Here is a 40515-nt window from a genome sequence, read left to right as displayed (position 1 = left end):
CGGTCACATTCCGAACCCGGAAGCTAAGCCTCTCAGCGCCGATGGTACTGCAAGGGGGACCTTGTGGGAGAGTAGGACGCCGCCGGACTTAACGTAGGCAACACCAGGGAACCCCTGACCAGCACTGGTCAGGGGTTTTCTGCGTTTCCGGGCTGAGCCGTAGGATCAGCCGACGACGGAGGAACGATGACCGAAGCCTGGCCGGCACTGCCCGAGGGTTCCCGCTTGGCACTGCGGGAGATCCTCATCCACGGCACGCTCTCGCGAGCGGAGATCGCACGGTCGCTCGGGCTGTCGCGCGCGAGCTTGACCCGGGCGATGCGGATCCTCGTGGCACACCGGCTCGTGGTCGAGGTCGGTACCGACGTGCGTGGGGCCACCGGTCGGCCCTCGGAGCTGCTGCAGTCGAGTTCGGGGCAGTGGGAGTTCCTCGGCGTCAAGCTCACCCGCGAACGGCTGTACGCCGCGGTGACCGACCTGGGCGGACGCGTCCTCGCCCTGCACGAGGAGACCGTGCCGTCGACCGTGCCGGAGGACCTGGCCGACCAGATCAGCACCGTGCACGAGCGCCTCCGTGCCGTCCACCCCGCGATCTGCGCCGTCGGTGTCTCCCTGCCCGGTGACGTCCTCACCCGGGGCGGGGAGGCCGTTGTCGCGTCGTCGCCGTTCCTCGGGTGGACCGACGTCCCGTTCGCCCGGATGGTCCGGGAGCGAACGGGGCTCGCAGCCTTCACGGCGAACGACGTCCACGCCCTGACCGTCAAGGAGCACTGGTTCGGTGCCGGCGCCGGCCGCGGGTCGATGGCCCTGGTCACCGTGGGTGAGGGGCTCGGCCTCGGACTCATCGTGAACGGGCAGGTCTCCACCGGCGAGCACGGGCGGCTCGGTCGGATCGGGCACCTTCCGGTCCTCGGTGGTGGGCCCGACTGCGGCATCGGGCACGCGGGGTGTGCCTCGAGCTACCTGCCGAGTCCGGTGATCGTGCGGAACGCCGGGCGCGAGGGATCGTCCTACGAGCAGGTCGTCGAGCTCGCGCGGAACGGTGACGAGCAGGCCGTGGCGGCGTTCGAGGACGCCGGACGAGCACTCGGTGTCGTCCTGGCCACCGCGGTGCACATCGCCGACCCTGCCGCGATCGTCCTGACCGGCGACGGGCTGCCGGTGTACGACCTGGCGCGGACCACGGTGGATGAGTCGCTCCGTGCGGCCCTGGCGCCGTACCGGCAGCCGGTGACCGTCGAGGTGCAGCCGTTCGAGTTCTCGGAGTGGGCGCGAGCGGGTGCGGTCCTCGCGATCCGGCAGCTGCTCGAGACCTGATGCGGGACCACTGACAGCGCGTTAGTTACACACGTTGACAAACACCGCCGGAAACGGGAGGCTGGTGCGGTCCACCCATCGAAGGAGATGCCGTGACCGCTGCCCCCACCGTCCCGTGGCCGACCGACGGCCTGTCGTTCGGCGGCGACTACAGCCCTGAACAGTGGCCGCGCGAGGTCTGGCTCGAGGACGTCCGCCTGATGCGCGAGGCCGGGGTGAACCTGGTCACGATCGGGGTCTTCTCGTGGGCGCTGCTCGAGCGGTCGCCGGGGGAGTACACCTTCGACTGGCTCGACGACGTCATCGCCCTGCTGCACGACAACGGCATCGCCGTGGACCTCGCGACGCCGACCGCCGCCCCGCCGAACTGGCTGCTGACCGCCCACCCCGAGGTCCTTCCGGTGGACGCCACGGAGCGACGGGAGCGCCCGGGCGGACGCCTCGGGTGGTGTGCGGCGTCGACGGTCTTCCGCGAGCACGCCCTGCGGATCGTCGGCGCCCTGGCCGAACGGTACGGTCACCACCCGGCGGTGCGGCTGTGGCACGTGAGCAACGAGCTCGGTGGCGGGAACGGCCGCTGCTACTGCGAGGAGTCGGCAGCGGACTTCCGGCGCTGGCTCGCCGACCGGTACGGGGACGTCGACACCGCCAACGCCGCGTGGGGAACGGCCTTCTGGGGGCACACCTACACGTCCTTCGACGAGGTCTCACCGCCTCGTGGCGTCGGGGGCGCACCGAACCCCGGCCTCTTCCTGGACTTCGAGCGGTACTCGTCCGACGCCCTGCTCCGGCACTTCGACGCCGAGAAGGCCGTCATCGAGCAGCACTCGGACGTCCCCGTCACGACGAACTTCATGGTCGGTGCGGGATCGCAGGTCGTCGACTACGCCGAGTGGGCGAAGCACGTCGCGATCCCGGCGAACGACCACTACACGCTCGTCGACGACCCGCACCGCGAGCAGGACCTCGCCCTCGCTGCGGACCGGATGCGCGGCATCACCGCCGGCCGCACCCCGTGGTTGCTCATGGAGCACTCGACGGGCGGCCCGAGCTGGCAGCAGCGCAACCGGGCGAAGGAACCGGGCGAGATCCTGCGCAACTCGCTCGTGCACGTCGCCCGCGGGTCCGACGGCGCACTGTTCTTCCAGTGGCGGGCCTCCACCGCGGGGGCCGAGCAGTTCCACTCCGCGATGGTCCCGCACGCCGGCACCCGCACCAGGATCTGGCGCGAGGTCGTCGCGCTCGGCCGGGCACTCCGCGACCTCGCCCCCGTGCAGGGCAGCCGTGTCGAACCGGCCCGGGTCGCGATCGTCGTCGACGAGCCGTCCGGCTGGGCGCTGCAGTCCGGGCTGAAGCCGCACCGAGCACTGCGGTACTCGCGGGAGCTCCGAGCCTGGTACGCCGCGTTCCACGACCGACAGGTGCTCACCGACGTCGTGCCCTCGGACGCCGACCTCGACGGATACGACGTGGTGGTCGTCCCCACGATGCTCGTCGTCGACGACGCCACCGCCGCACGGATCGCCGCGGTGGTCGACCGCGGCGCGACCCTCATCGTCACCTACCTGTCCGGCGTCGCCGACGAGACCGCCCGCATCCGCTCCGGTGGCTACCCCGGCGCGTTCCGGCAGGTGCTCGGCGCCTGGAGCGAGGAGTTCACCCCGCTGCAACGCGACGAGACCCGCACGCTCGACGACGGCGGCACCGTCACCGACTGGGCCGAGGCCGTCGTGGTCGACGACGCCGACGTCGTGCTCCGGTACACGGACGGACCGCTCGCGGACCGCGCAGCGGTCACCCGCCGTGCCGTCGGCGGCGGCGCCTGGTACGTGTCTGCGATGCTGCCTGCCCAGAGCACCCAGCGGCTCGTGGACCGGGTCATCGAGGAGCGCGCGCTCCCGCGGACGGTCACCGCGCCTCCCGGCCTGGAGGCGGTGCGCCGCGTCCACGACGACGGATCCGTGTTCCTGTTCCTCGTCAACCACCGCGCGGACGACGTGACGGTCGTCGCGTCCGGTACGGACCTGCTCGACGGCTCCGGCCACGGGCCGGAGACCGTCGTGCCCGCCGGTCGCGTCCGCGTCCTGCGCGAGGAGCGTGCGTCGTGACCGTCGTGGACCGCGGTCCGGCGCCGGCGCGCGCACTCGACGGACGGCAGGTGCAGGTCCTGCGCGGTGGCGGGGTGTCGCTCGTGCTGGCGACCGCCGACGACGGGCTGCCCGAGGTGCTGCACTGGGGCCGCGACGTCGGACCCGTGACGGACGGCGACGGCGCCGAACTGCTGCTCGCGCTCGGACGGCCGCTCGGACCGAGCGCCCTCGATGCAGCCTGGCCGCTGACCGTGCTGCCGACCGAACGCGACGGGTGGGAGGGACGACCCGCGATCGCCGGGCACGTCGACGGGCTGCCGCTCGTGCCGCGGTGGCGCGACGTCGAGGTGACCGCGGAGCCGGGCGCGCTGGTCGTGACCGCGGTGTCCGACGAACTGCTGCTGCGGAGCGCCTTCCGGCTCGACGCCGCGGGGGTGCTGCGCGTCGGGCACACCGTGACGAACGGGGCCGCCGTGCCCGTGCACCTGCAGGCACTCGAGGCGACGCTGCCCGTGGGCGAACGGGTCGGCGAGGTGCTCGACCTGGCCGGACGCTGGACCCGGGAGCGCACCCCGCAGCGCCGGACCCTGACCGCCGGCAGCCACGCACGGGAGAGCCGCCGCGGTCGCACCGGCCACGACGCCCCGACGCTGCTCGTGCTCGGGACGCCGGGGTTCTCGGACGCTTCCGGTGAGGTCTGGGGTGTGCACCTGGCCTGGAGCGCCGACTCGGTGCACCGCCACGACCTGCTCGCCGAGGCGCGACCGCTGCTCGGTGCCGGGGAACTCCTGCGCGCCGGCGAGGTGGTCCTCGGGCAGGGGGAGTCCTTCGCCGCGCCCGACGCCGTCTTCGTGTGGAGCGACGCCGGGCTCGACGGCCTGTCCGACCGGCTGCACGACTCACTCCGCAGCCGCCCCGGCCACCCGAAGCGCCCCCGGCCGGTGGTGCTCAACACGTGGGAGGCCGTCTACTACCGGCAGGGCCTCGCACCCCTGGTGGCCCTGGCGGAGACCGCCGCGGACATCGGCGTCGAGCGGTTCGTGCTCGACGACGGCTGGTTCCTCGGGCGCCGCTCGGACTCGACGTCGCTGGGGGACTGGCGCGTCGACCCGACGGTGTGGCCGGACGGCCTCGGGCCGCTCGTCGACCGGGTCCGCGGTCTCGGCATGGAGTTCGGGCTGTGGTTCGAGCCCGAGATGGTGAGCCCGGTGTCCGAGCTCGCGGCGGCGCACCCCGAGTGGCTGCTGCAGCGCCCCGAGGACGACGTCCGCACCTGGCGGAACCAGTACGTGCTCGACATGGCGAACCCGCTCGCGCGGGCGTACGTGCTCGAGGCGATGTCCGCCGTGATCGGGGCGCACCACGTCGACTTCGTGAAGTGGGACCAGAACCGCGACATCGTGCACGCGGTCCACGCCGGACGCGCCGGCATCGACGCGCACACCCGCGGGGTCTGGACGCTGATGGACGCCCTGCGCGCCCGGCACCCGTGGCTCGAGATCGAGGCGTGCGCGAGCGGCGGTGCCCGGGTGGACCTCGGCGTGCTGGAGCGCACCGACCGGGTGTGGCCGTCGGACTCGAACGACGCGTTCGAACGCCTGCCGATCCAGCGGTGGACCGAGGCGCTGCTGCCGCTCGAGCTGATCGGCTCGCACGTCGGCCCCGAGGTCTCGCACACCACCGGCCGGCACCTCGACCTGGACTTCCGGATGGCGGTGTCGCTGTTCGGGTCCGCCGGCATCGAGACCGACGTCACCCGGCTGCCCCCGACGGAGCTCGACCGGCTGCGGGCGTGGACGGCGTTGTACAAGCGGGAACGCGGGCTGCTGCACACCGGGCGCCTGCGGCACCTGGAGCTCGGCGACCCCGGGCTCGTGGCGACCTCGGTCGTGGCCGTCGACCGGTCGCGGGCACTGGTGCGGGTCGCACGGACCGAGACCGGGCCGCAGTCGCTGCCGGTGCCGTTGCGGATGCGGGGGCTCGACCGGGCTCGGCGCTACCGGCTCGCCCCCGTCGCTGGGCTGCGGGTGCCGCACGGGCTCGACATGGTGCCGCCGGCGTGGCTCGTGCGCGGGCACCTGGAGCTGTCGGGCGCGGTGCTCGAGGACGTCGGGGCGCGGCTGCCGCTGCTGGCCCCCGCGACCGCGATCGTGTTCGAGCTGCACGCCCTCGACTGACCCGCCCGGCCCTGCCGGCCGCCGTTGGCCTGCCGGCCGCCGTTGGCCTGCCAGCCGCCGTTGGCCTGCCTGCCGGCCGCCGACGGCCGTCGGCCGTGGTCGGGCAGGCGCGGCCGGCGAGCGGGCGGAACATCCCGGTTCGTGGCGTGCGCACGCGGGTGTTTCGCCCGCTCGGCGGGACGGCGCGGCCGTACTGGTGTGCTGACGGTTCTGGTTCGCGATCTCGGAGGATCGTGAACCAGAACCGTCACGCCGTTGGCAGAACCCGTCCCCGCCCGGGCGCGGGGCTCGTCAGGGGAGGAGCGAGCCCGCGTGGCGGAGGACGAGCGGGCCGACGAGTGCCTCGGGGTCGATGCCCGGCGCACCCGTCACCGTGAAGGTCGCCGACTCGCCGGCGAGCAGGGACACCAGCCCGTCGTCGACCCGAGCGGCCGGGTCCACACGGTCCGGGAACAGCGAGACGTCCCGCGCGTAGGACGTCGCCGTCACCGTGACGACCGCCCCGTCGTCGGTCGCCGTGACCGACGTGGACAGCGGCGAGCGGGCGAGCACCTGGTCGACGACCTCGGCGAAGTCGAACACCGTGCGGGTTCCGGCTCCGGTGACGACGAGCACCTCGGACCCGGCGTCCCCGGGCACCGCGAGCGAGGCCGGCAGCGTGACCCGGTCGGCGTCGGCGGGTGCGGCGGCGAGCGAGAACGACGACGAGTCGAGCACCGTGCCGTCGAACGCGACGCGGGAGACCGTGACCTCGTCGGCGACCGGCGCCCCGGACGCGTTCACAAGGACGACTTCGAGCCCACTGCCGCCAGACGGCTGCACCGTGAGCAACACCGGCTGGTAGGCCTGCCGCACCGCGTACCAGACCGGCTTCCGGATGCCCGCGTGGTCGACGAGCGCCCAGGACACCACGGGCCAGTCGTCGTTGAGCTGCCAGACGATCATCCCGGTGTTGTCGGGCGTGCGGGACCGGAACCACTCCATGCCGAAGCGGATCGCGTGCGCCTGGTTGAGCTGTGACGCCCAGTGCCAGTCCTCGATGCTCGTCGGCGTCGGCAGGTGCCCGCGCATGCCGTCGGCGAGCTTCCGGTTGCCCTGGTCGGCCTTCTGGTGCACGAGCATCTCGTGGCCGTCGGGGTCGAGCGGCTCGTCGTGCACCACCGCGGTCAGGGTCGACCAGGCGGGCGGCCCCTGGAACCCGAACTCCGCCACGAACCGCGGGTTCCAGTCGGCGTAGGCGCGGTAGTCGAGCCGGTTCCAGACGTCCCAGATGTGCACGCTGCCGTTCCGCTCGTCGTTCGGCGTCAGGTACTCGTCGAACGAGAACGGGCTGCCCGGCGTGTACGGACGGGTCGGGTCGAGCTCGGCGACGATCGCGGGCAGGAGCGAGCGGTAGTAGCCGTTGCCCCAGGTCCGGCCGACGAGCGACGGCCGCCAGCCCCATTCGGCGTACGCGACGAGGTTCTCGTTGTTGCCGTTCCACACCACGAGCGACGGGTGCGGGCTGAGCCGGGTGACGGCCCCGCGGACCTCGGGCTCGACCTCATCGGCGAGCCAGGGCTCCTCGGCGTAGGCGGCGCAGGCGAACAGGAAGTCCTGCCAGACGAGCACGCCGAGCTCGTCACACCGGTCGTACAGGTCGTCGGACTCGTAGATCCCGCCGCCCCAGATGCGGAGCAGGTTGACGTTCGCCTCGATCGCGTCGTCGATCCGGTCGGCGTAGCGCTCGGGCGTCATCTCTGTCAGGTACGCGTGGTCGGGGATCCAGTTCGCGCCCCGCACGATCACCGGCCGGTCGTTCACCCGGAGCAGGAACGGGGCTCCGCCGGCGTCGGCGGCGGTGTCGAGCGTCACGGTCCGGAACCCGACGCGGCCGGTCCAGACGTCGTCGCCGACCTCGACCCGGACGTCGTACAGCGGCTGCTCGCCCTCGCCGCGCGGCCACCAGACGGCGACGTCGGGGACCTCGAGCCGCACGACGGCGGAGCCGTCGACGACGGCGCGCACGCTGGTGATGGACGTCGCGCCCGGCGCGGACGGGCGGCCGGGAGGCACGGTGCCGGACCCGACGGGCGTCGCCGCCGCCTCGGTGCCGCTCGCGCCGGGGGCGGACGTGCGCTGCTCGGCCAGGGCGGCGCCGTGGCCGTCGGCCCCGCCGGGGGTGACGTGCGGGGTCAGGGTGACCCGCGCCTCCAGGCCGGCCCGACCGGACACCCCTGCGACCGGAGCCGACCCGATGTGCTGGGAGAAGGCCCCGGTGGAACCTGCGGACTCGACGTCGACGTGCGCGGTGAGCACGCCGGTGGTGCCGTCGACGTCGACGAGGGGGCGGACGGCCGCGATGCGGGCGTCGCTCCACGACTCGATGCCGATCGACTTCCAGATGCCGCTCGTGGCGACGTCGATGCCCCAGTCCCAGCCGAAGTTCGACGCGTTCTTGCGGAGTGCGTTGTACGGGTGGTGGTTGACGTGGGGGAGTTCGCCGCCGTGCAGGGCGGACAGTCGCTCGGCCGCGGGGACCGGGGCGTCGAAGGTGATCACGAGCTCGTTCGTGCCGGGGCGCAGCAGGTGCCCGACGGGGAACCGGTACGCGCGGTGCTGGTTCGCGGTGGTGGCGACGACGATGCCGTTCAGCTCGATCGTCGCGAGGGTGTCGAGTCCGTCGGCGACGAGGTCGTGGCGGGCGTGCGTGGTCGGGCCCGTGCCGGTCTCGCCCGACCACGCGAAGGTGCGGCGGTACCGCCAGACCGTGTCGCCGATCCACTGGGTCGCAGCCTCGTTGTCGCCGTCGAACGGGTCGGGAATCCGGCCCGCCCGCAGCAGGTCGGTGTGCACGCAGCCGGGGACGGTCGCGGCGACCGGCTCCCGGTGCGCATCGGCCTGTGCCGGGCAGTGCACCGCCTCGACCGTCCACGTGCCGTCCAGGGTGGTCCGCTCCATTGCGTCTCCTCAATCGTGACGGGGCCGTGACCCGACCCCTTGACCGCCTTAGTTTACGCGTGTAACAATCACGCTCACAACGTGGATCCTGCGACGACGCAGACCGAGAGGACAACGATGTTCAACCCAACCCGTTCACGGCTCGCCATCGGCGCCGCCGTCCTCCTCGCCGCCGGCCTCGCGCTGAGCGGCTGCAGCGCGAGCGGCAACGCCAGCACGAAGGACGACGCCGCCTCGACCCTGGTCGCCTACACCGGACAGTCCGGCGACTACCAGATCAACTTCAACCCGTGGTCACCGTCGAACATCGGCGGCGTCGGCACGATCTACGAGTCGCTGTTCTTCATCACCAACGTCAACACGAACGACCCGAAGCCGCTGCTCGGCAAGTCGTACGAGTGGAACGCCGACGGCACGCAGCTCACCATCACGCTGCGCGACGGAGCCACCTGGAGCGACGGCGAGCCCTTCACCTCGAAGGACGTCGTGTTCACGCTCGACATGCTCAAGAAGCAGAAGGCCCTCAACTCGATCGGCTACGACGGCACCGCGAAGGCCGACGGCGATGACAAGGTCGTCGTGACGTTCGACAAGCCGTCGTTCGTGCTCGGCCCGAACCTGCTCGGCAAGACCTGGATCGTGCCGGAGCACCTGTGGAAGGACATCGACCCGACCACCGACGTCGTGCGCGAGCCCGTCGGCACCGGTCCGTACACGCTCGGCACCTTCAAGGCGCAGGCCTTCACCCTCGAGGCGAACAAGAAGTACTGGGACGGCGCCCCGGCCGTGAAGACCATCCGCTACCTGTCGCTCTCCGGCAACACCGCCGGCGCCGACGCGCTCAAGCAGGGCTCGATCGACTGGCAGACCGGCCCGGTGCCGAACATGGACGACATCGCCGGCAACTACAACGGCTACGACGGCATCACCGTCGGACAGAACCAGATGGCGCTGCTCACCTGCGCGAACACCGACCTCGGCTGCACCGGCCCGCAGACCGACCCGGCCGTGCGTCACGCCATCGCCGACGCGATCAACCGCAAGCAGCTCAACTCGCTGGCGTTCGAGAACACCGCGAGCGAGATCTCGCCGACCTTCGCGCTCACCACGACGCAGAAGGACACCATCTCGAAGGACATCGAGCCGGCCGTGATGCCGGAGACCGCCGACAAGGCCGCCGCCGCGTCGTCGCTCGAGGGCGCCGGGTGGAAGAAGGGCTCGGACGGCATCTACGCCAAGGACGGCAAGAAGCTGTCCCTGACCGTCGAGGTCGTCACCGGCTGGACCGACTACATCACCGCGATCGACACGATGACGCAGCAGCTCAAGGCCGCGGGCATCGAGCTCAAGGCGCAGCAGTCGTCGTGGAACGAGTGGACCGACAAGAAGACCAAGGGCAACTTCGAGCTCGCGATCGACTCGCTCGGCCAGGGCCCGACGGCGAACCCGTACTACCTGTACAACAACTACTTCACGACGGCGAACACCGCGAAGGTCGGCGCAGCGGCCCCGATGAACATCTCGCGGTACAGCAACCCCGACGTGGACAAGGCCATCGCGAAGCTCGCGACGATCGACCCGTCCGACACCGCTGCGACGCAGCCGGAGATCGACACGATCCAGCAGCACATCGTCGAGGACCTGCCGTACATCCCGGTGATGACCGGCGGCACGACGAGTGAGTTCCACGCGGCGAAGTTCACCGGCTGGCCCACGAAGGACGACCTCTACGCCTTCCCGGCGGTCTGGGCGAGCCCGGACAACGCCGAGATCTTCAAGGCGCTGAAGCCGGCGAAGGGCTGACCACGATGGGATCGCGACCGAGGAGCACTCGACGATGACCTACTTCCTGCGCAAGATCGGCTTCTACATCGTCGCCCTGTGGGCAGCGCTGACGCTGAACTTCATCATCCCGCGGCTGCTGCCCGGGAACCCGGTGGACATCCTGCTCGCCAAGCTCCAGCAGCGCGGCGGGCAGGTGACCCCGGCGACACGGCAGGCGTACGAGCTGCTCCTCGGTGGCGATTCCTCGGAGCCGCTGATCTCCCAGTACGGCCACTACCTGGTCAACGTGTTCCGCGGTGACCTCGGGGTGTCCGTCAGCTACTTCCCGGCCCCCGTCACCGAGGTCATCGCGAGCTCGCTGCCGTGGACCATCGCCCTGGTCGGCATCGCCACCATCCTGGCCGCCATCATCGGCGTCGGCCTCGGCGCCTTCGTCGGCTGGCGTCCGGGCACCTGGCTCGACTCGTTCGTGCCGGCCACCACCCTGCTCGCCGCGGTGCCGTACTTCTGGCTCGCGCTGATCCTGGTGTACTTCTTCGCCACCGGCATCCACCTGTTCCCGGCGCAGGGCGGCTACGACGTGATCCTCACACCGGGGTTCAACTGGGACTTCATCGCCTCCGCGATCCAGTACGGGGTGCTGCCGGCCGTGACGATCGTGCTCGCATCGCTGGGCGGCTGGCTGCTCGGCATGCGCAACATGATGGTGTCGACGCTGTCCGAGGACTACATCACCACCGCCCAGGCCAAGGGGCTGTCCGACGGCAAGATCCTGCGGAACTACGCCGCCCGGAACGCCGTGCTGCCCTCCGTCGCCGGCTTCGCGATCTCCCTCGGGTTCATCGTGTCCGGCTCCGTCGTCACCGAGCAGGTGTTCTCGTACCCGGGCATCGGGTCGAAGCTGCTGTCCGCGGTGACCAACAACGACTACGCGCTCATGCAGGGGATCTTCCTGTTCATCACCCTGGCGGTCCTCGGCGCGAACCTCGTCGTCGACCTGCTGTACGGGCTCATCGACCCGCGGACGCGGGCGCGGAGCTAGGGAGGACACGCCATGACCAACATCCAGCAGGACACCGAACCCACCATCGGCGCACTCGCCGAGGAAGCCGACGCCGGGTCGACGCGGAGCATCGCCACGGCCCGAGCGTCACGACCGAAGGGCGGCATCCGCCGATTCCTGCCGACCCTGACCCCGTGGCTCATCACGGGCATCGCCCTCGTCGCCGGCGTCACGCTGTTCGGCGTCCTCGGACCGCTGCTCGTCGGCGACCCGACCACCATCCGCGACTCCGGACTGCAGGGACCGAGCGGCGAGAACCTGCTCGGGACGACCCAGACCGGGCAGGACGTGCTCGCGCAGCTCGCCTACGCCACGCGCGGCAGCCTGCAGATCGGCCTGATCGTCGGCGTCCTCGCCACGGTGCTGTCCGCGTTCTTCGGGATCCTCGGCGCGTACCTGGGCGGGATCATGGACGAGGCGTTCTCGCTGTTCTCGAACGTGTTCCTCGTCATCCCCGGCCTGCCGCTCGTCATCGTCATCTCGGGCCTGGTCCCGCGTGAGGCCCGCGGGCTCTGGACCATCGCCGTCGTCCTCGCGATCACCTCGTGGGCCGGGTCGGCCCGGGTCCTGCGGGCGCAGACGATGTCGATCCGCAACCGCGACTACGTCTCCGCCGCCCGTGTCGCCGGCGAACGACCCTGGCGGGTCATCGCCGTCGAGATCCTGCCGAACCTGCTGCCCGTCCTGGCGTCGCAGTTCGTGTTCGCGGTGATCGCCGCGATCCTCGGGGAAGCGGGATTGTCGTTCCTCGGCCTCGGGGCGTCGAACTCGTCGACCCTCGGCACCATGCTCTTCTACGCCCAGAACGGCTTCGCGCTGGCGAACGGCGCCTGGTGGTGGTTCGTGCCGCCCGGCCTGCTCATCGCCCTGCTCGGCATGGGCCTGTCCCTGGTGAACTTCTCGATCGACGAGGTCATCAACCCGCGACTCGCGAACGTGCGGGCCCAACGGCGGCGCGAACGTCGCGCCAAGCGGGCCGCCCGCGCCTCGCGGTCCGCACGCACCACGAAGGAGTTCGTCCGATGAGTGCCGAAGCCGTGCTGACGATCGACCACCTCGACGTCGTCTACGAGACCGAACACCCCGTGCACGCCGTCAAGGACGTGTCGCTCACCCTGGCTCCCGGCGAGATCCTCGGGCTCGCGGGGGAGTCCGGCTGCGGCAAGACGACCCTGGCCTACGCCATCACCCGGCTGCACCGACCGCCGGCGAAGGTCGCCTCGGGCAGCATCACGTTCCACGACCGCGACGGCACCGACATCGACCTGCTCGGGCTGCCGCACGAACAGCTGCGGGCCGTGCGCTGGTCGAAGCTGTCGATGGTGTTCCAGGGCGCGATGAACGCCCTCAACCCGGTCGCCACCATCCGGGCGCAGCTCGACGACGCCCTGAGGGAACACCGGCGCGACCTCGGCCGCAAGGAACGGCGCGCGATCGCCGAGGACGCCCTGAGCCGCGTCGGCGTCGACCCGTCCCGCATCACCGCGTACCCGCACGAGCTGTCCGGCGGCATGCGCCAGCGCGTGATGATCGCGATGGCCATGCTGCTCGAACCGCAGATCATGATCATGGACGAGCCCACCACCGCCCTCGACGTCGTGGTGCAGCGCGAGATCCTGCGCGAGATCGTCCGACTGCGCGACGAGCTCGGGTTCGCCGTCGTGTTCATCACGCACGACCTGCCGCTGCTGCTCGAGATCAGCGACCGCATCGCGATCATGCTGCGCGGCGAGGTCGTCGAGTGCGACCGGGCCTCGGCCATCCAGCACGACCCGAAGCACCCGTACACGCAGAAGCTGCTGCAGTCGTTCCCGAGCCTGTCGGGGGAGCGCGGCGCGTTCATCCGCTCCGGCGTCGACGACCACGCTGCCGCCGTCCACGAGGAGATCCGATGACCAGTGTGACCGTCAGCCACCTCGGCAAGGACTTCCACACCCGCAAGGGCCTGAAGCGGACCACCCTGCACGCCGTCGACGACGTGTCGTTCGAGCTGCTGCCCGGGAAGACCGTGGCGTTGGTGGGGGAGTCCGGGTCGGGCAAGTCGACCATCGCCCGGATGCTCGCCAAGCTCGAGAGCACCACCCGCGGTTCGATCGACGTGCGGCTCGAGGACGGCACTCCCGTCGTCGGCAGCATGTACCGCCGGCACGTGCAGATGGTGTTCCAGGACCCCTTCGCCTCGCTCAACCCGTTCCACTCGATCGAGCACCACATCGCCCGGCCGCTCCAGCTGCACCACCGAGCCCGGGGCGCCGACGAGACCGCCGAGAAGGTGCGGGAACTGCTCGGCCGCGTCAACCTCGACGAGGACTTCGCGAGCCGCCGCCCGCACGAGCTCTCCGGCGGACAGCGGCAGCGCGTCGCCATCGCCCGCGCACTCGCCCCCGGGGCCCAGGTGCTCATCGCCGACGAACCGGTGTCGATGCTCGACGTGTCGATCCGGCTCAGCGTGCTCAACCTGATGGGCCGCCTGCAGCGCGAGGACCACCTCGCCGTGCTGTACATCACGCACGACCTGGCGACCGCACGCCACTTCTCCGACGAGATCCTGGTGCTCTACCGCGGCCGGGTCGTCGAACGCGGGCCCTCCGACGCCGTCATCCTCGACCCGCAGCACGACTACACCCGACTGCTCGCCGAGGCCGCCCCCGATCCGGAGCGCATCGACCGCAAGGTGACCTCGGGCAGCGCGCTCGACCGCTCGAAGATCGACAACACCACCTGCTACGACCACGGCGTCGGCGCGTGGGTGTCGAGTGAGCCCGCTCCGGTCGGCGCACGGTGAGCGGAGCCTTCGCCGACTGGGTCACGCCGGGGTTCTCGGCACGGTTCCGGATCGGCGACGACCAGCCCGCGGCACTCGTGTCGTTCGTGGCGAGCGGTGGAGCGCTCGCCGACGGTCCCGACGACCCGCAGCCGTTGGTCGAGCTGACCACGATCGGACACGGGCGGTTCCCGGGCGGGTTCCGGCACGTGGACTCCACGATCGGGGCGCGACTGCGCCCCGTGTCGTGGCGTGCGTCCGACGACGCGACCGATCCGTGGTTCCGGATCGTGCAGGCGGACGCGGCCACGGGCCTCCAGGTCGAGTCGGTGTTCCGAGCGCGCGCCGACGTCGCGGCGTTCCAGACGTGGACCGAGGTGTCCGCCGAGGACGGCGAGCACGTCGTGGACTTCGTGTCGTCGTTCGCGACCGGGGCGTTCCTGACGGACTCCGGGGTCGGTGTCGACGACCTGGCCCTCGTGCACGCGGACAACGACTGGGCCGCCGAGAGCCGGTGGCGGACCGATCCACTGCGGTCGATCGGACTCGCGGCGATCGACCGCGAGGCGCAGCACCACCCGCCCCGCAGCCGCGCCGTCGTGCAGAACCGCGGCTCGTGGTCGACGGGCGAGGCGCTGCCGATCGGCGTGCTGACACCTGCTCCGTCCGCTGGCGCTGCGCCCTACGCGCTCGTGTGGCAGATCGAGCACAACGGGCCGTGGCTGTACGAGCTCGGCGAGACCCGACGGCACGCGTACGTGCTGCTGAGCGGGCCGACCGACCAGGAGCACCAGTGGACGGCGGTCGTGGCCCCGGGGCAGCCGTTCGTGTCCGTGCCGGTGTCGGTGGGGATCGCCGGCTCGGTCGGTGGGGCGTTCGAGGTGCTCACGGCGCAGCGTCGGGCGTTCCGGCACGTGCGCGAGGCCGATCGCGCCCTGCCGCTCGTGTTCAACGACTACATGAACACGCTCATGGGGGACCCGACCACCGAGAAGCTGCTGCCGTTGATCGACGCCGCTGCCGACGCCGGAGCGGACCTGTTCTGCATCGACGCCGGCTGGTACGCCGAGGGGCACTGGTGGGACACCGTCGGGGCGTGGGAGGAGGCCGCGTCGCGGTTCCCGACCGGGCTCGGGTTCGTCATCGACCACATCCGGTCGCGGGGGATGCAGGCCGGGCTGTGGCTCGAGCCCGAGGTCATCGGCATCCACTCGCCGCTGGCCGCGACCCTGCCGGACGACGCCTTCGTGCACCACCTCGGTGTGCGGGTCGCCGAGCACGGACGGCACCTGCTCGACCTCCGGTCACCGGCCGCGCGGGCACACCTCGACGCGGTAGTCGACCGGCTTGTCGGGTCACTCGGGGTCAGCTTCTTCAAGATGGACTACAACACGATGACGGGGCCGTGGGTGGGCACCGTCGACGGTGGACGGGCGCTGCTCGACTGGCTCGACGACGTGCAGGCCCGGTACCCGTCGTTGCTCATCGAGAACTGCGCCTCGGGAGCGATGCGCGCCGACTCCGCGATGCTGTCCCGGTTGCACATGCAGTCGACCTCGGACCAGCAGGACCCGGTGCTGTCGGCGTCGATCGCAGCCGCTGCCCCCGCCGCGATGCTGCCCGAGCAGGCCGGGAACTGGGCCTACCCGGCGCCGTCGATGTCGCCCGACCTGTTCGACCTGTCGCTCGTGAACGGGGTGCTCGGGCGGATGTACCTGTCGGGCTACCTGAACGAGATGTCTGCGTCGCAGCGCGCGGTGGTCGGCGACGCCATCGCCGCACACCGGACAGTGCTCGAGGTCATCGAGTCGTCGGTGCCGGAGTGGCCGCTCGGGTTGCCGGCCTGGGAGGACCCGTGGCTCGCGCTCGGCTTGCGCGCGCCCGGCGGGAACCTCTACCTGTCGGTGTGGTCGCTGCCCGGTGCCGGCTCGTCGGTGTCGTTGCCGCTGCCGGCGTTCGCCGGGCGGGCGGTCGTCGTCGAGCCGCTGTTCCCGACGGCACTCGGGTCGTGGACCGTGGCGTGGGACGCCGCCTCGGGCTCGCTCGAGGTCGCGAACGGCGGGTCGACCCCCACAGCGCGGGTGCTCCGCATCCGACCGGAGGGGGCGGGCGCGGAGCACTGAGCGGGGCGCGCGTCGCGATGGCAGGGCGCGCGTCGGAGCGGACGGGAGGCACGGTGCAGGCAGGCGCCGTGCCTCCCGTCCCGTCGGTGGTCGCGTCCACGGCACGGGGGACGCGGGTTCGCGTCCAGCCGGTGACGTTTCTGGTTCAGGATCCTCGGGGATCGTGAACCAGAACCGTCAGGAGCTGGGGAAGAAGGGCCCCCCGGTCAGGCGCGGGTCTCGTGATCGGCGTCGGCGTCGGCGTCGGCGTCGGTTCCGGTTTCGGGTTCGGTGGTGGACTCGGGGTCGTCGTCGGGGCGGCGCGGGGCGCGGAGCCGCAGGGTCGCACCGAGGCCGATGACCAGGAAGCCGGCGGCCGAGAACGCGGCGGCGCGGGTGCCATCGGAGAACGCCTCGGCGGCGTCGTCGCGGGTCTGCCCCTCGAGGCCGGCGATCGCTCCGCCGGAGGACTGCACGACGGTGTCGGCGATCTGCTCGGACTGGGCGGTCGAGACGCCGGCGTCCTGCAGGCGGTGCTCCAGGATGCTGCCCGTCGAGGTGAACAGCACCGTGCCGAGGACCGCGATGCCGAGCGCCGAACCGATCTGGCGCGCGGTGCTCTGGGCGCCGGAGGCCTCGCCGCTGCGCTCCACGGGGACGTCCTGCAGCACGACGCCGGTGAGCTGGGCCGTCGCGAGTCCGACGCCGAAGCCGTAGACGAACAGGCACGGGACGATCGCCCACCACGGGGTCGACGAGGTCACGACGAACCCGATCGCGGCGACCCCGACGATCTCGGCGCCGATGCCCATCCGCACGATCGGCAGCGCCCCGATCCGCTGTCCGACCGTGGCCGCGAACCCGCTCGCGACGAACGACCCGATCGCCAGGGCCAGCAGCACGAGGCCGGTCTGCAGCGCCGAGTAGCCGAGGACGTTCTGCAGCCAGAGGGGCAGCGACAGGATGATGCCGAACTCGCCGAGCGACACGATGAGCGCCGCGATCGAGCCGTTCCGGAACGAGCCGATGCCGAACAGGTCGAGGGCGATGAGCGTCGACCGGCCCGCACGCTGCCGGCGCCGGGAGCGGACGACGAAGGCCGCCCCGGCAGCGATCGCGATCACGAACGCGACGGGGATCGGCGAGACCGGGCCGTCCCACGACCACGAGCCGATCGTGAACGGTGTCGACGACGGAGTCCACCAGCCGTAGGTGCGACCCTCGATCAGCCCGAAGACCAGCGCAGCGCTCGCGATCACGGACAGCAGGGCGCCGACGAGGTCGATGTGGCCGGTGTGCTCGGCGTCGCGCGACTCCCGCATGGCGACCGCGAGGCCGACCAGGATGACCGCCACGATCGGGACGTTGATGCCGAAGGCCCACCGCCACGAGAAGTCCGTCGTCAGCCAGCCGCCGAGCAGCGGACCGACTGCCACCATCCCGCCGATCGTGGAGCCCCACACCGCGAAGGCGATGCCGCGCTCCCGGCCGGTGAACGTCGCGTTGAGGATCGACAGCGTGGTGGGCAGGACCATCGCGCCACCGACACCCTGCAGCACGCGGGACGCCACGAGCAGTTCGCCCGTCGGGGACAGCGCCGCCAGGACCGACGCCACCGCGAACAGGATCACGCCGATGGTCAGCAGTCGTCGGCGACCGAAGCGGTCGGCGACGGCACCGAAGACGAGCAGCAGCGCGGCGAAGACCAGCGTGTAGCTCTCCTGCACCCACTGCACGAGCGTCGAGCCGATGTCGAGGTCAGCGACGATGCTCGGGATCGCCACGTTCACGATCGTGGAGTCGACGATGATGAGCGCGACCGCCAGGCTGATCACGACCAGACCGATCCACCGGCGGCGATCCGGGGTGGTGGGAGCTGCGGCTGGGGCGCTCATGTGCGTGTCCTCTCAGATGATCAGCATGCTGACTACCTGACGGTACACCCGCTCCCGATGCCCGGCGCACCGGGGTTCAGGGGAGCAGGCGGAGCTCCATCGCGCGGGTCACGGCACGGGTGCGGTCGTTCACGCCGAGCTTCTCGAACACGTGGCCGAGGTGCGTCTTCACCGTCGTCTCGCTGAGGAACAGGGCACGCCCGATCGCCGGGTTCGAGTTGCCCTGGGCGACGAGCTGCAGGACCTCGAGTTCGCGCGGGGTCAACGACGGGCCAGCAGCCACGGCCGACGAACCCGTTGCTCGTCGGACCAGCGCAGCGGCAGCCGAAGGGGCCAGTGCCGTCTCGCCCCGCGCCGTCGCCCGCACCCCGGCGAGGATCTCGGACTCCGGGGCCGCCTTGAGCAGGTAGCCGGTGGCCCCGGCCTCGATCGCCGCGAGGATCTGGTCGTCGGACTCGTACGTCGTCAGGATCAGGACGCGGACGCCCGGCTCGGCCGCGAGGATCTCCGCCGTCGCCGCATCACCGTCGAGCTCGGGCATCCGGAGGTCCATCAGCACGACGTCGGGGCGCTCGGCCAGCACGACGGACACCGCTGCTCGGCCGTCGCTGGCCTGGCCCACCACGTCGACGTCGTCGGCGTCCTGCAGCAGCGCGACGATGCCCGAGCGGACGATCGGGTGGTCGTCGGCGACCACGACGCGGATCACCGGGTCACCTCCGCCACGGGGTGACGAACGGCGGACGGGAGGCCCGGGGCGGCTCCGGTGGGCAGGGTTGCCTCGACGACGGTGCCCCGGCCCAGGGCGCTCGTGATCGTGCAGGTGCCGCCAGCGAGGGCGAGGCGCTCCCGCAACCCGCGCAGACCGTGCCCGGCGGTGGGCTCCTCGGGGTCGAACCCGGTGCCGTCGTCGGTGATCCGCAGCACGGTCTGCCCGTCGTCGGAGAGCAGAAGGACCTGCGCCGAGGCTGAGCCGGCGTGCGCGCGGACGTTCGAGAGGGCCTCTTGGGCGACCCGCAGCAGGACCACCTGCGCATCGCGGTCCAGCACGCAGTCGGACGCGGCGTCGACCGTGACCAGCGTCCCCGTTTCGCGGGTGTGCCGTTCGGCGAGGCGGTGGAGGGCGCCGGCGAGGCTGTCGCGGGTCATGCCTGCGGCTCCGGCTGCGACGAGGGTGCGGGATTCCTCGAGGGCGGCGCGGGCGGACTCCTCGAGGACGGTGAGTCGTTCCTCCAGCGCATCGGAGCGGTCGTTCGCCAGGTCGCCGCGGGCCCGTTCGGTGAGCATGACGATGCCGGCGAGGTTCTGGGCGACGGTGTCGTGGATCTCGCGGGCCAGGCGCTCCCGTTCGCTCGCGATGCCTGCGGTGCGGTTCGCGTCGGCGAGGGACTGCTGGGTGGCGCGGAGTTCCTCGACGAGCTGGCGGCGCTCCTCGGACAGGCCGGCGACGCTCGAGATCCACACACCCATCGCGCAGGCACCGATCACGCTGATGCCCTCGATGAGCAGGGTGCTGACCAGGGCGTCCGGGCCACTCGACAGCTGCAGGCCGATGCCGCTCGCGACCCCCACAGCGACGGACAACAGGACCGCGGTACGGACGCGCTCCGTCTGCACCCACACCAGCGGGAACACGATGCACTGCACGAACGCGGTGCTCGGGACGACTGCCGGCAGCACGAGGGCGGCGACGACGACGAGCGGCAGGAACGCGGCGGCGGCTCGGGGGCTGTCGTAGCCGCGGTGCCCGTACGCGATGTACGCCACGACGAGGACCACCACCGCCAGGTAGGCCGGCCAGCGGGTCGACCACGGGGACCAGCCCAGCGCGGTGATCACGGCGGTGAGGAGGATCGTGCCCGCGAAGAACACGTGCAACCACCGGTTGCGCACCCACGTCTCGCCGCTCATGACGACAGCATCCCACCTGCCCGGCGCCATCAGGCGTCCTTGCGGTTCCAGCGGAAGGTGAGGGCGCAGGCCACCGTGCCCCCGACCAGCCACGCGACCAACACGAGGGTTCCGAGGGCGAGGTGCCACGCGCCTCCCGGCTCGGCGGACGCGAACGCGTCGGGCAGGAAGACGGACCGCATGCCGGACGCCATCCAGCGCAGGGGGAAGACGGACGCGACGTTCTGCAGCCAGTCGGGCAGTTGCGTGAAGGGCAGGTAGACGCCCGAGATGAACTGCAGGACCAGGACGATGGGGACGATCGTGGCGGTGGCGCGGCGGCCCTCGCGGGGGAGCGCCGAGATCGCGATGCCGAGGACGCAGCTGGTGGCGATGCCGAGGACCATGACACCCGCGAAGACGCCCCAGTTGCTCGCGTCGGTCGGCAGGTCGACGCCGAACACCAGGCTCGCGATCCCGAGCAGCAGTGCCGTCTGCACGATGGTCGTGACGAGGACCATGCCGATCTTGCCGACGAAGTAGCTCAGGACCGGCAGGGGGGTGCCGCCGAGGCGCTTCAGCGTGCCGTCGCTGCGCTCGGTCGCGATGTCGACGCCGAGGGACTGGGTGCCGGAGAGCAGGATGCCCGTCGCGACGAGGCCGGGCAGGTAGTAGGTGGCGTAGTCGACGCTGATCGGTCGGCCGTTGCTGGCAACGGCGCGGATCGGGTCGGCGTCCGCGAACGCCACCGAGAACAGCGCCAACATGATGATCGGGAAGAGGAACGTGAAGAAGACGGCGTCGGGGGCGCGGAAGTAGGAGCGGATCTCGTACGAGATGCGGCTGGTCGCGGTGTTCACTTCTGGCCCACCATTCCGAGGTAGACGTCCTCGAGGGACGGGCGGATGACTTCGAGATCGTGCATGGGCGCGGTGCTGTTGCGGATGAGTGCGGTCGGGTCGGTCGTGCGCTCGTCGTGGAGGTCGCCGGCGTCGTCGCGCCAGCGGACCCGTGGTGTGCGGGCTTCGGCGCCGCCGATCTCGTCGATCGGGGCGATGTCGAGCAGCTTCCCGTCGGCGATCACCGCTGCCCGGTCGGCGAGCTGGGCGGCTTCGTCGAGGTAGTGCGTGGTGAGCAGGATCGTCGTGCCCTCGGACTGCACCTGGCGCAGGAGGTCCCAGAACTGCCGGCGGGCCTCGGGATCGAAGCCCGTGGTCGGTTCGTCGAGGAACAGCACCTCGGGGCGGCCGATGATGCCGAGGGCGACGTCGACGCGGCGGCGCTGGCCTCCGGAGAGTCGGGCGATGCGGGTGTTGCGCTGGTCGGTCAACCCGACGGCCGCGAGGAGTTCCTCGGTGCTGCGGTGCTTCGGGTACAGCGTCGCGAAGTGGTTCAGCTGCTCGGCGACGGTGACGTTCGGGGACTCGGCGCTGGTCTGCAGGACGATGCCGATGCGTGCGTTGTGGCTGCGGCTCGTCCGTGCAGGGTCGTGGCCGAGGACGCGGACCTCGCCGGCGGTACGGGAGCGGTAGCCCTCGAGGATCTCGACCGTCGTGGACTTGCCGGCGCCGTTCGGGCCGAGGAGGGCGAAGGTCTCGCCGGGCTGGATGACGAAGCTGACGTCGTCGACGGCGACCTTGCCGGTGGCGTACTGCTTGCTGAGGTGCTGGACCTCGATGGCGGGGGACTCGGGCATGGGTCCAGCTTGGCCGGTGGGGCGCCGCGGGGGATCGGTGGGGGCGGTGGTGCTGCATCCTCCGATCGGGGGATGGTGCGGGAAGGACGCGAGCATGTCGTATTCGAGATATCCGGAACTTCAGATTCTGGCGTCGCTCTGCTTGGCTCGGTGCGGGGTCGACGCGGCCCTCCCGTTCCCCCAGCAGAAAGGCCCTTCCATGAAGCGCTTCGGAAAGCTCTCGGCCGTCATCGCGGCTGCAACGCTGTGCTGTGTCCTCGGCGCCGGTGTCGCACACGCTGCTCCGGATGACGCAACCGCCAGTGGCGGCAGCGCGTCCGCCGACGACCTCGGTACCGACGCCACGACCGTCGTCGGTGGCGGCACGTGGTCGTACGGCGTGATCGGCCACCAGGTGGTCTCCGCCTACGACAACCGTCGGTACACCCACAGCACCTCGGTCAAGTCCTCCGGCGTGACCAAGTCGTCCGGACGGATCGCGAAGGGCAAGATCGCCGGCGCGAGCCGCCCGAAAGCACTGTGGGGCAACCAGGCCTTCTGGGCGATCTACTGATCCGGAACTTCGCGGCCGCCACCGTCCTCGCGGTGGCGGCCGTACCGCTCCTGCTCGTCGGCCTGATCGTGTTCGTGGTCGGGAGTGGTGAGGCGAGCGGGTACCTCACCGGCCGGACGACGATCGACATGGTCGACTTACCGCTCGGTCCGACCAAGCAGGAGCACATCCAGCAGCTCACGGAACTGGCCGAGGACCACGACGTATCGCTCGCCCTCGTCGTGCCGGATCGTTCCGGCGCGCCGGACACCGTCACCGCGTACTCGTTCGCCGGCTCCGTCGCCGCCCCGGTGTTCTGGGGGAACGTCGTCGACCGGCCGGCGAGCGACATCGGTGACGCCGTCATCGTCTGGTCGTACGCGGTCGACGGATCGGCCGTGCAAGTCGGTGCCTTCCTCGACGCGTTGCGCACTGCGGGGTTCGAGTTCGTCGACGCGACCCCGACGGTCCGCGTACTGGCACCAGCGGTGATCGGGCAGCCCGGCGTCCTGGCGATCGTGGCGTGCATCGCGCTCGGAGTCGTCATCGCCGTGGTCGCGGAGTCGGACCGGCGGGACAGCCGACAGCGGCTCCGCGGACTCGCCGGATGGTCACCGAAACGCATCGCCGCTCGTGAAGCCCTCGAGACAGCGGGGCTGTTCGTCGTCTGTTCCCTGGTGGTGTGCGGGGCGCTCGCCGTCTACTTGCTCGTCCGCGGGGCATCGCCGACGATCTGGTCGTTCAGCGTCGGGCTCGCCGGAGTGATGCTCCCCGCCGCCTTCGTCGGTGTCGTCGGACTCCACGTCGTCTGCTCCGTCGTCGGCCGCCGCAGGTGGACGAGCCTCGCGGCCCCGGTCGGGCGCCCGGCCGTCGTGGCACTGTGCGGTGTCGCACTCGTCAGCATCCTGACCGTGAGCACGAGTGGCCTCGTCGAGCAGGGGCGGACGGCCTCCGAGCTCGAGCGATCGCTGCGTTCCGAGGCCGCCGACGGCGACGACGTGGTCCTGGGCGTCGGGATGGCCTCAATCGCCGACGAGGACGCGTTCGGGCGCGTTGCGCTGGCTGCCCTCGCCACCGGCACCGCCGAGCTGGCGCAGACGACGTTCATGCAGGACGCGCTGCTGGTCGCCGGAGACCGGGCGGAGCAGCTGGTCGGGGACGACCGTGACGGTGTCACCGTGCTGGTCCCCGAGTCGGTGGCGACCGACATCGCCGCGATCGCCGACGGCGTGCGGGAGAGCTTCGACGACGGCTGGGAGGTGGACGACGAGCAAGCGCCCCGAGTCGTCCCGATCCACACCGAGGTCGTCGGATCGACCGCACCGATCGTCGCCGCCGCTGACCGCTGGATCGATTGGGTGCTGCCACGCACCACCACCGGCGCGGACGTGCCCGTCATCGTGGTGACCGACGTGCGGGACCTGCCGCCGAACCGACTCGGCACCGCGACCCGGAACGGCGAGGTCCGGTTCGCCGACCGGACCGCGCTCGTCCGGCAACTCACGGACGCTGACCTGCTCGACGTCGTCACGCAGATCAACCGAGTCGGTGCCGTGCTCGAACGAGCGCTCGCAGCCGTCCGGACATCCCGCGCCGTCATCCTCGCCGCTTCGGCCGGGACGATGCTCGCGATCCTGTTCGCTACCGCCACCCTGATCGCCGATCACCGGACGCGGCATCGACGAGCAGCACGGCTGCGATTCCTGGTCGGCCGGCATCCCGCGGTGCAGCACGCGCGGTTCGTGCTCGTCGCGAGCGGCATCGCCGCCGGGACCACCGCCGTGACCGTACTCGTCGGCGACGACGGCACCGGTGCCGGCAGCGGCGCCTTGCTCGCTGCCAGCACGGCCGGGGCAGTCGGCGTGCTCACCGCAGTCGCGCTGTCCGTCCTGCTCGCCGCCACACACCACCGAAAGAGGCCACGCCGATGACCGAGCACCAGCGACTCAGCATCGAGGGGATCGGCTACGACATCGCCGGGCGGACGCTCTGGAACGACATCACGTTCCAGCTCGGCGCCGGACAGGCCCTTGCCCTGCGCGGACCGTCCGGACAGGGGAAGAGCACGATGCTCCGCTGCCTCGCCGGGTTGGAACGACCGCCGCGGGGTCGGGTCGTCGTCGACGGCACTGACCTGCACACGGCGAGCGAGGGGGAGCGGCGTGGACTGCGCCGAGACACCATCGGCCTCGTCGTGCAGGACCACGCCGTCGTGCCGGAGTGGACCGTTGCCCAGAACCTGCGGGTGCTGCGGCCCCGTGGCGTCACCCGGGCGGCACTCAGCGATCGGATCGACGAGGCACTGCTGATCGTCGGGCTCGGTGGTCGGCGGGATGCTCGTGCTGGGACGATGAGCGGCGGCGAACAGCAGCGAGTGGCCGTCGCACGAGTGCTGGCGCAGCGGCCACGACTCGTCCTCGCCGACGAGCCCACCGCGTCGCTCGACACCGAGAGCGCGGCGCGCGTCCGCAGCGGTCTCGACGCGCTGCGTGCATCGGGCAGCGCTGTCGTCGTGGCGACCCACGACCCGGCGCTCATCGCGTGGGCCGGTGCAGAACGGTCACTCATCCGGCTGGGGAGCGACCATGGACGTCCGTGAGACCACGCTGCAAGCTGCGGTGGGCGCGCACCTGGCGGGGACCCACATCCGCAGGACACACCGGTTCCTGCAGGGGAGTGGCACCGTGGCGCCGGGGTTGCGCTGGCCGGACGCCTCGGACGGCCGCGATCCCCGGGCCGTCCTCGAGGCCGAGGGCCCCGCGTTCTCGGCGGGCGGTGGTGTTCTCGTGCCGGAGCGCTGACGGTTCTGGTTCGCGATCGTCGGGGATCGTGAACCGGAACCGTCACCGTCTCAGTACTGCGGCCGGATCCAGTCCGTCGGTTGCACGAAGCGGGCGCGGGGCAGGACCTCGTCCGGCTCGGCGGTCCGCACGCTCGTGATGATCGTGTCCTCGCCGTACTCCGACAAGCGGCGGGCGATGCCGTCGCGCTCGTCGATCACCATCGTCGTGCGGGTCGCCGGATCCCCGCGGTGCTCGAACGTCACCAGGATCGAGTGCTCGCCGATGTGCTCGACCAGGATCGGGTGGAAGCTCTCGGGGCCGCGACCCCACCGGAGCATCAGGTCGGGCACGGCCATCCGGACGACGGGAGCGGAGACCATGCTCCGGGCGAACGACACCTCGTGCGGACCGTCGTCGGGGTCGTGCGGCACGCCGTCCCGGTAGGAGACCGGCTTGGCGCGCTGACGGACGAGCGTCCAGGTCTGTGCGGGCTCGTCGATGTCGACGCGGAACTGCCAGTACTTCTGCCGGGGCTCCTGGTGGATGCCTTCGAGGACGTACCGGGCGGGCCGGCGGAGCGCGGCGAGCTCCTCGGCGATCGCGGGGCCGTCGGGCCGGGTGACGAGTTCGTCGAAACGCACGCTGTCAGCATGGCGCACCACGCGCAGTGGACGTCACCCCGTGACGGACTGGAGGCCCGTGGCGGCCTGGCGCCGTGCCTCCCGTCCGATCGTGGGTCGCGTCAGGTTGCGTCAAGCAACGTCCGCGTAGACCGGGAGGATGCAGGTCGTCGGAGTCGAACAGTTCGGAGGGCCGGAGGCCCTCGCCGTCCACGAGGTGCCGGAGCCGCACGCCGGTGCGGGGTCCGTGCGGATCCGGGTGCAGGCGTTCGCCGTGAACCCGACCGACACGGGGGTGCGTGCCGGGCAGCGGGACAGCTCGCAGGCCTCGCCGCCGTACGTTCCGGGGATGGATGCGGCCGGCGTCATCGACGAGGTCGGGCCCGACGTCACCGGGTGGGAGGTCGGTGACGAGGTCATGGCGATCGCGTTGCCGCTCAGCGCGCACGGCGGGGCGTACGTGCAGGAACTCGTGGCGCCGGTGGGGTCGTTCACGCGGGTGCCGCGCGGGACGTCGGTCGCTCTCGCTTCTACAGTCCCGATGAACGGGTTGACGGCGTTGCAGATCCTGTCGCTCGCGGGGCTGTCGCGGGGGGACACGCTCGCCGTGACCGGTGCTGCCGGGCTGCTCGGGAACTACGTGGTGCAGCTCGCCGTCGCCGCTGGGCTGACCGTGATCGCTGATGCTGCCCCGGCGGACGAAGCGCTCGTGCGGTCGCTCGGACCGGCGCACATCGTGCCGCGTGGTGATGGGTTCGCTGCCGCTGTCCGTGCGCTCGTGCCGGACGGGGTCGATGCGCTCGCCGACGCTGCGGTGCAGCGTGGGGTCGTCGTCGACGCTGTTCGGGACGGGGGAGTGTTCCTGGACGTGCGGGGATGGTCGGGGGACGACTCGCGGGGGATCCGGTTCGAGCAGGTTGCGGTGTTCTCGGAGTACCGGTCGTTCGACAAGCTCGAGCAGCTGCGGCATGCGGTCGAAGGGGGAACTGTGGTGCCGCGGGTGGCGGAGGTGTTGCCGGCCTCGCGGGCTGCGGAGGCGCATGAGCGGCTCGAGGCTGGGGGGACGCGGGGGCGGTTCGTGTTGACGTGGTGAGTTGACGACGGGGTGAGGAACGGGAGGCGCGGTGCCGGTTGGTGCCGCGCCTTCTGTCGTTCGGTGGTGAGGCTCTCGTGCTTCGCTCACGTCGAGCAGGTGCCCAACCGGCAGGCGGCCCGACAAGACAATCGGAGCGTGTGGGCTCCCGTGGAGGTCAGTTCGCCCACGACCGCGCCTGTGCGCTCAGCACCGACCGTGCGACATTAAGCGCAGCGTGAGAGCTCGCGGCTCCCTGGATGCTGATTGACGGATCCCAAGTGCAGTGAGCCGTTGATGGTGCCCGGGGTGCATTTACGGTGGTTGATCAAATCAAGCCTCTTGATCGGGATCAGGCGGCGTCGTAGTCACTTCGCATTCGGGATCGTCAGATGACGCCCGATGTAGCCGATGTAGATCTTTCCGGTACCGGCCGCATCGTCGAGGTAGTGCATCCGCGGGGCGAAACGATCTCGGTGCGTCGGTTTGAAGTGCGCGAGCATCAGTGCGCGGCCGGAACCGTCGACTTCGACGGGAACGGGGCGGACTCGTTCTCCGTGGAGCTTCTTGTTGTTGATAACCGTTGTGCTTTCTGTCGGAGCATGCCGGTCGGGTGAGCACTTCGCGCCGAGCTGTGCGTCGTCCGTGAGGTACATGTGCACGTTGCCTGAGTAGCCGTCGCGCTTGGCCTCGACATAATCGCTGAGGACGCGTACATACGACCACAGCGCTGCTGCGTACCGCCCGGTGCCGTCGCGTTCGTCGATCTCTGCGGCGATGTCTTGATCACCTGTGAAGATGACTCGGTTGAGCACGGCGTGAGCGTCCTCGCCGGGGGTTAGACGCGCGACCAATTCGCGAACGTCGGCGGGAGGATCCCACTCCGATCCATCGGCCACTGACGCAAAGCTCGCGCGCTGAGCTGCGTCGAGGCCCCTTCGCAGCCAGTCTCGTTCGCGCGCAGCTCGTCGTGCTTCTTCGGCTTCGATCGCAGCCTCTACCTCGAGGTCAGCAATCCTTGAATTCAACGAGCCGATCATGTCGCTGAGGTGCGATTCGCGTTCGGCGGCTTCTGTGAACAATTGTTCGAACGCCTCCTGCTCGAGCGATGCGGTCGCGATGAGCTTGTCGAGCTGGTCGAAGTGTTCCTCGCGGGGAGCCGATGCTTTGAGCCAGCGCAAAACAAACGTGCCGACGCGTCGGAGGAGATCCGTCGGGACTGCTTGGACGTCGTCGTCTGCCCAGTCCATCGGCACGGCGATAATTCCGGTGCGAGCCGGAACGGGATCGGCAACAGGCAGCGGCGTGCTACCGGCTGAGACCGACTTCTCCGGTTTGAGTGATCCATCGTTTGGCAAATTTGCCGCGTCGAGATCGCTCGACACCATCTCGTCGATCCGCACTCCGCGTGCTCGACGAGCCTCGGCCTCGCCCAACAAGCGCATCGTCCGACGGACGTCTTTAGGTAGCTCGAGGTCGAGCAAGCGCCTTCGGATGCCGGCTGCGTGCATTGCACGGATCGACACATCAGCTCGCCCGCGACGGATCGACCGAGCGAAGGTCGCTGGTCCTAGCACCCGATGCCGCACCGCGTCCGACGGCGAAGACAGGTCGACGGAGGGGAGGAATGTCCGGATCCGCCCCGCGGGGACACCGTGCGATGAAGGAAGCAGCGCGTCGAGTTCAGCCACCGCGTCATGAGCGATCACGTACGTCGCGGCGACACCAACGCTGTATTGCGTGAGGCTCTCGACCGTCTTTGTCCAAGCTTCGTCCGTGTCGAGCCCGAGAGACGACGCCACGACAACCGACGCGGTTCGCCCATCGTCGGTGAGAACGTCGATCAGATGACCGACGTCGTCACGTCTGATGATCTGCGGGCTGTTGGTGAGACGAGCAGAGCCATCCTGGACCACCACACGGTCGAGGATCTGGCCGACGATCCGCGGGGGCGCTACTGCCAGCACGGAATCCTCGTCCCGCTCGATCACGCGGCCAGTCTCGATGACCAAGGCGGAGGAACCTGGCCGGCCGGACCCATTCGACATCGCGAACACGGAGACGATCCATGTCCCTCGGTTCCGTTCGACGAGTCGGATGAGCCGCCGCGTCTGCCCGTGGTTATCGCTCGTGTCTGTGACGGACAACACGGATTCGGGTCCGAGTGCATAATCACCCGTGCCTTCCCACTCGATCGAGTCGAGGGTGCCACCCTTCCGCGTACGGCGTTTGGTAGCAAGCCAGGCCCGTACTTCCTCTTCCGCCAGCTGCACCGCATCGACGTGGTCAGGAAGACGGAGCACCGCCCGGTACCCGATCGATTGGTGGTGAACGGCGTCCTGAGCCTCGATGATCGCCGTGCGGTAGACCACGGCCGCAGGCTTGGCTGTCTCGAGTGTCATCCTTCGGTGCCGTCCGCGGTGTCTTCGACGATCTGGAGCGCCCCGAAGCGGGCCTCCATCGTCGGATTCTTCCGAGTGAGCTTCTTCACGCTGATGTCAGTCGCCTTGTCGTTAGCGAGACGGAGGTTCCGTTCGGAGCCGAGCAACGCCTCCTTGACCTTCTGTAGCCGGTCAATCGACTTGTCGATCTCGGTGATTGCTTCCTGGAATCGGCGCGACGCGAGTTCGTAGTTCCGGCCGAACGCTGTCTTGAAGGCGTCGAGGTCGCTCTCGAAGGACGTGATGTCGATGTCCTGCGCCTTGACACGTTCGAGTTCCGCCTTGAACTCCGCGGAGTGGAGGGCGGCGTTCCTTAGCAGCGTGATGATCGGGATGAAGAACTGCGGCCGGATCACGTACATCTTGGGGAAGCGATGCGACACGTCGACGATGCCTGAGTTGTACAGCTCGTTTTCCGGCTCCAGCAGCGAGACGAGGATCGCGTACTCGCATCCCTTCTCGTTGCGATCTTTGTCGAGCTCCTTGAAGAAGTCCTCGTTCTTGTGCTTCGTGGCAGTCATGTCGGCCTCGTTCTTCATCTCGAACATGATCGAGACGAACTCGGTGCCGTCCTCGAAGTCGCGGAATACATAATCGCCTTTGCTGCCGCTCCTCGCGTCGTTATCCTTCTCGAAGTACGCGTGTGGGAAGGCAGTTGCGCGGATCTGGTTGAAGGTGTTCTCGCAGTGCTGTTCGAGCGTCTCGCCGATCATCTTCGTCGACAACTTGGCCTTCAGGTCGCGCAGCCGCTCGATCTGCTCGTCGCGGTCCTTGATCTGAACCGCCCACTTGTCGGTGAGGGACTTCTCCGAGAGGTCGTGCTCGAGTTCTGCGCGCTTCAGGTCGTTCCGGAGTGTCAGAATCTCCGTGTCCTTTTCGACGACAGTCCTCTGCATGTGCTCACGCAGTTTCGCCTCGGCGAGCTCGACCACGCTCTGTTGCGCCTCGCGGAGGTGCCGCAGTTCGTGCGACATCTCGTCGCGTTCGCGCTCGAGACCGGACACAGCCTCCGTGACCGCGAGCTGCCTCGTGGTCGACTCGGCGGCGAGTTTCGCGGCAAGCTCGTGGATCTCGGCTTCCTTTGCGGCTGTCGCATCGCGCAGTATCGCAGCTGACTTGGCCCCGGCGAGCTCCAAAGCGGACTCCCGCTCGCGCTCGGCGACCTCGAGTCGTTCGTGGAGTGCTGAGTCGAATTCGCGGTCACGGACCTGCTTGACGATGTCGGCGTAGCCGGCATCGTCGAGCGAGAAAGTCTCGTCGCAGTGCGGGCAGCGAACATCGTGCATGTCTGATGTCCCCTTAGTTAGAGTCTTGCGAGGAGTTCGGACTTCTTCGCCGCGAACTCCTCCTCGGTCAGGATTCCGGCCTTCACGAGATCGCCGAGCCTTGCGAGCACGTCGAACACGTCGGTCTGCGACATGTTGGGTGAGGAGGCACCGGCTGCAGCAGCGGGTGCAGGCGCAGGCGCTGGCTCGGGCGATTTAGGTTCGATTAGAGCGCCGGACGTCGCCATCAGAGGGGCCTCGCGCTGCGCCCGCGGGAGGTCGACGACGGGTGCATGCTGGGCCTCCAGATCGATCTGCGATGGCACCGGTGCCGGCGCCAGAGGCTCAGATGTTGGTGCGTCCAGTGGGTCGCCGGGCGTTTCCTGGAAGGTAGCGGCGGATTCGGCGACGGGAAGCCCGGATCCCCTTCGCTCCGCATGGGCCCTTTCGTGTGAGCGAACGATCGCGTCGACGACTGCGTCCTTCGACGCAAGCCACTGCGGCATCCAGACCCGACGGACGGCCGGCCAGTGCATGAGGTTCTCGAGCACCTCGAGGGGGAGTGCGTCCCGATCGGCGACCGTCGCACGGCCCGCCCAGGCGGGACTGTCGAGCAGTACGGCCACCAGCGGTTCGTCCGGCGTCGAAGCGTGCGCCACGGCGAGGTCGACCTTAAAATCCGACAGCCCGACGTTCGTCCTGACCGACAGCCCGCGTGCGCGGAGGGCAGCGGCCACGTCCTCGCGGTGTTGGTCGGTGAGCGTGAGGTCGGAGCGTGCGCCGAGTGCAGCCTCGGCACCATGGTGTGCCATCTCGAGGTAGGCGCGCAGGTGCTTGATCCCGAGCGACGTCGTCTCCTCGGCGCGGAGATCAGCCGGGTCGAAGCTCGTGAACATGACGACCTCGCGCCGCGCTCGGGTTATCGCCACGTTCAACCGACGCTCGCCGCCTGGGTTCGTCAGCGGGCCGAAGTTCAGGGGCAGCACCCCGCGGTCGTTCTTGCTGAATGCGGTCGAGAACAAGATCGTGTCCCGCTCGTCACCCTGCACGTTCTCTAGGTTCTTGACGAACAGTCCGTCGGCCGCGTCGTCGAGGGCACTGGAGATCCGCTCGTCCTCGAGGCCGCGCAGAAGCTCCTCGATCAGTGCCCGCTGCTGGGCGTTGAACGTCACGACACCAAGCGACGGAACGCCCTCGGGATCGTCCGCGAACCGCCTGCTGATCTCAGCGACGATGGCGTCGGCCTCGACCGGGTTGGTCCGCAGTGTTCTGCTCGATGCTCCAGCGGACGCTCGGAGGAATGTGCCCTCGACTCGCCTCAGCGAGACGCCGTGCCCGCCGGACGACGACGTCGCCGGCGCGGGGAACGAGGTGAGCTGGTCATCGTAGTAGTGCCGGTTGCTGAACGCGATCAGAGCTTCGTCCTGGCTCCGGTAGTGCCACGACAGCTGGAATCTGTCGACCCGGGCCTGCACACACTCCGCGAGGATCGACTCCTCGTCGACAGCGACTTGTTCCGGAGCGTCCTCGTCGTCGTCCGATGCGATGGTCGACTCCGCGAAGGAGGTCGGCGGCATCTGCTTCGAGTCGCCCACGACGACGACGGCCTTCGCTCGGCCCATGGCACCGATCGCGTCGGCGACCCGGACCTGGGAGGCCTCGTCGAACACGACCAGGTCGAAGAGATCGCCCTTGGCCTCGAAGAAGCGCGCGACCGAGTCCGGGCTGACGAGCACACAAGGGGTCAGCTCAGTCACGAGGTCGCCGTACGTCGCCATGAGGTCACGGACGGTCGTGCGGCTGCGCTGCTTGTTGATCTCGGCGACGAGGCGGCCGGCCGCACCGGCCGCGGTCGTCGCCGAGAACGAGCGACGCGCGACGACCTGTTCGGGGATGCTCCGCGGAAGATGGCCACGGAGTTCACGTGCTGCGGTCGTGTACTTGTCGATCTGGCGTTCGTGCGCGTCCGGATCGAACTGATCGAGCCCCGTGGCACGCGCGCGCTCGCGACGCGTCGAGAGGGCGAGACCCCGGTCGAAGGCCTCGAGTGCGTCCTCAGCCGACGCGGCTCCGGTGAGTAGCGCGTCGTGGGCTTCGACGAGTCCGGCGTCGCGGATCGGCGCAAGTACCGCGCGCCACTCCAACCATGCGTCGGGGGTGACGGAGAAAGACCCGGACCCCGTGCGGTCGGCCCGGGACGCCTGCCAGCGCTCCACCGGGAGGGCGGTTCCGATCCAACCGGACCAATCGGGCATCGCAGCGAGCGTTGCGTACGCGTCGTGGTGCTCCAGGACTACGGCGCGGAGCTGGCCGTCCGGCCCGCCGCTGCGGGTCGCGTACGCCTCGAGGGCCCTCCGGAACCGTACGTCGGCCGCGTCGTCCGGATTGGAGGCACGGGTGACGTCCGCCACCCACCTCACCCAGCGGGCCTCGTTCGCGATGGACGCCGTGTCCCGCTGGTCTAGGGGGGACCATGCGCCGTGGGACGACAGGCCCGGCTGCGCCGCGACGCGTTCCGCGAGGTCCCGCGCGACGGCTTGCATCTCGGCAGCGCGGATCGTCAGCTGGACCAGGTGGTCGTGGTCGAGGACGATGCCCGGCACGACGACGGGAGCGAGGAGCTCGGCCGCGGCCGCGACCTTCTTCTTCCTCCCGAAAACGCCGGAGGCCTGCGCCTCGGTCGCGGCGGCCGCGACCTGCGCGAGGTCGAGTCCGAGCGACGCCGGCGTGAGCACGGACAGGACGTCTGCGAACCGCTCGGCGAACCCGTCGACATCGCGTTGCAGCGCGTCGGCAGATCTGCTCCAACCGGGCTCACGGATCGCCGAGAGGAGCGCGGTGGTCGTCGGCGGCGCCTCGACCAGGCTGGCGAGAGCAGTGAAGTGCTCTCGGGCGAGTGCCGCCGAGAGGGATTCTCGGAAGTGCTGGTCCTTGACGGCGAGCATCGTGTCGATCGCTTCGTCGTAAGCCAGCGCGGCCGCGTGGAGCGCCCGCGGGTCAGGCTCGGCGTCCGAGTCCCATCCGGCGAACCCCCACGGGTGATCGGCGCTGGGCCGTGCCCGCAGCGCGACATCGGGCGCGTCGCGGAGCGCAGAACGAATCGCGTTCACCTGGACCTCGGTGATCCTCGCGGCCGCATCTGTCGGCACGTCCATCCCCGTTCCGAGGCCCTCCGTGGCGAGTTCGGAGTTCCGCGCCGAGTAGAACGACCGTCCGGACTCGTTGGTCTCGTGCAGGCGCTTTGCGTACCTCGCGAGCGCGCGACGCGTAACCGACACCGCGTCGGACGAGCGCGCCATCGACTCCCGGTCCACCACAGGGCGCTGGGCCAATGCCTCCCGCAGCCGAGCACGGACCTCGACAGGCTTGGATCCCTTGTCGTGCAGGTCGAGCGTGAACGGCGCGAGGCCGACGTCGGTGAGGCGCCGCCGCACGACCTCGAGCGCAGCACGCTTCTCGGCCACGAACAACACCCGTCGGCCGTCGACGATCGACTTCGCGAGCAGGTTCGTGATGGTCTGCGACTTGCCCGTACCCGGAGGGCCTTCGAGTACGAAGGTCCGGCCGGCGGTGGCGGCGTCCACGGCTTCGAGCTGCGACGAGTCCGCCGACACTGGCAGCTGCGCGAGGAGGTCATCGAGCGCGGTGTCCCGCGACTGCACCGTGTCGAGGTCCACCGGGGATCCGATGAATGCCTCGGTCGGAGTCTCGATGAGGTGTTTGACCAGCGGGTTCGTCGCCAGGTCTCGCCAGTGCTCGTCGAGGTCCTTCCACAGGCGGAACTTCGCGAACTGCAGGATGGCGAGGTCGACGGTCGGCTCGACTGTTGCCTCGATCCCGGCTTCCATGATTCGCTTGCGCGTACCGGCGAGGACCTTCTCGATGTTGATCCCTGCCGCGTCAAGCTCCGGGTCGGCGAGGGCCGGGATGGTGAGGTTGTACTCGGCGCGCAGCTTCTCGAGCAGGCAGTAGTTCGGCGTCGACGTGCCGGAGTCGTCGAGCGACACCTGGTAGATGCCACCCCGTGTCCGGGCCTTCATCGTGACGGGGACGAGGATGAGCGGGGAGCGGACGACCCGGGTCTTGACCTTCCAGGACAGGGTGCCGATCGCGATGTACAGGTTGTTCGAACCCGTCTCCTCGATGACGGTCTTCGCCTTGTGCGCCAATGCTTGCAGCTGCCGGCTATAGCGCTCGCCGGAGACGTCCCCGTGGACTTCGCGGCGGCTCCGGAACAGCTCGGTCTTGTCCGCGTCGGTCAGGTACGCGGCGGACTGCACCCCGCGGGCGCGGAGGACCTCCGCGACTGCATCCCGGGGCAGGATGTCGAACGGCTTCCCGGAGTTGAGGTAGTCCTCGAATTCAGCAATCCCGTCCGACGCCGTGTGCAGCTTGATGCCTGCGCGGTCGGTGTAGTTGATGAGGCGGTTCCGCAGGCTCAGGTCGAGCAAGCTGTTCTTCCACTGCTGGACACGAGCCGGGGTGTCGTCGGGCTGCGTGGTGCCGTCACCGTCGTAGGCGTCTGGGACGTACGTCGCCGGCGCCACGCGATGTGCCGTGTACTCCGTCACCGTGACGGATCCGTCGGCGGCGAGGGTCGTTGCCGGCAGGGGCCAGATGTTGCTGGCGCGGGCGATCGAGACGTCGACAGCCCCCATCACCTCGGCAAGGAGATCCATCGAGAGGTGCGCGCGACCCTCAGCACGGATTTCCTCGATGGAGAGCGAGGCGAAGTCGCTCGTCAGCTTCGTCGTCTCGACCACTCCGAGCTTCCCGGCGTCGATGCCGTTCCGTAGCTCGACGCTGGTCGAGAAGATCGACGGCATCGGTTCGTCGAACCGCGCGTAGGCGAGGAAGGCGTGCCCTGTCTTGATGACGAGCAGCGGCCGGAGCCCGACACGTTCGAGGGCCGCCGCGAGCACGACGGTGGTGTCGAGGCAGGTGCCGAAGCGGTCCTCCAGCACCTCGGAAGGGGTGCGGACCTGCTGGCCGATCTTCCAGCTTGCCGGCGGCATCGAGTACCGGACGTCGCGACGACGAACGGCCGTCATGATCGCATCGACCATCGCGTCGATTCGCGCTGGATCGCCGTCCTGGTAGCCGGCGAAGCTCGCACGGCCGGTCGTCGCTCGGAGGATCTCGGCTGCGTCGTCGATGATCGGTGCGAGCGCCGGGTGGTTCGGCTGGACGTGCGCAGCCAGTAGTTCGGCGTGGAGCTGCCGTCCGAAGAAGTACCAATGGTGTGCCGCGAGGAGGTCGATCTCGGCGACGCGGCTCGCGAGGACTGCCTCGCCGTCGCGGAGCGTCACTCGGACCTCGGCCGGCTGGTTCGTCTCCACCTTCGACATGAGAGACGGCTCGAGGTTGAATCGAAGGTCGTCGAGCCGCACCGCGACGTCGGTGACGAGATCGAAGAAGTGCTCGCGTGGTTCTCCGAGAGAGACGCCCGAGGCGACCACATCGATCGTGAGACGAGCGTTTCGGATGCTGACGCCCGTGTGCACGACCAGGACTGCTTCGACCACGCTGATCCGGTTCTGGGCCATCGCGTAACTGACGAGCGGCGACGCGAAGACCTCGAGCGTCGTCGTCGGGAACTGCTCGGAGTCGACCGCATCTGTCGTCGCGTGGACTTCGGCGGTCGCGGTGACCCCAGCCGGCTCCGCTTTCGCCATACGCGCTTGGAACGCTCTGCGCAGCGCGGCGGCTTCGGATGCCTCGGCCGGTGCTTCGAGGAGTTCGAGAACGCGGACGGTCGTGTCGAGCGCACGGTAGGTGTCCGCCTCGTCGAACGGGGCGTTGTGCGCCCACCGGTTCCGGACGTCGCGGAGTTCGCCAGCGAGACGACGACCGCTGTGGTCGAGCTCGAACGGGTAGCCGAGCTGGGGCAGTTTCTCGGTGAGTGCGCGCAAGATCACCTGCAGGTCGGACGACGCATAGGTGGTGTTCGGACGACCGTGCTTCTGACGGTCGAGTAACTCGATGAGCATCGGCCACTTCGCATCCCCGGCGAGCCGAGGTTGAAGCACACGTTCCACGACGGGCTCGAGGCCTGTCGCTGCCGACCGCAGTGCGCTTCCCACGAAGTCGATGTTCTGTTCCACGCGCCGAAGCCTCCCGACTTGGCAGCTGACGAGCGCGCACCCCCACGGTTCGCGGTGTCTCGTCAGTCTGCTTGAACATGCTGCCATGAGGCACCGTCATTACTGAGTCCCGTTCCGGCACCAAAGCGGGGGGCTTGACGGGAACGCGCACGAGATTGCGGGATGCAACCGCAGCTCCCGTTCACCCGCTCGGCGTCAGTTCACCGCGCGCAGTCCGGACCCATCCCATGCCCGCACTGGCGCGGAACGAGATCTCGTCGACGCGCTTCTTCTCAGACGCCGTGAACGGCCGCACGGGATCGCAGATCTCACGAACCGGCTTCGCGAAGTCCCACGGAAAGGACCGACCATCGGACTTGCGCTGGTCGATGTTCGCGATGGAGTACTCGCCGGGCGGAACGCAATGCAGCTTCGGCGTCATCACTGTCGTGAACCCGCGGCAAGCTGTTCGACGTGCGTAGGCTTGCCGTCTGGTCCGATCTGCATCGCTGCCCAGGCACTGATTTGGGCGGCCTGTTGTCGGCGTTCGGTCCGTCGGCCCTGGTCGTCTCGGTCGGATTCGATGTCGTAGAGCTTCTTCGCCTGTCGGCCAGCGATGACCGCCGTAGCGAGCGCACCCGCCGTAGCGATCGCACTCAGACCCTCGAACACCGTGCCCCATCCCATGCAAAGATGCTATCGGTGGAATGTGAAGTATCGCAAATTAGTCGAGAAAGTACGTCCGGGTCTTGCGGTCAGTGTCGAGGACGAGTTCCGGCGCCACGCCGACGTGCTCCGCGAGCGCGACCGAGCCCTGTACGGCAATGTAAATGTCGGGCGAGAACGCGCGCTCGAGCAGGGAGATGTAGGTGGACGTGCTTACCCGGATTCATTCGAGCAATTCCTGGTGTTCGACCGAGAGCTGTTCGTCGAGTACGCGTTGTTCGTTGGCGTACCGCGCAAGGAGGTCGGCTTCTTGCTCTGCGAGCGCGTCAGATGCAGCTCGGTACATCACGGCCCCGACGGCGTTCCCGATGACGGCGCCGAGCACTGGGACCGGGATGACCGCCTGCCCGACGAAGGAGGACAAGGCACTGACTGCGGCCTCCACGGAAAGGAGCTCAGCGTTTTCGATGAACTCGACCTCGCTCAGATCGCCCGAGCGGAACTTGTGCGCCTGCTCAGCGATTCCGAAGGCTGCGGTTACCAGAGAACTCGCAACGGCTGCTGGGGTCGCGGTGAAGTTCGTGAGCGAGTAGAGGCTCGCACCACGGACGCTGCCTTTGACAACGCCCCACCCGGACTCGCCCAGGATCTCGGTCCAGTCGCCGCTAGTGAAGTCCTTCAGCGGCGTCCCCGCGCGGCGCTTCCTCAGCACGGCCATGACGAAGCTCGTTCCGCCCTCGACCGCCCCAGCGATGATCGTGGCTTTTGCTCCTTCGCGTAACGTCGCGCGGCTCGCTTGAAGCGCTTCCTCACGCAGAGATCGATCAGTGGCTCGGAGCGACTCTTCTTCTGTCGCGAACGTCTTGGCGTACGCGCCCCGCTGTGCGTCCCCGTAGTCGAGGGCGGAGGGCTCGAGGGCGTCGATCCCGACCTCACCCGATTCGAAGAACGCTTGGACACGTTGCCAGTCCTTGAGCGACCACCCCTCGGGTCCGCCGCGGACGAGCTTGCTTGCGTCTGCCGGTCGCATTTCGTACAGCGCGCGGATCGTCTCGTAGTGATCGGCGGGGATCTGGTATCGCCCGCCGTTCTGTACGAAGTCGGGGTACTTCTCGAGGTGCTCTGCGACGGCCCGGAGCCCGAAGCGGCCGCCTGCGGCCACGAATTTTTGCTGGACCTCCACGCCCTCTCGCAGGAGGTCCGCCGGGCCGTTGTCATTCACCCACTCGTAGACCGCTTCGTTTCCGAGGACTCGAGCGCGTGCGTTCTGGATGCCGGTCTCCGCGACCTCGGCAATGAAGCCGTGCATTCCCTTGATGCCGCCTCGGTTCCGGGTGACGACCTCGACATTGATCGTGCGCATCGCCGCTTCGACGGTCGTCAGAGCGTCCTTCAGGTTCTCTCCCTGGTCGGCCAGACGAGAGAGCAGTGAGTCGAGTCGCAGTTGGTTCAGGTGATTGACCCATGCGGCGACCGCCTGCTCCTGAGTGCTCATGACGAGCTTGGAAGTGTCACTCATCGATGACCGCCGGGTTCACCCGCTTGGTCAACACGTTGGCGCACGCCGCCGCGGTGTTCACGAGCACCGCGAGCTGAGACTGCTGCTCCGTGGTCAATCCGAGGAAGTCACGCGCGAACAGCGCTTGCGACTTCGTGAAGTGATTCAGCAGGAGTTCTCGGAGCGACGTGCTCTGCTGTAACAGCTCTTCAATCTGCGCGTCCAGCCCTTCTACCGTCGCGGTGTTCTTCTTCAGCGCGAGCAGAGCCTTCTGTTTCGTCTCCCGCGTCTCGAACTTCTTCTTCGTGAACAGCACGACCGAGGTGAGCAGGGCGGCTCCGGCGACCGTCCAGCCGATCGGACCTGCGAGGGCCAGTAGCGCCCCACCTACCGCGGTGCCTCCGCCGCCGGCCGCAATCGCACCTCCGCCGAGCCACGCGAGAGCTGCGTTTGTCGCCGCAGCGCCGGAAAGCGTCGAGATCGCCGTGCCGGTGGAAGCCGCGCCGAACGTTGTCGCGACCCACATCGCTGCCGTTGGGGCGAGGCTGGCGACTGCAGCCCCCGCTGTCAGCCCTGCACCGGCGCCCAGCGCGGAAGCGCGCGCGGCCTCGAGGTCCATGCGCGCGAACTCCTCGGCGTCGAGGAAGGCGGCACGGCTCAGGTCGATCACCTCGAAAGCCGTCTCGAACGACTTCGGCGTGTTGGCGATGCTGTTGACGAGGAGCTCGACGAGCTCGAGGAGGTCCGCGGAGCGCTCCCGCTGGCGGAGGACCGCGAGCCCCTTATCGTTCATGGCGGTGAATGCGCTGTTGTACGCGACGACGACTTCTTCGTACGACTCGGCGTCCGAGTCGATCAGGTCCTCGACGACCTCCGCGAGCGCGTCCCGCCCATGCATCGTCTGACTGATGACCTTGCTAGAGGCATCACGGGTCGCCCTCCCCACATTGTCGAGGGTGCTGGCGAGCCCGTGCCTGAACTTCTCGGGGTTGAACCGTTCGACCAACGTCACTCCTGGTTTTGAGGTGGGCTCTGCGCGAGCAAAACTATCCGAAACGACTGACGCCGAGCGGTGCCGCGTACGAATGTGCGGAAGCCCGCAGAGGTGTTATCGGCGAAGAGCACCGAATCCGTCAGACTGAGCAGATGAGCCGCTCCGAGAACCGGATGACCCGACTGCGCGAGGCGCTGCGCTACCTACATGACCATGGTGGCCAGGCGCGTCGCCTCGAGGTCTGGGAGGCGGTGATCTCGGCCGTCCCGCTCGAAGTAGAGGAGCGAGAGCCGAACTCGAAGGGCCGTCCGAAGGGTGAGTCGGACTTCCTCTGGGGCACGACCTCACTCGTGCACGCCGGGTTCATGACGAAGCGTAACCGTGGCGAATGGCTGCTGACCGATGGTGGCCGTGCTGCCGCGGAGCTCGAGCCCTCGGACTTCACTAGAGCCCTCAATGACGGCGAGCGCGCGTTCCAACGAGAACAGCGGGAGGATCGCGACCTACGCCTCGCAACGGAGATCGTCCCGCCCGACTCGCGTGCCGAGGTCATCCGCAACACGAGCGCGATCTTCGTCGACCGCGGGCTGCGGCGGCTCGACTCCGTCTTCGCACCCGGGCGGAGCGTCTGGCGTCGTGAGGTCCTGCAGGAGATCGAGCGTGTTTTCCTCGATCGGCCTGATGCCGACGGCCCGGACTTCCTCGCGAAGATCGGAGCGCAGTTCGACGATGCGAGCGATGACGCGAAACTCCTCATGGCCGAGCTGATCTGCTGGCAGATCCTGCCCCTGCAAACTCCGGGCGAAAGAAGGAAGCGCGAGCGTGTGCGCTTCTTGCTGGAC

Annotated in this window: 29 protein-coding genes and 1 rRNA gene (1 of these 30 cut by a window edge); 16 read left to right on the top strand and 14 right to left on the bottom strand. The window is 69.4% G+C overall.

The genetic code is table 11. The features are described 5' to 3' along the window. The 4 genes from rrf to EDF31_RS12525 all read left to right on the top strand — a co-directional run. Positions 1-88 (top strand): 5S ribosomal RNA (rrf, locus tag EDF31_RS12540); the annotation flags it as partial. Positions 89-186: 98 nt separating this feature from the next. Next, on the top strand, positions 187-1317 hold the full coding sequence (locus tag EDF31_RS12535; protein WP_131846344.1) for an ROK family transcriptional regulator: 1131 nt from the start codon (positions 187-189) through the stop codon (positions 1315-1317). Positions 1318-1409: 92 nt separating this feature from the next. Then, positions 1410-3425, top strand: coding sequence for a beta-galactosidase (locus EDF31_RS12530; RefSeq protein ID WP_131846343.1), 2016 nt, complete (start codon positions 1410-1412; stop codon positions 3423-3425). Beyond that, positions 3422-5584: an alpha-galactosidase gene (locus EDF31_RS12525; RefSeq protein ID WP_243650020.1), complete on the top strand. Its 2163-nt coding sequence runs from the start codon at positions 3422-3424 to the stop codon at positions 5582-5584. The genes EDF31_RS12530 and EDF31_RS12525 overlap by 4 nt, the downstream gene beginning before the upstream one ends. A gap of 291 nt (positions 5585-5875) precedes the next feature. On the opposite strand, the gene EDF31_RS12520 is transcribed toward EDF31_RS12525, so the two are convergent. Continuing rightward, positions 5876-8524: a glycoside hydrolase family 2 protein gene (locus EDF31_RS12520; RefSeq protein ID WP_131846342.1), complete on the bottom strand. Its 2649-nt coding sequence runs from the start codon at positions 8522-8524 to the stop codon at positions 5876-5878. A gap of 117 nt (positions 8525-8641) precedes the next feature. On the opposite strand from EDF31_RS12520, the gene EDF31_RS12515 reads away from it, so the two are divergent. The 6 genes from EDF31_RS12515 to EDF31_RS12495 are packed head-to-tail and all read left to right on the top strand — an operon-like array spanning position 8642 to position 16259. Then, on the top strand, positions 8642-10327 hold the full coding sequence (locus EDF31_RS12515) for an ABC transporter substrate-binding protein (RefSeq protein ID WP_131846341.1): 1686 nt from the start codon (positions 8642-8644) through the stop codon (positions 10325-10327). Between the two features lie 34 nt (positions 10328-10361). Continuing rightward, a complete protein-coding gene (locus tag EDF31_RS12510; RefSeq protein ID WP_111086984.1) occupies positions 10362-11351 on the top strand; it encodes an ABC transporter permease in 990 nt (329 codons plus the stop codon). Positions 11352-11363: 12 nt separating this feature from the next. After that, positions 11364-12398, top strand: a complete 1035-nt coding sequence (locus EDF31_RS20000) for an ABC transporter permease (RefSeq protein WP_165901414.1) — start codon at positions 11364-11366, stop codon at positions 12396-12398. After that, positions 12395-13267: an ABC transporter ATP-binding protein gene (locus EDF31_RS19995; protein ID WP_165901413.1), complete on the top strand. Its 873-nt coding sequence runs from the start codon at positions 12395-12397 to the stop codon at positions 13265-13267. Before EDF31_RS20000 ends, EDF31_RS19995 begins: the two co-directional genes overlap by 4 nt. Beyond that, a complete protein-coding gene (locus EDF31_RS12500) occupies positions 13264-14157 on the top strand; it encodes an ATP-binding cassette domain-containing protein (RefSeq protein ID WP_123340275.1) in 894 nt (297 codons plus the stop codon). Before EDF31_RS19995 ends, EDF31_RS12500 begins: the two co-directional genes overlap by 4 nt. Continuing rightward, on the top strand, positions 14154-16259 hold the full coding sequence (locus tag EDF31_RS12495) for a glycoside hydrolase family 36 protein (protein WP_131846340.1): 2106 nt from the start codon (positions 14154-14156) through the stop codon (positions 16257-16259). Before EDF31_RS12500 ends, EDF31_RS12495 begins: the two co-directional genes overlap by 4 nt. 206 nt (positions 16260-16465) lie before the next feature. Here the strand turns inward: EDF31_RS12495 and EDF31_RS12490 are convergent, their stop codons facing one another. The 5 genes from EDF31_RS12490 to EDF31_RS12470 form a co-directional block, all read right to left on the bottom strand. Further along, positions 16466-18133: a DHA2 family efflux MFS transporter permease subunit gene (locus tag EDF31_RS12490; protein WP_131846339.1), complete on the bottom strand. Its 1668-nt coding sequence runs from the start codon at positions 18131-18133 to the stop codon at positions 16466-16468. 76 nt (positions 18134-18209) lie between these two features. Next, positions 18210-18842, bottom strand: a complete 633-nt coding sequence (locus tag EDF31_RS12485) for a response regulator transcription factor (RefSeq protein ID WP_131846338.1) — start codon at positions 18840-18842, stop codon at positions 18210-18212. After that, positions 18839-20044, bottom strand: coding sequence for a sensor histidine kinase (locus EDF31_RS12480; protein ID WP_165901412.1), 1206 nt, complete (start codon positions 20042-20044; stop codon positions 18839-18841). Before EDF31_RS12480 ends, EDF31_RS12485 begins: the two co-directional genes overlap by 4 nt. 29 nt (positions 20045-20073) lie before the next feature. Then, complete coding sequence (locus EDF31_RS12475) at positions 20074-20883, bottom strand: ABC transporter permease (RefSeq protein WP_131846336.1); 810 nt, start codon at positions 20881-20883, stop codon at positions 20074-20076. Continuing rightward, positions 20880-21719, bottom strand: a complete 840-nt coding sequence (locus EDF31_RS12470) for an ABC transporter ATP-binding protein (RefSeq protein WP_131846335.1) — start codon at positions 21717-21719, stop codon at positions 20880-20882. Before EDF31_RS12470 ends, EDF31_RS12475 begins: the two co-directional genes overlap by 4 nt. Before the next feature lie 199 nt (positions 21720-21918). On the opposite strand from EDF31_RS12470, the gene EDF31_RS19990 reads away from it, so the two are divergent. Genes EDF31_RS19990 through EDF31_RS12450 form a run of 4 tightly spaced genes read left to right on the top strand, consistent with a single transcriptional unit; the run spans position 21919 to position 25052 of the window. Beyond that, complete coding sequence (locus tag EDF31_RS19990) at positions 21919-22272, top strand: lactococcin 972 family bacteriocin (RefSeq protein ID WP_165901411.1); 354 nt, start codon at positions 21919-21921, stop codon at positions 22270-22272. Positions 22273-22304: 32 nt separating this feature from the next. Beyond that, positions 22305-24182, top strand: a complete 1878-nt coding sequence (locus EDF31_RS19985; protein ID WP_165901410.1) for a hypothetical protein — start codon at positions 22305-22307, stop codon at positions 24180-24182. Then, complete coding sequence (locus tag EDF31_RS12455; RefSeq protein WP_123340284.1) at positions 24179-24850, top strand: ATP-binding cassette domain-containing protein; 672 nt, start codon at positions 24179-24181, stop codon at positions 24848-24850. Before EDF31_RS19985 ends, EDF31_RS12455 begins: the two co-directional genes overlap by 4 nt. Beyond that, positions 24837-25052: a hypothetical protein gene (locus EDF31_RS12450; protein WP_131846333.1), complete on the top strand. Its 216-nt coding sequence runs from the start codon at positions 24837-24839 to the stop codon at positions 25050-25052. Before EDF31_RS12455 ends, EDF31_RS12450 begins: the two co-directional genes overlap by 14 nt. 50 nt (positions 25053-25102) lie before the next feature. Here EDF31_RS12450 and EDF31_RS12445 read toward each other — a convergent pair whose 3' ends face one another. Further along, entirely contained in the window at positions 25103-25675 is a 573-nt protein-coding gene (locus tag EDF31_RS12445) for a hypothetical protein (RefSeq protein ID WP_131846332.1), read from the bottom strand. Between the two features lie 139 nt (positions 25676-25814). Between EDF31_RS12445 and EDF31_RS12440 the strand changes: the two genes are divergently transcribed. After that, positions 25815-26747, top strand: a complete 933-nt coding sequence (locus tag EDF31_RS12440; RefSeq protein ID WP_131846331.1) for an NADP-dependent oxidoreductase — start codon at positions 25815-25817, stop codon at positions 26745-26747. 347 nt (positions 26748-27094) lie between these two features. On the opposite strand, the gene EDF31_RS12435 is transcribed toward EDF31_RS12440, so the two are convergent. The 7 genes from EDF31_RS12435 to EDF31_RS12405 form a co-directional block, all read right to left on the bottom strand. After that, entirely contained in the window at positions 27095-29098 is a 2004-nt protein-coding gene (locus tag EDF31_RS12435) for a hypothetical protein (RefSeq protein ID WP_131846330.1), read from the bottom strand. A 26-nt stretch (positions 29099-29124) separates the two neighbouring features. Next, the gene (locus tag EDF31_RS12430; RefSeq protein WP_131846329.1) at positions 29125-30453 is read right to left on the bottom strand and encodes a DUF2130 domain-containing protein; all 1329 of its coding nucleotides are present in this window, start codon (positions 30451-30453) and stop codon (positions 29125-29127) included. Positions 30454-30470: 17 nt separating this feature from the next. After that, on the bottom strand, positions 30471-36623 hold the full coding sequence (locus tag EDF31_RS12425) for a DUF4011 domain-containing protein (protein WP_131846328.1): 6153 nt from the start codon (positions 36621-36623) through the stop codon (positions 30471-30473). A gap of 94 nt (positions 36624-36717) precedes the next feature. Next, positions 36718-36957 carry a hypothetical protein gene (locus EDF31_RS12420; protein ID WP_131846327.1) on the bottom strand — a complete coding sequence of 80 codons (240 nt, stop codon included), beginning with the start codon at positions 36955-36957 and terminating at the stop codon, positions 36718-36720. Further along, positions 36957-37202 (bottom strand): hypothetical protein, encoded by a 246-nt coding sequence (locus tag EDF31_RS12415; protein ID WP_131846326.1) that lies wholly within the window; start codon positions 37200-37202, stop codon positions 36957-36959. The genes EDF31_RS12420 and EDF31_RS12415 overlap by 1 nt, the downstream gene beginning before the upstream one ends. Positions 37203-37404: 202 nt before the next feature. After that, on the bottom strand, positions 37405-38676 hold the full coding sequence (locus EDF31_RS12410; RefSeq protein ID WP_207896182.1) for a hypothetical protein: 1272 nt from the start codon (positions 38674-38676) through the stop codon (positions 37405-37407). Positions 38677-38692: 16 nt separating this feature from the next. Next, positions 38693-39685, bottom strand: coding sequence for a hypothetical protein (locus tag EDF31_RS12405; protein WP_207896184.1), 993 nt, complete (start codon positions 39683-39685; stop codon positions 38693-38695). 140 nt (positions 39686-39825) lie between these two features. On the opposite strand from EDF31_RS12405, the gene EDF31_RS12400 reads away from it, so the two are divergent. Next, positions 39826-40515: the 5' portion of an AAA family ATPase gene (locus EDF31_RS12400; RefSeq protein ID WP_131846325.1), read on the top strand. 1419 nt of this gene lie beyond the right edge of the window; 690 of the gene's 2109 nt are visible here — the first part of the coding sequence; its start codon is at positions 39826-39828; its stop codon lies off the right edge, out of view.

This window comes from Curtobacterium sp. PhB142 (assembly GCF_004341255.1).
In the GTDB taxonomy this organism is placed as follows: Bacteria; Actinomycetota; Actinomycetes; order Actinomycetales; family Microbacteriaceae; genus Curtobacterium.
The sequence above is the reverse complement of the archived record's forward strand: the minus strand, read 5'-3'. Positions and strand labels throughout refer to the sequence as shown.

Bases quoted from the DNA above. Each gene is read 5' to 3' on its own strand.
- EDF31_RS12535 (WP_131846344.1), top strand. From the start codon at position 187: ATGACCGAAGCCTGGCCGGCACTGCCCGAGGGTTCCCGCTTGGCACTG.
- EDF31_RS12520 (WP_131846342.1), bottom strand. From the start codon at position 8,524: ATGGAGCGGACCACCCTGGACGGCACGTGGACGGTCGAGGCGGTGCAC.
- EDF31_RS12515 (WP_131846341.1), top strand. From the start codon at position 8,642: ATGTTCAACCCAACCCGTTCACGGCTCGCCATCGGCGCCGCCGTCCTC.
- EDF31_RS12510 (WP_111086984.1), top strand. From the start codon at position 10,362: ATGACCTACTTCCTGCGCAAGATCGGCTTCTACATCGTCGCCCTGTGG.
- EDF31_RS20000 (WP_165901414.1), top strand. From the start codon at position 11,364: ATGACCAACATCCAGCAGGACACCGAACCCACCATCGGCGCACTCGCC.
- EDF31_RS19995 (WP_165901413.1), top strand. From the start codon at position 12,395: ATGAGTGCCGAAGCCGTGCTGACGATCGACCACCTCGACGTCGTCTAC.
- EDF31_RS12500 (WP_123340275.1), top strand. From the start codon at position 13,264: ATGACCAGTGTGACCGTCAGCCACCTCGGCAAGGACTTCCACACCCGC.
- EDF31_RS12490 (WP_131846339.1), bottom strand. From the start codon at position 18,133: ATGAGCGCCCCAGCCGCAGCTCCCACCACCCCGGATCGCCGCCGGTGG.
- EDF31_RS12480 (WP_165901412.1), bottom strand. From the start codon at position 20,044: ATGAGCGGCGAGACGTGGGTGCGCAACCGGTGGTTGCACGTGTTCTTC.
- EDF31_RS12470 (WP_131846335.1), bottom strand. From the start codon at position 21,719: ATGCCCGAGTCCCCCGCCATCGAGGTCCAGCACCTCAGCAAGCAGTAC.
- EDF31_RS19990 (WP_165901411.1), top strand. From the start codon at position 21,919: ATGAAGCGCTTCGGAAAGCTCTCGGCCGTCATCGCGGCTGCAACGCTG.
- EDF31_RS12455 (WP_123340284.1), top strand. From the start codon at position 24,179: ATGACCGAGCACCAGCGACTCAGCATCGAGGGGATCGGCTACGACATC.
- EDF31_RS12450 (WP_131846333.1), top strand. From the start codon at position 24,837: ATGGACGTCCGTGAGACCACGCTGCAAGCTGCGGTGGGCGCGCACCTG.
- EDF31_RS12440 (WP_131846331.1), top strand. From the start codon at position 25,815: ATGCAGGTCGTCGGAGTCGAACAGTTCGGAGGGCCGGAGGCCCTCGCC.
- EDF31_RS12430 (WP_131846329.1), bottom strand. From the start codon at position 30,453: ATGCACGATGTTCGCTGCCCGCACTGCGACGAGACTTTCTCGCTCGAC.
- EDF31_RS12425 (WP_131846328.1), bottom strand. From the start codon at position 36,623: ATGGCAGCATGTTCAAGCAGACTGACGAGACACCGCGAACCGTGGGGG.
- EDF31_RS12420 (WP_131846327.1), bottom strand. From the start codon at position 36,957: ATGACGCCGAAGCTGCATTGCGTTCCGCCCGGCGAGTACTCCATCGCG.
- EDF31_RS12415 (WP_131846326.1), bottom strand. From the start codon at position 37,202: ATGGGATGGGGCACGGTGTTCGAGGGTCTGAGTGCGATCGCTACGGCG.
- EDF31_RS12410 (WP_207896182.1), bottom strand. From the start codon at position 38,676: ATGAGCACTCAGGAGCAGGCGGTCGCCGCATGGGTCAATCACCTGAAC.